At 65.3% G+C, this 55,757-nt stretch carries 52 protein-coding genes and 1 pseudogene (2 of these 53 running past the window's edge); 16 read left to right on the top strand and 37 right to left on the bottom strand.

Annotated features, from left to right (window positions below; translation table 11 throughout):
- On the top strand, positions 1–1,223 hold the 3' portion of the coding sequence (locus KF707C_RS11645) for an ABC-F family ATPase (protein ID WP_003449774.1). It extends 367 nt beyond the left edge of the window; the window shows 1,223 of its 1,590 coding nt (coding positions 368–1,590); its start codon lies off the left edge, out of view; it ends in the stop codon at positions 1,221–1,223.
- Between the two features lie 93 nt (positions 1,224–1,316).
- Here KF707C_RS11645 and KF707C_RS11640 read toward each other — a convergent pair whose 3' ends face one another.
- Entirely contained in the window at positions 1,317–1,925 is a 609-nt protein-coding gene (locus KF707C_RS11640; RefSeq protein ID WP_003449775.1) for an FMN-dependent NADH-azoreductase, read from the bottom strand.
- Between the two features lie 217 nt (positions 1,926–2,142).
- Between KF707C_RS11640 and KF707C_RS11635 the strand changes: the two genes are divergently transcribed.
- The 4 genes from KF707C_RS11635 (at position 2,143) to KF707C_RS11620 (ending at position 5,315) form a co-directional block, all read left to right on the top strand.
- A complete protein-coding gene (locus KF707C_RS11635; RefSeq protein WP_003449776.1) occupies positions 2,143–3,051 on the top strand; it encodes a LysR substrate-binding domain-containing protein in 909 nt (302 codons plus the stop codon).
- A gap of 99 nt (positions 3,052–3,150) precedes the next feature.
- On the top strand, positions 3,151–4,332 hold the full coding sequence (locus tag KF707C_RS11630; RefSeq protein ID WP_003449777.1) for an MFS transporter: 1,182 nt from the start codon (positions 3,151–3,153) through the stop codon (positions 4,330–4,332).
- Between the two features lie 16 nt (positions 4,333–4,348).
- Positions 4,349–4,717, top strand: coding sequence for an MmcQ/YjbR family DNA-binding protein (locus tag KF707C_RS11625; protein ID WP_003449778.1), 369 nt, complete (start codon positions 4,349–4,351; stop codon positions 4,715–4,717).
- Between the two features lie 40 nt (positions 4,718–4,757).
- Complete coding sequence (locus KF707C_RS11620) at positions 4,758–5,315, top strand: putative glycolipid-binding domain-containing protein (RefSeq protein ID WP_003449780.1); 558 nt, start codon at positions 4,758–4,760, stop codon at positions 5,313–5,315.
- 85 nt (positions 5,316–5,400) lie between these two features.
- On the opposite strand, the gene KF707C_RS11615 is transcribed toward KF707C_RS11620, so the two are convergent.
- From KF707C_RS11615 to KF707C_RS11590, 6 genes are all read right to left on the bottom strand, one after another.
- Positions 5,401–8,457, bottom strand: a complete 3,057-nt coding sequence (locus tag KF707C_RS11615; RefSeq protein ID WP_003449783.1) for an efflux RND transporter permease subunit — start codon at positions 8,455–8,457, stop codon at positions 5,401–5,403.
- A complete protein-coding gene (locus KF707C_RS11610; protein WP_003449784.1) occupies positions 8,454–9,470 on the bottom strand; it encodes an efflux RND transporter periplasmic adaptor subunit in 1,017 nt (338 codons plus the stop codon). The genes KF707C_RS11615 and KF707C_RS11610 overlap by 4 nt, the downstream gene beginning before the upstream one ends.
- A 115-nt stretch (positions 9,471–9,585) precedes the next feature.
- A complete protein-coding gene (locus KF707C_RS11605; protein ID WP_003449787.1) occupies positions 9,586–10,365 on the bottom strand; it encodes an ABC transporter permease in 780 nt (259 codons plus the stop codon).
- Positions 10,362–11,294 carry an ABC transporter ATP-binding protein gene (locus tag KF707C_RS11600; RefSeq protein WP_003449789.1) on the bottom strand — a complete coding sequence of 311 codons (933 nt, stop codon included), beginning with the start codon at positions 11,292–11,294 and terminating at the stop codon, positions 10,362–10,364. The genes KF707C_RS11605 and KF707C_RS11600 overlap by 4 nt, the downstream gene beginning before the upstream one ends.
- 139 nt (positions 11,295–11,433) lie before the next feature.
- A complete protein-coding gene (locus KF707C_RS11595) occupies positions 11,434–12,054 on the bottom strand; it encodes a glutathione S-transferase family protein (RefSeq protein ID WP_003449790.1) in 621 nt (206 codons plus the stop codon).
- 107 nt (positions 12,055–12,161) lie between these two features.
- Positions 12,162–14,126 carry a HAMP domain-containing methyl-accepting chemotaxis protein gene (locus KF707C_RS11590; RefSeq protein WP_003449797.1) on the bottom strand — a complete coding sequence of 655 codons (1,965 nt, stop codon included), beginning with the start codon at positions 14,124–14,126 and terminating at the stop codon, positions 12,162–12,164.
- 264 nt (positions 14,127–14,390) lie between these two features.
- Between KF707C_RS11590 and KF707C_RS11585 the strand changes: the two genes are divergently transcribed.
- Positions 14,391–17,069, top strand: a complete 2,679-nt coding sequence (locus tag KF707C_RS11585) for a cation-transporting P-type ATPase (RefSeq protein WP_003449799.1) — start codon at positions 14,391–14,393, stop codon at positions 17,067–17,069.
- 11 nt (positions 17,070–17,080) lie between these two features.
- On the opposite strand, the gene KF707C_RS11580 is transcribed toward KF707C_RS11585, so the two are convergent.
- Positions 17,081–17,689 (bottom strand): flavin reductase family protein, encoded by a 609-nt coding sequence (locus KF707C_RS11580; RefSeq protein ID WP_003449801.1) that lies wholly within the window; start codon positions 17,687–17,689, stop codon positions 17,081–17,083.
- 111 nt (positions 17,690–17,800) lie between these two features.
- Here KF707C_RS11580 and KF707C_RS11575 point away from each other — a divergent pair, with 111 nt between their 5' ends.
- The gene (locus tag KF707C_RS11575) at positions 17,801–18,754 is read left to right on the top strand and encodes a 1-phosphofructokinase family hexose kinase (RefSeq protein ID WP_003449802.1); all 954 of its coding nucleotides are present in this window, start codon (positions 17,801–17,803) and stop codon (positions 18,752–18,754) included.
- 49 nt (positions 18,755–18,803) lie between these two features.
- Here the strand turns inward: KF707C_RS11575 and KF707C_RS11570 are convergent, their stop codons facing one another.
- The 14 genes from KF707C_RS11570 to KF707C_RS11505 form a co-directional block, all read right to left on the bottom strand.
- Positions 18,804–19,493: a phosphoribosyltransferase gene (locus tag KF707C_RS11570; RefSeq protein WP_003449803.1), complete on the bottom strand. Its 690-nt coding sequence runs from the start codon at positions 19,491–19,493 to the stop codon at positions 18,804–18,806.
- Positions 19,494–19,685: 192 nt separating this feature from the next.
- A complete protein-coding gene (locus KF707C_RS11565) occupies positions 19,686–20,537 on the bottom strand; it encodes a sigma 54-interacting transcriptional regulator (protein WP_003449804.1) in 852 nt (283 codons plus the stop codon).
- A gap of 171 nt (positions 20,538–20,708) precedes the next feature.
- Positions 20,709–21,575 carry an ABC transporter permease gene (locus KF707C_RS11560; protein ID WP_003449805.1) on the bottom strand — a complete coding sequence of 289 codons (867 nt, stop codon included), beginning with the start codon at positions 21,573–21,575 and terminating at the stop codon, positions 20,709–20,711.
- Positions 21,576–21,588: 13 nt separating this feature from the next.
- The gene (locus KF707C_RS11555; RefSeq protein ID WP_003449806.1) at positions 21,589–22,458 is read right to left on the bottom strand and encodes an ABC transporter ATP-binding protein; all 870 of its coding nucleotides are present in this window, start codon (positions 22,456–22,458) and stop codon (positions 21,589–21,591) included.
- A 5-nt stretch (positions 22,459–22,463) separates the two neighbouring features.
- On the bottom strand, positions 22,464–23,507 hold the full coding sequence (locus KF707C_RS11550; protein ID WP_003449807.1) for an ABC transporter substrate-binding protein: 1,044 nt from the start codon (positions 23,505–23,507) through the stop codon (positions 22,464–22,466).
- A 52-nt stretch (positions 23,508–23,559) separates the two neighbouring features.
- Complete coding sequence (locus tag KF707C_RS11545) at positions 23,560–24,450, bottom strand: TauD/TfdA dioxygenase family protein (RefSeq protein ID WP_003449808.1); 891 nt, start codon at positions 24,448–24,450, stop codon at positions 23,560–23,562.
- A 199-nt stretch (positions 24,451–24,649) separates the two neighbouring features.
- Positions 24,650–25,246: a cytochrome c3 family protein gene (locus tag KF707C_RS11540; protein WP_003449809.1), complete on the bottom strand. Its 597-nt coding sequence runs from the start codon at positions 25,244–25,246 to the stop codon at positions 24,650–24,652.
- Between the two features lie 7 nt (positions 25,247–25,253).
- On the bottom strand, positions 25,254–25,730 hold the full coding sequence (locus KF707C_RS11535) for a nitrate reductase cytochrome c-type subunit (RefSeq protein ID WP_003449810.1): 477 nt from the start codon (positions 25,728–25,730) through the stop codon (positions 25,254–25,256).
- A gap of 11 nt (positions 25,731–25,741) precedes the next feature.
- Positions 25,742–28,246 (bottom strand): nitrate reductase catalytic subunit NapA, encoded by a 2,505-nt coding sequence (napA, locus tag KF707C_RS11530; RefSeq protein WP_003449811.1) that lies wholly within the window; start codon positions 28,244–28,246, stop codon positions 25,742–25,744.
- Positions 28,243–28,503 (bottom strand): chaperone NapD, encoded by a 261-nt coding sequence (locus KF707C_RS11525; RefSeq protein WP_003449812.1) that lies wholly within the window; start codon positions 28,501–28,503, stop codon positions 28,243–28,245. Before KF707C_RS11525 ends, napA begins: the two co-directional genes overlap by 4 nt.
- 17 nt (positions 28,504–28,520) lie before the next feature.
- Positions 28,521–28,688, bottom strand: a complete 168-nt coding sequence (gene napE / locus KF707C_RS11520; RefSeq protein WP_003449813.1) for a periplasmic nitrate reductase, NapE protein — start codon at positions 28,686–28,688, stop codon at positions 28,521–28,523.
- Between the two features lie 193 nt (positions 28,689–28,881).
- Positions 28,882–29,100, bottom strand: a complete 219-nt coding sequence (locus KF707C_RS11515; RefSeq protein ID WP_036991987.1) for a hypothetical protein — start codon at positions 29,098–29,100, stop codon at positions 28,882–28,884.
- Positions 29,097–30,236 carry a PepSY-associated TM helix domain-containing protein gene (locus KF707C_RS11510; protein WP_003449815.1) on the bottom strand — a complete coding sequence of 380 codons (1,140 nt, stop codon included), beginning with the start codon at positions 30,234–30,236 and terminating at the stop codon, positions 29,097–29,099. The genes KF707C_RS11515 and KF707C_RS11510 overlap by 4 nt, the downstream gene beginning before the upstream one ends.
- Positions 30,237–30,374: 138 nt before the next feature.
- Positions 30,375–32,756, bottom strand: a complete 2,382-nt coding sequence (locus KF707C_RS11505) for a TonB-dependent siderophore receptor (RefSeq protein WP_003449816.1) — start codon at positions 32,754–32,756, stop codon at positions 30,375–30,377.
- On the opposite strand from KF707C_RS11505, the gene KF707C_RS11500 reads away from it, so the two are divergent.
- Positions 32,755–32,988 (top strand): hypothetical protein, encoded by a 234-nt coding sequence (locus KF707C_RS11500; RefSeq protein ID WP_096368016.1) that lies wholly within the window; start codon positions 32,755–32,757, stop codon positions 32,986–32,988. The genes KF707C_RS11505 and KF707C_RS11500 overlap by 2 nt on opposite strands.
- A 247-nt stretch (positions 32,989–33,235) precedes the next feature.
- Here KF707C_RS11500 and KF707C_RS11495 read toward each other — a convergent pair whose 3' ends face one another.
- A complete protein-coding gene (locus tag KF707C_RS11495; protein ID WP_036991994.1) occupies positions 33,236–34,210 on the bottom strand; it encodes a FecR family protein in 975 nt (324 codons plus the stop codon).
- Positions 34,211–34,387: 177 nt separating this feature from the next.
- Here KF707C_RS11495 and KF707C_RS11490 point away from each other — a divergent pair, with 177 nt between their 5' ends.
- Together KF707C_RS11490 and KF707C_RS11485 are read left to right on the top strand one after the other, a co-directional pair.
- Positions 34,388–34,903 (top strand): RNA polymerase factor sigma-70, encoded by a 516-nt coding sequence (locus KF707C_RS11490; RefSeq protein ID WP_036991997.1) that lies wholly within the window; start codon positions 34,388–34,390, stop codon positions 34,901–34,903.
- Positions 34,904–34,931: 28 nt separating this feature from the next.
- A pseudogene (locus KF707C_RS11485) lies at positions 34,932–35,231 on the top strand (EAL domain-containing protein); the annotation flags it as partial.
- Between the two features lie 97 nt (positions 35,232–35,328).
- Here the strand turns inward: KF707C_RS11485 and KF707C_RS11480 are convergent.
- The 5 genes from KF707C_RS11480 to KF707C_RS11460 all read right to left on the bottom strand — a co-directional run bounded on the left by KF707C_RS11480 (position 35,329) and on the right by KF707C_RS11460 (position 40,391).
- Positions 35,329–36,102, bottom strand: coding sequence for a c-type cytochrome (locus KF707C_RS11480; RefSeq protein ID WP_036992002.1), 774 nt, complete (start codon positions 36,100–36,102; stop codon positions 35,329–35,331).
- A 9-nt stretch (positions 36,103–36,111) separates the two neighbouring features.
- The gene (locus tag KF707C_RS11475) at positions 36,112–37,224 is read right to left on the bottom strand and encodes a copper resistance protein B (protein ID WP_003449827.1); all 1,113 of its coding nucleotides are present in this window, start codon (positions 37,222–37,224) and stop codon (positions 36,112–36,114) included.
- The gene (locus KF707C_RS11470; protein WP_003449828.1) at positions 37,214–37,492 is read right to left on the bottom strand and encodes a hypothetical protein; all 279 of its coding nucleotides are present in this window, start codon (positions 37,490–37,492) and stop codon (positions 37,214–37,216) included. Before KF707C_RS11470 ends, KF707C_RS11475 begins: the two co-directional genes overlap by 11 nt.
- Before the next feature lie 11 nt (positions 37,493–37,503).
- Complete coding sequence (locus tag KF707C_RS11465) at positions 37,504–39,264, bottom strand: copper resistance system multicopper oxidase (RefSeq protein ID WP_003449830.1); 1,761 nt, start codon at positions 39,262–39,264, stop codon at positions 37,504–37,506.
- Between the two features lie 296 nt (positions 39,265–39,560).
- Positions 39,561–40,391 (bottom strand): oxidoreductase, encoded by an 831-nt coding sequence (locus KF707C_RS11460; RefSeq protein WP_003449835.1) that lies wholly within the window; start codon positions 40,389–40,391, stop codon positions 39,561–39,563.
- A gap of 129 nt (positions 40,392–40,520) precedes the next feature.
- On the opposite strand from KF707C_RS11460, the gene KF707C_RS11455 reads away from it, so the two are divergent.
- Entirely contained in the window at positions 40,521–41,420 is a 900-nt protein-coding gene (locus tag KF707C_RS11455; protein ID WP_003449836.1) for a LysR family transcriptional regulator, read from the top strand.
- A 406-nt stretch (positions 41,421–41,826) separates the two neighbouring features.
- On the opposite strand, the gene KF707C_RS11450 is transcribed toward KF707C_RS11455, so the two are convergent.
- Positions 41,827–43,299 (bottom strand): aldehyde dehydrogenase family protein, encoded by a 1,473-nt coding sequence (locus KF707C_RS11450; protein ID WP_003449838.1) that lies wholly within the window; start codon positions 43,297–43,299, stop codon positions 41,827–41,829.
- Positions 43,300–43,495: 196 nt separating this feature from the next.
- On the opposite strand from KF707C_RS11450, the gene KF707C_RS11445 reads away from it, so the two are divergent.
- On the top strand, positions 43,496–44,227 hold the full coding sequence (locus KF707C_RS11445; protein ID WP_003449839.1) for a class II aldolase and adducin N-terminal domain-containing protein: 732 nt from the start codon (positions 43,496–43,498) through the stop codon (positions 44,225–44,227).
- 139 nt (positions 44,228–44,366) lie between these two features.
- Here the strand turns inward: KF707C_RS11445 and KF707C_RS11440 are convergent, their stop codons facing one another.
- The 3 genes from KF707C_RS11440 to KF707C_RS11430 are packed head-to-tail and all read right to left on the bottom strand — an operon-like array spanning position 44,367 to position 48,282.
- Positions 44,367–45,401 carry a GlxA family transcriptional regulator gene (locus KF707C_RS11440; protein WP_003449840.1) on the bottom strand — a complete coding sequence of 345 codons (1,035 nt, stop codon included), beginning with the start codon at positions 45,399–45,401 and terminating at the stop codon, positions 44,367–44,369.
- Positions 45,402–45,428: 27 nt separating this feature from the next.
- Complete coding sequence (locus KF707C_RS11435; RefSeq protein ID WP_003449841.1) at positions 45,429–47,090, bottom strand: choline dehydrogenase; 1,662 nt, start codon at positions 47,088–47,090, stop codon at positions 45,429–45,431.
- 22 nt (positions 47,091–47,112) lie between these two features.
- The gene (locus KF707C_RS11430; RefSeq protein ID WP_003449844.1) at positions 47,113–48,282 is read right to left on the bottom strand and encodes an aromatic ring-hydroxylating oxygenase subunit alpha; all 1,170 of its coding nucleotides are present in this window, start codon (positions 48,280–48,282) and stop codon (positions 47,113–47,115) included.
- A 276-nt stretch (positions 48,283–48,558) separates the two neighbouring features.
- Between KF707C_RS11430 and KF707C_RS11425 the strand changes: the two genes are divergently transcribed.
- Complete coding sequence (locus tag KF707C_RS11425) at positions 48,559–49,503, top strand: choline ABC transporter substrate-binding protein (protein ID WP_003449845.1); 945 nt, start codon at positions 48,559–48,561, stop codon at positions 49,501–49,503.
- 276 nt (positions 49,504–49,779) lie between these two features.
- Here KF707C_RS11425 and KF707C_RS11420 read toward each other — a convergent pair whose 3' ends face one another.
- Entirely contained in the window at positions 49,780–50,517 is a 738-nt protein-coding gene (locus tag KF707C_RS11420) for a hypothetical protein (protein WP_003449847.1), read from the bottom strand.
- A gap of 270 nt (positions 50,518–50,787) precedes the next feature.
- On the bottom strand, positions 50,788–51,003 hold the full coding sequence (locus KF707C_RS11410) for a hypothetical protein (RefSeq protein WP_036992013.1): 216 nt from the start codon (positions 51,001–51,003) through the stop codon (positions 50,788–50,790).
- Between the two features lie 92 nt (positions 51,004–51,095).
- On the opposite strand from KF707C_RS11410, the gene KF707C_RS11405 reads away from it, so the two are divergent.
- From KF707C_RS11405 to KF707C_RS11395, 3 genes are all read left to right on the top strand, one after another.
- The gene (locus tag KF707C_RS11405; RefSeq protein ID WP_003449848.1) at positions 51,096–51,302 is read left to right on the top strand and encodes an Hsp20/alpha crystallin family protein; all 207 of its coding nucleotides are present in this window, start codon (positions 51,096–51,098) and stop codon (positions 51,300–51,302) included.
- Positions 51,303–51,374: 72 nt separating this feature from the next.
- The gene (locus KF707C_RS11400) at positions 51,375–52,187 is read left to right on the top strand and encodes a formate/nitrite transporter family protein (RefSeq protein WP_003449850.1); all 813 of its coding nucleotides are present in this window, start codon (positions 51,375–51,377) and stop codon (positions 52,185–52,187) included.
- Between the two features lie 537 nt (positions 52,188–52,724).
- On the top strand, positions 52,725–53,147 hold the full coding sequence (locus KF707C_RS11395; RefSeq protein ID WP_036992016.1) for a hypothetical protein: 423 nt from the start codon (positions 52,725–52,727) through the stop codon (positions 53,145–53,147).
- A 692-nt stretch (positions 53,148–53,839) separates the two neighbouring features.
- Here the strand turns inward: KF707C_RS11395 and KF707C_RS11385 are convergent.
- The 3 genes from KF707C_RS11385 to KF707C_RS11375 form a co-directional block, all read right to left on the bottom strand.
- Positions 53,840–54,172, bottom strand: a complete 333-nt coding sequence (locus KF707C_RS11385; protein ID WP_003449856.1) for a type II toxin-antitoxin system HicB family antitoxin — start codon at positions 54,170–54,172, stop codon at positions 53,840–53,842.
- A complete protein-coding gene (locus tag KF707C_RS29740; protein WP_269148422.1) occupies positions 54,169–54,360 on the bottom strand; it encodes a type II toxin-antitoxin system HicA family toxin in 192 nt (63 codons plus the stop codon). Before KF707C_RS29740 ends, KF707C_RS11385 begins: the two co-directional genes overlap by 4 nt.
- An 863-nt stretch (positions 54,361–55,223) precedes the next feature.
- A protein-coding gene (locus tag KF707C_RS11375) for an SDR family NAD(P)-dependent oxidoreductase (protein ID WP_269148421.1) crosses the window boundary here: on the bottom strand, positions 55,224–55,757 show its 3' portion. It continues 129 nt past the right edge of the window; the window shows 534 of its 663 coding nt (coding positions 130–663); its start codon lies off the right edge, out of view; it ends in the stop codon at positions 55,224–55,226.

The following is a 55,757-nucleotide window of genomic DNA, read 5'->3' as shown; positions in this document are numbered from 1 at the left end:
TCGCCGAGATGGACGGCTACACCGCCGAGTCCCGCGCCGGCGAGCTGCTGCTGGGCGTGGGCATTCCCCTGGACCAGCACTTCGGCCCCATGAGCGCCGTGGCCCCTGGCTGGAAACTGCGGGTGCTGCTGGCCCAGGCGCTGTTCTCCGACCCGGATGTACTGCTGCTGGACGAGCCGACCAACCACCTGGACATCAACACCATCCGCTGGCTGGAAGGCGTGCTCACGGCGCGCAACAGCACCATGATCATCATTTCCCACGACCGTCACTTCCTGAACAGCGTCTGCACCCACATGGCGGACCTGGACTACGGCGAGCTGCGCCTGTTCCCGGGGAACTACGACGAGTACATGACCGCCGCCGAACAGGCCCGCGAACGCCTGCTCTCCGACAACGCCAAGAAGAAGGCGCAGATCGCCGAGCTGCAGCAGTTCGTCAGCCGCTTCTCGGCCAACGCCTCCAAGGCCAAGCAGGCCACCAGCCGCGCCCGCCAGATCGACAAGATCCAGCTGGAGGAGGTCAAGCCGTCCAGCCGCGTGAGCCCCTTCATCCGCTTCGAGCAGTACAAGAAGCTGCACCGCCAGGCGGTGACCCTGGACAAGGTCAGCCAGGGCTTCGACGGCACGCCGCTGTTCAAGAACCTGTCCATGCAGATCGAGGCCGGCGAGCGCGTGGCCATCATCGGTCCCAACGGCATCGGCAAGACCACCCTGCTGCGTACCCTGGTGGGCGAGATGCCGCCGATGTCCGGTGAAGTGAAATGGACCGAGAGCGCCGACGTGGGCTATTTCGCCCAGGACCACGCCGAGGACTTCGAGGACGATGTGACCCTGTTCGACTGGATGGGCCAGTGGACCCAGGGTGGCGAACAGCTGGTGCGCGGCACCCTCGGCCGCATGCTGTTCTCCAACGACGAGATCAAGAAGTCGGTGAAGGTGATCTCCGGTGGCGAACAGGGCCGCATGCTGTTCGGCAAGCTGATCCTGAAGAAGCCCAACGTACTGGTGATGGACGAACCCACCAACCACCTGGACATGGAGTCCATCGAGGCGCTCAACCTGGCACTGGAGAACTACCCCGGCACCCTGATCTTCGTCAGCCACGACCGCGAATTCGTCGGTTCCCTGGCCACCCGCATCATCGAGCTCTCGGAGAACGGCGTGACGGACTTCAGCGGCACCTACGACGACTACCTGCGCAGCCAGGGCGTGATCGTCTGAAGGCGGCCTGCCAGCGCTGTTGGGTTTCGTTCCTCTACCCAACGCCCATGAAAAAGCCCCGCAATGCGGGGCTTTCTCATTCTGGCCGGCGAATCAGGCGGTGGCGAACAGCTCGCCGATCTGCGCCCTGGCCGAGCTGAAGGCATTGGCGCGGGGCTCATCGCCGTAGGCCAGTCCTTCTGCGCGGACGATCTCGATATCGGTCACGCCGAGGAAGTTCAGCACCCGCTTCAGGTAGTCCTCGTGGGCCTGGCCGCTTTCCTGGCCGGCATGGATACCGCCGGCAGTGGAGACGATCACCACCTTCTTGCCGCCCGCCAGGCCTTCCGGGCCGCTCTCGGTGTAGCGGAAGGTCTTGCCGGCGACGGCGATGCGGTCGATCCAGGCCTTCAGCTGGCTGGGGATGGTGAAGTTGTACATGGGCGCGCCGATGACGATGGCGTCGGCGGCAAGGAACTCGTTCAGGGTGGCTTCGCCCAGCTCGGCCTCATGCTTCTGGGCGGCGTCGCGCAACTCCGAAGGCGTACCGCCGGCGACCAGGCTCAGGGCCGAGAGATGGCTGATGGAATCGTTGGCCAGGTCGCGGTAGCTGACCTGGGCGCTGGGCTCGGCGGCCACCCAGGCGTCGACCACGGCGCGGCTCAGTTGGCGGGAGGCGGATGCGTCGCCGAGGATGCTGGAGTCGAGGTGCAGGAGTTTCATGTGGATTAGCCTCAGTTGGGCGACCGGCGACGGCCGATCGGAATGGGGCAATCCTATACATGACGATAAAACCTGATTAGATGGGTATTTTGTGATGCAGCGTCTCACTGATAGAACGAAAATTATGCGCGGCCTCAGTGCCGGATGCCCATGGGACAGTTCCCGGCCACGACGGCGACGCGTGGCGCCCTGATACGCCCACCTGCAGGACGACATCATGCAAGACCTCAACGATCTCCTCTATTTCGCCCGGGTGGTGGAGCACGGTGGCTTCTCCGCCGCCGGCCGAGCACTGGGCGTTCCCAAGTCGCGACTGTCCCGGCGCATCGCGGAACTGGAAACGCGCCTGGGCGTCCGCCTGCTGCAGCGCACCACCCGCAAGCTCGCCCTCACCGATGTCGGGGAGCGATACCTGCGCCATTGCCAGGCGATGCTGGCCGAAGCCGAGCAGGCGGACGAGGCGGTGGCCAGCCTGACCGCCGAGCCCCGTGGGCGGCTGCGGGTGTCCTGCCCGACGGAGCTGGCCCATTCCCTGTTGAAGGAAATGATCGCCGACTTCCTCGCCCGTCATCCCATGGTGCAACTCGACCTGATCCTCACCAACCGCCGGGTGGACCTGCGAGAGGAAGGTGTGGACGTGGCCCTGCGCGTGCGCGAACCCGCCGACGAGGACCCCAGCCTGATCGCCCGCTACCTGAGCCCGGCCCAGGCCTACCTGGTGGCCTCGCCCGTCCTGCTGGAAGGCCAGGACATCCGCACCCCGGACGATCTGCAGCGGCTACCGGCACTCGGCGCCCTGGAGCGTGACCGGCGTATCCATCACACAATCTACGACGCCGATGGCCAGCGCCGGGAGATCGCCCTGGAAGCCCGCCTCGGCATCGAGGACTTCGATGTCCGCAAGCACGCGGCACTGGCCGGCCTCGGCTTCACCATGCTGCCGCAGATGAACTGCGAGGCCGAGCTGCGCAGCGGCGCCCTGGTGCGCCTGCTACCGGACTGGAGCCTGCCCGGCGGGCATCTGCAGGCCGTCTACACCCACAGGCGCGGCCTGCTGCCGGCGGTGCGCGCCTGGATCGAGCACCTGGCCGAGGCCTTCCCCGAAGGGCGCCATACCGTCGTCTGAGCCCAGGCCGCCGCAACGGTGATCGACACGCTTTCCTTGGCTGGCCGAGTCGGGGATGATGGCCCGCGTTCCGCCCCGCCTCCGAATCCAGGTTCTGTCATGAGCACGCCACAACCGGCCGCGTCCTCCCCTACCCTGCAGATCGTCTCCATCGTCTTCTTCACCTTCATCAGCTTCCTCTGCGTCGGCCTGCCCATCGCCGTGCTGCCCGGATACGTCCACGACGACATGGGCTACGGCTCGGTGATGGCGGGCATCGTCATCAGCACCCAGTACCTGTCCACGCTGCTCTCGCGCCCCATGTCCGGAAGCCTGGCGGACCGCCTCGGACCCAAGCGCGCGGTGATCTACGGCCTGGCCAGTTGCGGCCTTTCGGGGGTGCTGACACTGCTGTCCACCTCCCTCGCGCAGTTTCCCCTGGCGAGCCTGGCGCTGCTGCTGGGCGGCCGCGTGCTGCTGGGCATCGGCCAGGGCCTGGTGGGCACCGGCTCCATCAGCTGGGGCGTGGGGCTGGTGGGGGCGGAGAACATGGCCCGGGTGATCTCCTTCAACGGCATCGCCTCCTACGGCGCGGTGGCCATCGGTGCGCCGCTGGGCGTGGTGATGGTGGATGGCCTGGGACTTTGGAGCATCGGCGCCCTGATCGCCCTGCTCTGCGCCGCCGCCCTGCTGCTGGCCTGGCCCAAACGGCCCGCGCCCATCGTCCAGGGCGAGCGGCTGCCGTTCACCAACGTCTTCCTGCGCATCGCCCCCAATGGCACCGCGCTGGCCCTGGGCTCCATCGGCTTCGGCACCCTGGCCACCTTCGTCACCCTCTACTACGCCGATCTCGGCTGGAGCGGCGCCGCCTGGTGCCTCACCGCCTTCGGCTGCGCCTTCATCGGCGCGCGCCTGCTGTTCGTCAGCAGCATCAAGCGCCTGGGGGGCTACCGGGTGGCCATCATCTGCCTGGCGGTGGAGAGCCTCGGCCTGTTCCTGCTCTGGGCCGCGCCGACGCCCTGGCTGGCCCTGGTCGGTGCGGCACTCACCGGCTTCGGCCTGTCGCTGGTCTACCCGGCCCTGGGCGTGGAAGCGGTCAGCCGCATCCCCGCCGCCAGCCGCAGTTCGGCCCTGGGCGCCTACGCGGTATTCTTCGACCTGGCCCTGGGCATCGCCGGCCCGCTGATGGGCGCCATCGCCGGTGGCGCGGGGTTCGCGGCGACCTTCCTGGTGGCCGCACTGATGGCCGTGGCCGGCGTGCTGCTTTCCCTCTGGCTGCTGCGCGGCGAATCCCGAACCTGATGGAGCAGGCAATCCCATGACATCCGACCAGATCGCCACCTTCTGCCTGCAGCTGCCGGGCGCCCGCGAAGACCTCAAGTGGGGCAGCAACCGGGTGTTCTCGGTGGCCGGCAACAAGATGTTCGCCATCCTCGACTTCCTCGGCGACGGACTGGCCTTCAAGGTCCACCCGGAGCTCTTCCTCGGTTACCTGGACCGCCCCGGCATCCGCCCGGCGCCCTACCTGGCCCGTGCCCACTGGATTTCCATGCAGGCGCCCTGGCCCATGGGCGACACCGAGCTGCGGGACCTGCTGACCCGCTCTCACCAGCTGGTGGTGGCGCGCCTGCCGAAGATCCGTCAGGTGGGTCTGGTGCTGGACGGGAACCCGCTCGCCGACTGCTAACCTTGTCACTGCTCAGCCAATGCCGGCTGGAGGCCCCCTCATGAGAACCACTGCCCTCTGGACCCACCTCTGGAACCCCCGGGCGCCCGCCCAGGGGCTGGAGGACTTCCGACTGGAAGGCCGACGGGCGGACGCCGGGATGGTGGCCTTCGACGACGATGGCCAGCCCTATCGCCTGACCTATCACCTGGAGTACGAAAAGGGCTGGGAGCCCCGGGTCTTCCAGGCCGCGGTTCGTGATGGCGACGGCAGTCGGAGCCTGGTGCTGCGGCGCGACGGCCTGCACTGGTCCGACGGCGAGGGCAAGCGCCTGGCGGAACTGTCCGGCTGCCTCGACCTGGACCTCTGGCCCACCCCCTTCACCAACAGCCCGAGCATCTGGCGCCTCTTCCTCAACCCGGGCGAGCGCCGGGAGATCGATGTGGTCTTCATCGAGGCGCCGCGCTTGAGCGTGCGGCGCATGCGCCAGGCCTACACCCGCCTGGACGAGTACCGCTACCTCTACCAGAACCTCGACGGCGGCGGCTTCGAGGCGGTGCTGACCCTGGACGAGGATGGGCTGGTGAACCGTTACCCGATGTTCTTCCAGCGGGTGTGATCGCAGGACGACGGCGTTTGCCTGGGCGACGGATACTTTCGCGAATGATGGCCCAGGATGAGTGGGCTGCCGCGACATGCGCAGATCAGGCCGGCGCCGGCACCTCGACCTGGATCGGTTTCCAGCGGCGCAATTGCTGGTAGAGCGTCGGCACCACGAACAGGGTGAAGAAGGTGCCCACCAGCAGGCCGCCGACTATGACCATGCCGATCTGCTGGCGGCTTTCGGCGCCGGCGCCGGTGGCGATGGCCAGTGGCACCGAGCCGAGCACCATGGCGCCGGTGGTCATCAGGATCGGCCGCAGGCGCTTCACCGAGGCTTCCATCACCGCCTCGTGCAGGTCGACGCCCTGGCGCAGCAGCTGGTTGGCGAACTCGACGATGAGGATGCCGTGCTTGGTGATCAGCCCGATGAGGGTGACCATCCCCACCTGGGAGTAGATGTTCAGGGTGCCGCCGAAGAGGGTCAGCGCCAGCAGCGCGCCGGCCATGGAAAGCGGCACGCTGAAGAGAATGATCAGGGGATCGATGAAGCTCTCGAACTGCGCCGCCAGGACCAGGTAGATGAACACCAGGGCCAGGGCGAAGATCAGCGCCACGCCGCTGCTGGACGCCTTGAAGTCCCGAGAGGTGCCGGTGTAGTCGAACTGGGTGTCCGGCGGGAACACCTCGCGGGCGACGGTTTCCAGGTGGTCCAGGGCCTCGCCCAGGGTATGGCCGGAACCGACGTTGGCGGTGACGGTGACCGCCCGCAACTGGTTGAAGTGGTTCAGCTCCCGGGGCGCGACGGTTTCCTGCACCTCGATCAGGTTGGCCAGTTGCACCATGCTGTCGTTGCGCCCGCGCACGTAGACCCGGTACAGGTCCTCCGGATTGCTGCGGTCGACGTTGGCCAGTTGCACGAGCACGTCGTACTGCTCGCCGTTCTGCTTGAAACGGGTCACCTGGCGGCTGCCGAACAGGCTTTCCAGGCTGCGACCGATGGCGGCGACATCCGTTCCGACCGCCACCGCCTGCTCGCGGTTGACCGTGACCTTGAGCTGCGGCGAATTGAGCTTGAGATCGCTGTCCAGGCTTTCCAGTCCGGGGTAGTCGCGCACCCGCTCCAGCAACTGGTCGACGTACCGCTGCAGCTCGCTGTACTCCAGGGAGGAACGGATGACGAAGTTCACCGGCTGGTTGCGCGCACTCTGCCCGAGCGGCGGCCGGTTGATGGGGAAGGCGCGGACGCCGGGAATGTCCCGCAGCTTGGGCAGGAGTTCGTCACGGATCTCGAACTGGCTGCGCTCACGGTCGTCCCAGTCCTCCAGCTTGAGGAAGGACAGCCCCTGGGCCACCGTCGGGAAGCCCACCACCACCATGAAACGGTTGGCTTCGGGGATGCTCGAATAGGCCTCCTCCAGTTGCTTGGCGTAGCGGCTGGTGTACTCGATGGTGGCGCCGTCCGGTCCGTTGATGGAGCCGACGATGGTGCCGGTGTCCTCGGTGGGCGCCAGCTCGCTGCGCAGGCCGCTGAACAGCAGCAGGCAGAGGGCGAGGATGCCCACCAGCAGCAGGACCACCAGCCTCCAGGCACGCAGCACCCGCTCCAGCACATGGCGGTAGCTGTAGGTCAGCCCGTTGAGGAAGCCCTCGATCAGGTTGTAGAGCCGGCCATGCTGGGCCGTGTGGGGCCTGAGCAGGTGGCCGCACATCATCGGGGACAGGGTCAGGGCGACGAAGCCGGACACCAGCACCGCCCCCGCCAGGGTCCAGGAGAACTCGGTGAAGAGCTTGCCCGAGGTGCCCTGCATGAAGCCGATGGGCGCATAGACGGCGGCCAGGGTCAGGGTCATGGCGACCACCGCGAAGGCGATCTCGCGGCTGCCCTTGAAGGCCGCCTGCATCGGTGACATGCCCTCCTCGATGTGCCGGTGGATGTTCTCCAGCACCACGATGGCGTCGTCCACCACCAGGCCGATGGCCAGCACCATGGCCAGCAGGGTCAGGGTATTGATGGAGAAGCCCAGCAGCACCATGAGGCTCAGGGCGCCGATCAGCGACACCGGGATGGTCACCAGGGGAATCAGCGTGGCGCGCAGGGAGCGGAGGAACAGGAAGATGATCAGGATCACCAGCACCACCGCTTCCCAGATGGTGGTGTAGACGTTGTCGATGGATTCGCGGATGAACAGCGAGCTGTCGTTGGCGACCGTCATCTCCATGCCATCCGGCAGCAACGCCCGCAGCTCGGGCATGGCGGCGTCCAGGCCGTCGGAGATTTCCAGGGGGTTGGCCGTGGCCTGCTTGACCAGGCCCAGGGACACCGCCGAGCGCCCCTTGAAGCGCACGATGCTACGCACGTCCGCCGCGCCGATCTCGGCATGGCCGACGTCGGACAGGCGCAGCAGGTAGCCGCGCCGGTCATTGAGGATCAGCTCGTTGAACTGCTCGGGTGTGCGCAGGTCGGTCTCCGAGAGCACGCTGAACTCGCGCTGCACCGACTCGATGCGGCCGGCCGGGATCTCCACGTTCTGCCGGCGCAGGGCGTCTTCCACGTCCTGCACCGTGAGGTCGTGGGCGGCGAGCTTTTCCGGGTCCAGCCAGATGCGCATGGCGAAGCGCCGGGCGCCGCGGATCTGCACTTCGGACACGCCGGGGATGGTCTGCACCCGATCGCGGATCACCCGTTCCAGCACATCGGTGATCTCCATCGCCGAGTGCCGCTCGCTGTAGAAGGCGATCCAGATCACCGGCTGGGCGTCGGCCTCCACCTTCTGCACGATGGGCTCGTTGATCTCGTCCGGCAGCAGGCCGCGCACGCGGCCCAGGCGATCCCGCACATCGTTGGCGGCCTCGTCGGCGTTGGTGCCGAGTCGGAACTGGGCGGTGATCTGGGTGTTCTCCGAGCGGCTGATGGAGGCCACGAAATCGAGTCCCTCGATGCCGGACAGCACATCCTCCACCGGCTGGGCCACCTGGGACTCCATGATCTCCGGGCTGGCGCCGGGGTAGATGACGTTGACGGTGACGATGGGCACATCGATGTTGGGATACTCCCGCACCGCCAGCCGCTGGTAGGCCAGAAGGCCCAGCAGGACCAGGATCAGCGAGAGGACGGTGGCGAAGACCGGCCGGCGGATGCAGACGTCGGAAAGGGTCATGCGCCCCCCCGCGCCACGGTGCGGACCTCCAGGCCCGGGCTGACCTTCTGCCAGCCGGCGGTGATGACCTGCTCACCCCCCTGCAGGCCTTCGCGGACCTCGGCCTTGCCCCGCAGGCGCTGACCGATCCTGATGGGACGCCGCTCCACCTTGCCATCCACCACCAGGTTGACGAACAGCTGCTGCCCCAGGGGCATCACCGCCTCCTCGGGGATCAGCAGGGCCTGGGGACGCTCGGCGAGGATCACCGACACCTTGACGAACTGGCCGGGCTTGAGCCGGTGGTCGGCGTTGCCGATCTGCGCGCGAATGGCCTGGCTGCGCCCCACTTCGTCCAGGCGCGGGTTGAGGGCGATGATCTCGCCGCGAAAACGCTCGCCGGGATAGGCGTCCAGGCTGACCTCGATGGGTTGGCCCACGCTCACCTGGCTCACCGCCTTCTGCGGCACCCGGAAATCCACCTTCAAGGGGTCGAGCACTTCCAGGTTGACCAGGTCCTGCCCGGCACTGAGGTAGTCGCCGACGCTCACCTGGCGCAGGCCGAGGGTGCCATCGTAGGGCGCGCGGATCTGGGTCTTGTCCAGGCGCGCCTGGGCCAGGGCCAGGCTGGCGCGGGCGGCCTGCTGCTGGGACTGGGCCTCGTCCTGGGCCTGGGCGTTGCTCGCGCCCCGGGAGAACAGCATGCGCGCCCGCTCGTAGCTCTTCTCCGCCAGGTCCAGGTTGGCCCGGGCCTGGGCCAGTTCCGCGCGGGCGATGGCGTCGTCCAGGCTGACCAGCAGGTCGCCGCCCTTGATCGTCTGCCCTTCACGGAAATGCAGGCGGGCGACCCGGCCCTCCACCTCGGGCCGGATCATCACCGACTCGTCGGAACGCAGCGAACCGAAGGTCACCAGTTCGTCCCGCACCAGGGCCCGTTGCGGCTCGGCCACTTCCACCAGGGGAGCCTCCTGGGCGAACGCGGACCACGAGGCGAACGCCCCGAACAACAGGCAGGCGATGCGAGGGAACTTCATCCGGGGCCTCTGCGACTGGAGGGAGGGGAAAATGAAGTCTGCCGACTGTCTCGGCAGACTTCCACGGGCGTCATGAAAGAGGATAACGCCAGTCTGTGTCGCTATGTTTCCCGGTTTACTGGCGCATGCCGCGCCCGCTCACCAGCAGGCGGATGCACACCAGGTAGAGGATGGCCGTGGTCAGCAGCATCAGGGCGATGGCGACGCCGATGTTGATGTCGGAGACGCCGAGGATGCCGTAACGGAAGGCGTTGACCATGTGCAGGATGGGGTTGGCCAGGGACACCGTCTGCCAGAACGGCGGCAGCATGCTGATGGAGTAGAACACCCCGCCCAGGTAGGTCAGCGGCGTCAGCACGAAGGTGGGGATGATGGAGATGTCGTCGAAGTTCCGCGCATACACGGCGTTGATGAAGCCGCCCAGGGAGAACACCGTCGCGGTCAGCAGCACCACCAGCGCGGTCACCCCGATGTGATGGACCGAAAGCTGGGTGAAGAACAGCGACAGGAAGGTGACGATCAGGCCCACCGCCAGGCCCCGCAGCACACCGCCGATGGTGTAGCCCAGCAGGATGGTGTGGGGCGAGACGGGCGACACCAGCAGCTCCTCCACCGAGCGCTGGAACTTGCTGCCGAAGAAGCTGGACACCACGTTGCTGTAGGAGTTGGTGATGACCGACATCATGATCAGGCCGGGGACGATGTAGTCCATGTAGCTGAAGCCGCCCATGTCGCCGATCTGCCGGCCGATCAGGTTGCCGAAGATCACGAAGTACAGGGCCATGGTGATGGCCGGGGGCAGCAGCGTCTGCGGCCAGATGCGCATGAAGCGGCGCACCTCGCGGGTGACGATGGTTTCCAGGGCGACCAGGTTGGCGCGCAGTTCCGAACTCATACGGCCACCTTCGCCAGGTTTTTCTCCACCAGGGACACGAACAGCTCCTCCAGGCGATTGGACTTGTTGCGCATGCTCAGCACGTCGATGTTCAGCGCCGCCAGTTGCCGGAACAGTTCGGTCAGGCCCTGGCTCTTCTCCACCTGCACTTCCAGGGTGTGGTCATCCACCAGCTCGACCGGGTAGCCGTTGAGCTGGGGCAGCACCTCCAGGGGCTCCTTGAGGTCCAGCAGGAAGGTTTCCTTGTGCAGCTTCTTCAGCAACTCCTTCATGCTGGTGTTCTCGACGATGCGGCCGTGGTCGATGATGCCGATGTTGCGGCAGAGCTGCTCGGCCTCTTCCAGGTAGTGGGTGGTGAGGATGATGGTGATCCCCTGCTCGTTCAGTTCGGTGAGGAAGCTCCACATGGAGCGCCGCAGCTCGATGTCCACGCCGGCGGTGGGTTCGTCGAGGATCAACAGGCGTGGCTCGTGGATCAGCGCGCGGGCGATCATCAGGCGCCGCTTCATGCCCCCGGACAGCTCGCGGGACGCCGAATTGCGCTTGTCCCACAGGCCCAGCTGGGTCAGGTAGCGCTCGGCGCGCTCCTTGGCGATCTTCGCCGGGATGCCGTAGTAACCGGCCTGGGTGACGACGATGTCGAAGACCTTCTCGAACTGGTTGAAGTTGAATTCCTGGGGCACCACGCCCAGGCAGCGCTTCAGCGCGTAGGGCTCCTTGTCCAGGTCGTGGCCGAACACGCTCACGCTGCCGCTGGTCTTGTTCACCAGGGTGGACAGGATGCCGATGGTGGTGGATTTGCCGGCGCCGTTGGGGCCGAGCAAGGCGAAGAAGTCGCCTTCGGCCACTTCCAGGTCGATGCCCTTGAGGGCCTGGAAGCCGTTGCCGTAGGTCTTGGTCAACTGCCGGATGGACAGGGCGGAACTCATGATGGATTCGTCTGCTTCATGGGGAAGGAGCTAAATAAGGTCGGATGGGCGCGAAATCAACCGCGCATCGCTGCCCATCAGCCTAGGTTCAGTGGGGCGGCTCGGCGAACCCGGACAGGCGCGTCGATGCCGACCCGTCTCAGGTCAGCGCCGTCATCACCGCCTTGCGGTAGGCCGGGCGGTCCTGCAGGCGCTGGTACCAGGCCTCGAGGTGCGGCAGGTCGGGCCGCTGGATGGGCATCTCGAACCAGGCGTAGGCGAAGCAGCCCAGGGGAATGTCCCCCATGGCGAAGGCTTCGCCGGAGAGATAAGGCCGCTGGGCCAGGGCTCGGTCGGGGATCGCCAGCAGTTCGCCGCAGCGATCGAGGGCGGCCTCGATCCGTGCCGGATCACGCTCGGCCGGCGGCGTGCGCAGGGTGCCCCAGAACAGATCCCGGAAAGGCCCGGCGAAACTGGAGGTGGCCCAGTCCATCCACTTGTCGCCCTCGGCACGCTGCACCGGCGACTCCGGGTAGAGGCTGCCGGCGGCGTAGCGCGCGGCCAGGTAGCGGACGATGGCGTTGGACTCCCAGAGCACCAGGCCGTGGTCCTCGATCAGGGGCACCAGTCCGTTGGGGTTGAGGGCCCGGTAGGCGGCGTCGTTGACCCGGCCGAAGGCACCGCCGGCGTCCTGCCGCTCGTAGGCGACGCCGGCCTCCTCGGCGGCCCAGAGCGCCTTGCGCACGTTGGTGGAATTGATTCGCCCCCAGATCTTCAGCATCGCGACACTCCAGGCCGGTTGGACAGGGGCACCATTCTAGGGCGCCGGACCGGGTGACGGAATGCCGGATCCTGCAGATATTCCCGCCCTCCCCCGGCGCGAGCGCTTCAGAGGCGGAAGCTGGAGGCCATCCCCTGCAGTTCGTTGCCCAGGCGCGCCAGCTGCACGCTGGAGGACGCGGTTTCCTCCATGGCCAGGGCGGACTGGTCGGCCACGTCGCGGATGCTGGTGACGCTGCGGTTGATCTCCTCGGCCACGGCGCTCTGCTGTTCCGCCGCCGCGGCGATCTGCTGGTTCATCTGGTGGATCAGGTTCACCGCCTCGGCGATGCCCGCCAGGGCTTCCTCGGTGAGACCGGCATCCTGCACCGTGAGCCCCACCAGCGCGCCGCTCTGCTGCATGTGTTCAACCGAGCTGCGCACGCCCTCGCGCAGGGTGGCGATAAGCCGCTCGATCTCCTCGGTGGATTGCCGGGTGCGCCGGGCCAGGGCCCGTACCTCGTCGGCCACCACGGCGAATCCCCGCCCCTGGTCGCCGGCCCGGGCCGCCTCGATGGCGGCGTTCAGCGCCAGCAGGTTGGTCTGCTCGGCGACGCTCTTGATCACGTCCAGCACGGTGCCGATGCTCTGGGTGTCCTGGCTGAGCCGCTGGATGCTGGCGGTGCTCTCCTCCATCGCCCGGGCCAGCTGGTCGATCCGCTCCAGGGTCTGGCGCACCACCCGGCTGCCGCTGCTGACGCGCTGGTCGGCGGCCTCGGTGGAACTGGCGGCGGCTTCGGCGTTGCGCGCCACCTCCTGCACGGTGGCGGCCATCTGGCTCATGGCGGTGGCCACCTGGTCGGTTTCTTCCTTCTGGCCATTCACCCCGACACGGGTCTGCTCGGTGACGCTGGACAGCGCCTGGGCCGAGGCGGAGATCTGCGCCACCCCGCCCTGCAGGCGTCCCACCATGTCCCGCAGATTGGCCGACATGCCCGCCATGGCCTCCAGCAACTGGCCGATCTCGTCGCGGCGCTGCACCTCGATGCGGGCACTGAGGTCGCCGTCGGCGATCTGCCGGGCGAGACCGATCACCCGGCGCAGCGGCCGGACGATGGCCAGGCTGATCACCAGGGTGGCCGCGAGGCCGATCGCCAGGGCCAGGGCGGCGGCCAGGAGGATCAGCGCCGAGCTGCTGTCCTGCTGTCGCTGCATGGCGGCCTTCTGCTGCTCGTAAGCCCGCTCCACGGCCTGCACGACGCGCTCGGCCTGGCTGGCCAGGTGGGCGTACTCGCGTCGCTGCTGTTCGAGGATGCCGGTGTATTCCTTGAGCCGTTCGTTGAACGAATCGACATTGCCGATGACCTCGGTGAGCACGGCGGCGTACCCCGGGTCCTGCATGGCATCGCGCAGCTCGGCGGCCTGCTTCTGCGCATCCAGGGCCTCCTGGATTTCCGGGGCGACCGCCTCACCGGACGTGCGGCTCTGCTCCAGGCGCTGGCGGGCCTGGTTGAGGGCCTGCAACAGCAACTGGTAGACCCGGCTGATCTGTCCACCCTGGGTCACCAGGTCCGCGCCCTCCGCGCCCTGGGAACGCTTGAGCAGGTCGACGCCATCCTCATTGAGGCCGCTCTGCAGCACGTCGAGGCTGTTGGATGCGCTGACCACCAGCCAGTTGGCCGCTTCCAGGGACAGCCGCTGGTTATCCGCCAGCTCCACGTAGCGATCGAAGGCGGCCCGGTACTCGGCCATCGCCTGGGACACCTCGGCCAGGGCTTCGCGCCCCGGCCCCTGGAGCCGCCCCGCCAGGGCCTCGCTGCGGGCCACCACGGCATCGGCCTGCTGGCGCAGCGCGTCGGCCCGCTTTCCGTCGCCGCTGATGGCGTAGTCCTTCTCCGTCCCGCGCATGGCCGCCACATCGCCACTGATGGCGCGCATCTCCTCCAGCAGGCGGGCCCGTTCATCCACCGCACGCAGCGCGGTGAAGCCGGTGGCGGCCACCACCAGCGTCAGCAGCAGCACGGTGCCGAATCCCAGCATCAGCTTGTTGGCGGTACTCAGGCTGGCCAGCCCACGTTGTACGACAGTCCACATGCTCCAACCTCCCCGCAAGGCGACGACTGCATGGACGCGAAACGCTATCCGCTTCCTTTATCGGCCGACCTTAGGAGCTGCGGGATAGTGGCGACAAGCCACATTCCTGCCAACCTCGGGCGCCATGCTGTTTTTGACTAAATGAAGGTCGCTTCTGGATCGTTTTCCAAGCGGGCTAAGCAAGTTCTTCAGAAATGACCTACGCCAATACGCCATGGAACTGACAGATCTAGGCTAAGCAACAGATTCGCCAAGGAGGCCGCCATGACCCATCCCACCCCGCCGCACTGGCACGCCCGGAGCGCCGAAGCCAGCCTGCACGCGCTGGACAGCACACCCCTCGGGCTGGAGTCCGCGGAGGCCGAGCGCCGCCTCGCCAGCCACGGCCCCAATCGCCTGCCGGAACGAGCCGGCGTGGGCCCCTTCAAGCGTTTCCTGCTGCAGTTCCACAACCTGCTGATCTATGTCCTGCTGGCGTCCACCCTGGTCACACTGGCTCTGGGAGAATGGCTGGACAGCGCGGTGATCTTCGGCGTGGTGCTGATCAATGCCGTGGTGGGCTTCATCCAGGAAGGCAAGGCCGAATCGGCCATGCGCGCCATCCAGAAGCTGCTGACCCTGGACAGCCGGGTGAAACGAGGTGGCGAGGTGCGCCAGGTGCCGGCGGAGGACCTGGTCCCCGGCGACCTGGTCCTGCTGGAGGCCGGCGACCGGGTACCCGCCGACCTGCGCCTGCTGGAAACCCGCGACCTGCGCATCGAGGAAGCCGCCCTCACCGGCGAGTCCGTCCCCACCGACAAGACCAGCCAGCCCGTGGCGGAGCACGCCAGCCTGGGCGACCGCCACAGCATGGCCTACTCCGGCACCCTGGTAAGCGCCGGAAGCGGCCTCGGCCTGGTGGTGGCCACCGCCGGGGACACTGAACTGGGCCGCATCAGCCACCTGCTGGGTTCGGTGGAACAGTTGCAGACCCCGCTGCTGGCCGACATGGCGCGCTTCGCCCGGCAACTGACGCTGATCATCCTCGCCCTGGCGGCGGCCACCTTCGCCTTCGGCGTCCTGCTGCGGGGCTATGGCGCGGACGAGATGCTGATGGCCGCCGTGGGCCTCGCCGTGGCGGCCATTCCCGAGGGACTGCCGGCCGTGCTGACCATCATCCTCGCCCTGGGCGTGCAACGCATGGCCCGGCGCCAGGCGATCATCCGCCGGCTTCCGGCCGTGGAAAGCCTGGGCGCGGTGACCGTGGTCTGTTCCGACAAGACCGGCACCCTCACCCGCAATGAAATGACGGTGCAGCGTGTCTACACGGCCGCACGGCGTTTCGACGTCAGCGGCGTCGGCTATGCGCCCGAGGGCGACGTGAGCCCCGACGCCGACCTCGCCCACGACCTCCACGAACTGGCCCGCGCGGGCCTCCTGGCCAACAGCGCCAGCCTCTGCGCGGTGAACGACCAGTGGTGCATCACCGGCGACCCCACGGAAGCCGCCCTGCTGACCCTGGCGGGCAAGCTGCAACTGGATTCGGACGACGAGTCCGAACGCCGCCCGAGGATGGATGCCATCCCCTTCAGCTCCGAGCGCCGCTACCTGGCCAGCCTGCACCGGGACGAGCGTGGCGAGGGGGTGATCTACCTCGTCGGGGCACCGGAGCGCCTGCTGGAAGTGTGCGACCGGCAATGGCGGGATGACGCCGCCGAGCCGCTGGACCCGCGCATCTGGGATGAAGTCCTGGAGGAAGGGGCCGCCGCCGGCCTGCGCATGATCGGCCTCGCCCGCCGCAACGTCGGCGGCGGCCAGCGGGAACTGGACCACGGCGACCTGGAAAGCGGCTTCGCGCTGCTGGGCCTGGTGGGCATGATCGATCCGCCCCGGGAGGAAGCCATCCGCGCCATCGCCGAATGCCACAGCGCCGGCATCGAGGTGAAGATGATCACCGGCGACCACGCCGCCACCGCCGCCGCCATCGCCGAACGCCTCGGCCTGCCGGCCGGCACGCCCCTGACCGGCGCCGACCTGGATGACCTCAGCGACGCCGAGCTGGATGCCCTGCTCCGGGAAACCAGCGTCTTCGCCCGCACCAGCCCCAGCCACAAGCTGCGCCTGGTGGAACGCCTCCAGGCCATCGGCGAGCGCGTGGCCATGACCGGCGACGGGGTCAACGACTCACCCGCCCTGAAACGCGCCGACATCGGCGTGGCCATGGGCATCAAGGGCACCGAGGCGGCCAAGGAGGCGGCGCAGATGGTCCTGGCCGATGACAACTTCGCCACCATCGCCCACGCGGTGGAGGAAGGCCGGACCGTCTACGACAACCTGAAGAAATCCATCCTCTTCATCCTGCCCACCAACGGCGCCCAGGCCATCGTCCTGCTCACCGCCATCCTGATGGGCCTGACCCTGCCCATCACGCCCCTGCAGATCCTCTGGGTGAACATGATCACCGCCGTCACCCTGGCCCTGGCGCTCGCCTTCGAGCCCGCCGAGGACGACCTGATGGACCGTCCGCCCCGCGACCCCAGGGCCCCGCTGCTATCCGGCGAGCTGCTGTGGAAGATCCTGCTGGTGTCGGTGCTGCTGACCGTCGCCAGCCTCGGCCTGTTCATCCATACCCAGCAACTGGGCTGGACCCTGGAGGCCGGCCGGACCCTGGCGGTGAACGCCCTGGTGTTCGGCGAGATCGGCTACCTGTTCAGCAGCCGGCGCCTGAGCGGCCCGGCGCGCTTCGGCCTCTGGGACAACCCCATGGTGTGGGGCATGGTGGGCCTGATGGTGCTGCTGCAACTCGCCTTCACCTACGTACCGGCGTTCCAGGCCCTGTTCGGCACCCAGGGCCTCGACGGCCTGGGCTGGGCCTGGTGCCTGGGCACGGCGGTGGCCACCTGCGCCATCGTCGAGATGGACAAATGGCTGCGCCAGCAGCTCGCGCGCAGCGCGAGCCGCTGATCGCCGGAGGCTCAGGCCGGACGCGTCATGTTGAAGGTGTCGAGGGTACGAGTGTAGGCACTGCCACCCAGGCGCCCCACCAGGTCCAGGCGATGGGGGTCCACCCGGCCCGCCTCGTTGACCACCGCATCATCCACATGGGCCAGCAGCACCTCGGCGAAGACCAGGTGGCTGTTGGGGTTGGCGCGCGGATAGGGCTGCACTTCCGCCACCCGGCACTCGAAGGCCACCGGCGCTCCGGCCACCCTCGGCGGCCGGACCCGCAGCGACGACTGGGTGGCGATACCGCAGTGCTCGAACTCGCTGACGCCATGGGGCAGGCCGGCCGCGCTGGCGTTCATCGCTTCGGCCTGGGCGAAGGACACCAGCTGGATCACCAGCTCGCCGGTGTCGCGGAGGTTGCGCAGCGTGTCCTTGAGCTGGCCATCGGCGCGGGTGTTGATATTCACCAGCAAGGTGGCCGGGTTGTCGCTGATCACCTGGAAGAAACTGAAGGGCGCGAGGTTGCTGACGCCATCCTTCGACAGGGTGGAGACCCAGGCGATGGGACGGGGCGTCACGGTATTGGCCAGCCAACGGTAGGCGTCCAGCGGTGCCAGCTGGGAGAAATCGAGCAGCATGGGGGGCTCCTGGAGGGCAAAGACGGGATTATGCCTTGGGCCGGCGGCGCTCGCGCGCTCCCGGGCATCGCCTAGGCTGAAACCAGACCTCACCGTCTGGAAGTATCCGCCATGGCCGCCCAGCGCATCCTGACCCTTACCCTGAATCCCGCCCTGGACATGGCCACGGCGGTTCCTCGCCTGAGCCCCCATGACAAGCTGCGCTGCAGCCCGCCGGTGTACGCGCCTGGAGGGGGTGGGATCAATGTGGCGCGGGCGATCCGACGGCTCGGCGGCGAGGCGTTGGCGCTCTTTCCCGTCGGGGGCTCCACCGGCGCGCACCTGCTCGACCTGCTCGATGCCGAGGGCGTTCCCCGCCAGGCGGTCCCCACGGCCAGTTGGACCCGCGAGTGCATCAACCTGACCAACCAGGCCGACGGCCAGCAGTACCGGTTCGTGCTTCCCGGCAGTCCCCTTTCCGCCCAGGAGCAGGCCGCGGTGCTGTCGGCCCTGGACAGGGCGCCCCTGGCGGACTACCTGGTCATCAGCGGCAGCCTGCCGGAAGGGCTGGCGGCGGACTTCCTGCCGCAGCTACTGGAGCAGGCCCGACGACGCGGCAGCCGCTGCGTGGTGGACAGCACGGGCGACGCGCTGCGCCAGATGCTGGCGTGCGGCGGCCTGCTGCTGATCAAGCCCAACCTCGACGAACTGTCCGCCATGGCAGCTGAGCCCATCACCGGACCTGAGCACCTGACCCGACTGGCCAGGGACCTGGTGGTGGCCGGACGCACGGAAGCGGTGCTGGTTTCCCTCGGCGCGCAGGGTGCGCTGCTGGTGACCGCCGCGCTCTGCGAACGCATCCCGGCGCCCACGGTGCCACGGCGCAGCACGGTGGGCGCTGGCGACAGCCTGCTGGCGGCGATGGTGCTCAAGCACGCCTCCGGAGCGGGCTGGTCCGAGGCGGCGCGCTACGGCGTGGCGGCCGGTACAGCGGCGATCATGACCGAAGGCAGCGAGCTGTGCCGACGGGAGGACACCGAGCGCCTGTTCGGCTGGCTGACCGGCGACGCCAAACCGGCCGGCTAGCGGGCCAGGCGCTCAGGCCATCCCCACCAAGGGCACGCGGGCCAGTGCGTCAGGACTGGGTGCGCACCTGGAGATCGCGTCCCCAGGCATTCTTCAGCAGGTCGATCACCTCGTGATCCGCGACCTGGGAGAAATCGATGTACCAGCAGCCGATTGCGCTAAACCATTGGGGCACGAAGGGACAAGCCACCTCGTCCACCTCCTCGCGCAGTTCGGCCAGGGTGTCGCTCGGCGCCACGGGAACGGCGACTATCACCCGGGCGGCACCCCGGTCGCGAACCGCCTGAATGGCCGCCCGCATGGTGGCACCGGTGGCAAGCCCGTCATCCACCAGGATCACCTGCTGGTCACGCAGGTCCGGCAGCGGATGGTCGCCTCGATAGGCCCGCTCACGGCGATTCAGCTCCTTGAGCTCGCGCTCCACGGCCGCCTCCTGCGTGGAGCCGTCGATGCGATGCGTGTTCACCACATCGGTGTTCAGGTAGCGGACACCACCGCTGGCGATGGCCCCCATGGCCAGTTCCTCGTGGAACGGCACACCCAACTTGCGCACCGGCATCAGATCCAGGCGCAATCCCAGGGCCATCGCAATCTCGTATGCCACGGGAACGCCGCCCCGTGGCAAGGCCAGCACAAGGGTGTTGGCCCGGCCACGGTAGGCATTCAACAGCGGAGCCAGCGCCTGGCCAGCTGCCTTCCGATCGGCAATGGGGATTTCAATCGAACAATGGCGCTTCATCCCGTTTACCTCGCAGTGCATGCTGAATCACGGCGCCCTGGCCAGCCCGGCAGGCTCGCCAACCCCTCGCGGGATTCCCTTTCCGGTGTCCCGGTCAGCATAGCCCTGGAGAGCGACCGCAGGACCGCTGAGGTTGCGTATCGGCGGTCAGGCGGCGCTTCTGGCCTTGCGACGGGCCACGCATCACGGGTGTCAGAGCGCCACCCTAGCCTGAACAGGCCGGGACGCCCCTCGAAACAGCAGGTGTTCGGGGCCGATGGCCGAGTGACCGGCCAGCAGCAGGGCGAAGTGGATGACGTTCTCCAGTTCGCGGGTATTGCCGGGCCAGGCATACGCCTCCAGGAGTGCCTGCGCCTCTTCACCGATCGGGGAAATGTTCAGGCCGAGGCGCTGCGCATGGACACCGAGGAAGTACTCCGCCAGCGGCAGGATGTCACCGACCCGCTGGCGCAATGCCGGGAACAGCAACTGGCCGTCCCGCAGATAGGCGTACAGACGCTCGTCGAACGTGCCGGCGACCACCGCGCGTGCCAGGTCGATGCTGCTCGCCGCCAACAGGCGCACATCCACCGGCATCGCCTGGCTGGCGCCGACGCGATAGACCTCGCGGGTCTCCAGGGCCGTCAGCAACCTGGCCTGCAAGGGGCGCGGCAAATCGGCGATCTCGTCCAGGTAGAGCGTGCCGCCATTGGCCGAGCCGAACCAGCCGGCACGGCTGCTGACCGAGCCGACATGGGCGCCGGCAGCATGACCGAACAGTTCCGCCTCGCCCCATTTCGGGCTGATCGCCGCACAGCTGACCGCGACGAACAGGCCGCCGCGCTCGCTCTGGCGATGGATATAACGAGCCAGCAATTCCTTGCCGGTACCGGTTTCACCGACGATCAGCAGCGGCTGTCCGCCCGGCGCCAGCGCCTCGGCCTGCTCACGCAGCCGGCGCGAATGCGGGTCGACGAACACCAGCGCCTTGGCGCGAATGCTCAGCGGACTCTTGTCGGCCTCGGAGAGCGTCAGCAGAGAGGATGGGGTTTGTGAAAAAGTCATGACTGGCGGCTCCATAGCCATGGGTCCGAAGGACGCGGCTTGCCTGTAATAAAAAAGGAGCGGGCGGCTGCCTGGCCCGGTCCCGCTCCGAAAAAACTTCCGGTCCGAGGACCGGTTCATGGGCCAAGGCGCTTCTCACCCGCCTTGAGGGTTAGCGGTTGGGTACTTCCTCTAGCGCTGCATGCCCCAGCGTTTGACGGTGATCCGCTCGACCGTGGCGAACACCAGGTTCTCCACCAGCAGGCCGATCAGGATCACTACCGCCAGGCCGGCGAACACCTTGTCGGTGTACAGCTCGTTGCGGTTCTGGAAGATGTACCAGCCCAGGCCGCCATTGCCGCTGGAGGTGCCGAACACCAGCTCGGCGGCGATCAGCGTGCGCCAGGCGAAGGCCCAGCCAATCTTCAGGCCCGCCAGAATCGACGGCAGCGCCGCCGGGACCAGGATGAACAGCACGAAGCGCAAGCCCCTGAGGCCATAGTTGCGCCCGGCCATGCGCTGGCTCTCGGAGACGCCGAGAAAGCCGGCGTAGGTATTGAGCGCCAGTGCCCAGAGCACCGAATGCACCAGCACGAAGATCAGGCTGTTCTCCCCCAGGCCGAACCACAGCAGCGACAGCGGCAGCAGGGCGATGGCCGGTAGCGGGTTGAACATCGACGTCAGGGTGGACAGCAGATCGCGCCCCAGTCGGGTCGACACCGCCAGGGTGGTCAGCAGGAAGGCCAGCCCGATCCCGACCAGGTAGCCCTTGACCAGTACCGACAGCGAGATCGCCACCTTCTCCAGCAACTTGCCAGTGCCGAGGCCTTCGAAGAGGGCCCTCGCCGTCTGCACGAAACCGGGCAGCAGCAGGTCATTGCCCTGGTAACGCGCCGACAGCTCCCAGATCAGGGCCAGGACCAGCAGGATCACCGTCTTGCGCAGCCAGCCCTGCTGCCAAAGGCGCTGCACCAGCGGCAGCTCACGCTCCAGCCTGAGATCCGGCAGCGGTTCCAGGGGGATTTCGTACTCCTCGCGCCGTACGGGGGAATAACTCATGATGACGCGCTCCTCAGCAGGCAATGCGGATGTCCTGGAAGCCCAGCTCGGCAGCGGCGCGTGCGCCCTCCTCGCTGTCCTCCTCGAACAACAGGCGATGGATGCGTTGCGCGGTCTGCTGGAACGCCGCGCCACCCAGGCTGTGCAGGTCGAACTGATGGCAGCCCACCTCCGCCCTCACCCGCCCCGGATGCGGCGACAGCAGCAGAATGCGGTTGCCGACGATCAGCGCCTCCTCGATGGAATGGGTGACGAACAGCAGGGTGAAGCGCACCTCCTCCCACAGTCGCAGCAGCTCCTCCTGCATCTTGCGCCGGGTCAGTGCATCGAGCGCGGCGAAGGGCTCGTCCATCAGCAGGATCTTCGGCTGCATGGCCAGCGCACGGGCGATGGCCACGCGCGCCTTCATGCCGCCGGACAGGGTGTGCGGATAGGCATCGGCGAAAGCGGCCAGGCCGACCTTCTCCAGATGATGCAACGCTCGCTCTTCGGCATCACGGCGCCCCAAAGTGCGCGAGGCCAGCAGCGGGAACATGACGTTCTGCTTCACCGTCTTCCACGGTGGTAGCTGGTCGAACTCCTGAAACACCACGATGCGATCCGGGCCTGGTTCGCGCACCTCGGTGCCTTCCAGGCGGATGCTGCCGCCGACCGGCTCGATGAAGCCGGCCACGGCCTTGAGCAGCGTGGACTTGCCGCACCCCGAAGGGCCGAGCAGCACGAAACGATCGGCGCGATCCACCTCGAAGCTGACTTCGTGGGTGGCGCGCACGACGCGCTGCGGGGTGCGGTATTCGAGGCTGACCTTCTCCACCTGCAACAGGGTGTCGAAGGCGCCTGCGCTTTGCGTGCTGGCCACGTGGCCTTGCAGAGGGGCATTCATGGGGCTCAGCTTCCTTGACCGATGGCGGCGTCTTCGAAGAAGTAGTCCTGCCAGGAGGCCGGCTTGTTCCTGATCGCGCCGACGCGCTGGAGGAACTCGGCCAGCGGGTAGGTGTTGGTCGGCGTCACGCTGAACTGGAATTGCTCGTTGTCGATGATCTTCAGCAGCTCCTCACGGCTGATCTTGGCGCCGGTCACGCGGATGTAGGTGTCGGCTGCCGCGCCCTTGTCGTTCTGGGCGAAGTCGGCGGCCTCGGCCAGCGCGGCGACGAAGGCCTTGTAGGTTCTGGGGTTGTCGTTGCGGAACTTCTCGGTGGCATAGAGCACGGTCGGCGAGTTCGGGCCGAGCAGCTTGTAGGTGTCGAGTACCACGTGCACGTTGGGGTTCTCCAGCGCCTGGTTCTGGAACGGCGGGTTGGAGAAGTGCCCGGTAAGTTCGGTACCGCCGGAGAGCAAAGAGGCGGTCGCGTCCGGGTGCGGCAGCGCCACGGTGTACTTGTCCAGACGATCGAATTCCTTGTCGCCCCACTGCTTGGCAGCCGCGTATTGGAGGAAGCGCGACTGCACCGATACCCCCACCGCCGGAACGGCGATGCGGTCCTTCTCGGTGAAGTCGGCGATGGTCCTGACCTTGGGGTTGTTGCTCACCAGGTAGTAAGGGAAGTTGCCCAGCGAAGCTACGCCCTTGACGTTCTGCTTGCCGTGGGTGCGATCCCAGACGGTGAGCAGCGGGCCGATGCCGGCACCGGCGATGTCGATGGCGCCGGACAGCAGCGCATCGTTGACGGCCGAGCCGCCGGAGAGCTGCTGCCAGTCGACCTTGATATCCAGGCCCTCGGCCTTGCCGTGCTTCTCGATCAATTGCTGGTCACGGACCACGTTGAGCAACAGGTAGACGATGCCGAACTGCTCGGCGATGCGAATCTGCCCCTCGGCATGCGCCGCCTGAGGCGCCGCCAGTGAGCCTGCCAGCAGGCTCAGGGAAAGACCGATACCGCTGGCGAGCCGGCCAAATCGGGGAATGAAGGGAAAGCGTTTGCCTAGAGACATGGTGTGACTCCATTCGGATGAAAGCGAAAAGGGAACTAGGGTGTGCGGTCAATCAGAACGGCACGTCGCCCTGGATGGTCGTGCGGTGCATGCGCCGGCGCAGATGGTTGGGGCAACCGGTGGCCAGGTGGATCAGCGCGCGGTTGTCCCAGAACACCATGTCGTGCGGCTGCCACGGGTGGCGGTAGATGAACTCGGGTTTGGCGCTGTGGGCGTACAGCTCGGCGAGGATCTGGCGACTCTCGTCCCCGGGAATGTCGAGGATGTGGGTGGTGAAGTTCTCGTTGACGAACAGCCCCTTGCGCCCGGTTTCCGGATGGGTACGCACCACCGGGTGCACCACCGCCTTGACCTCGGCCAATTGCGCCTCGGTCAACCTTGGGCGGCGAACGCCGGCGAACACTTCATCGGCATAACGCGCGGTGTAGGAATGCGCGGCGCGCTTGCCCTCAATGGCCCGACGCAGCTCGCTCGGCAGGGTTTCATAGGCCAGTTGCTGGCTGGCGAACAGCGTGTCGCCGCCCTCTTCCGGCAGCTCCTGGGCCAGGAGCATGGAGCCGAGGCTGGGGAACTCCTTGTAGGACAGGTCCGAATGCCAGAACTTGCCGGCATCGCCCAGGCCGATGGGCTGACCGTTTTCGACGATGTTGGAGATGATAAAAATCTCCGGGTGATCGGCCAGCAGAAACTGCTTGAGTACGTGGATCTGCAGCGGGCCGAAACGGCGGCTGAAGGCGATCTGCTGCTCGGGGGTGATGCGCTGGTCGCGGAATACCAGCAGGGCGTGATCCAGGTGAGCGCGGTGGACGCGGGCGAAGTCGGCGTCACTCAGCGGCCGGCTCAGATCCAGGCCGATGATTTCGGCGCCAAGCGGCGCATCGAAGGGACGAATGTCGAACGACTGTGCCGACACTGTGGTCGTGGTTTGGGCTGCTGCCGACATAGAGGAGCTCCATGCAAGGGCGCCAATCAGGCGCATCACTTTGACCGGCCGGGGATTCGGCCATGTGTTCAGTGCGGCGCGCCGATTGGTCGGCAGGTACGCATGGAAAAGACACTAAAGGAATAATAAAACTAATTTAAATACCCAATTTGAATATACATATGACGCATCGTCGACCCGCGTCAGGTCAGGCCAAGGCTCACCACCCCGGAACCCCGCTCATGTCCGGCAGGCGGTGGGCGATGCCCTTGTGGCAGTCGATGCAGGTGGCGGTGCCTGCCGACAGTGCCGTCGAGTGCATCTGCCGCGCCCTGACGCTCTGGCGGGTGAAGTCCATGAACTCGAAGTTGTGGCAGTTGCGGCACTCCAGCGAGTCGTTGGCTTTGAGCCGCGCCCATTCGTGCTCGGCCAGCTCGCGCCGCTTTTCGAGGAACTTGTCGCGGCTGTTGATGGTGCCGAATATCTTGCCCCAGACCTCCTTGGAGGCCTGCATCTTGCGCGCGATCTTGTCGGTCCACTGATGGGGGACATGGCAGTCCGGGCAGGTGGCGCGTACGCCGGAGCGGTTGCTGTAATGGATGGTGTCCTTCAGTTCGACGAAGACGTTGTCCCGCATCTCGTGGCAGGAAATGCAGAAGGTTTCCGTGTTGGTCGCCTCCAGGGCGGTGTTGAAGCCCCCCCAGAACACGATGCCCGCGATGAAGCCGCCGAGGGTGAGAAACCCCAGGCTGTAGTGCACGCTCGGACGGCGCAGGACGGTCCAGTATCGGCGAAGCAGGGCTGACAAGGCTTTCATGCACACCTCACGGCTTTTGCCCGGCGCGCTGCACTTCGTCCTGCAGCACCTGGTCGATCGTGCGGAACCGGTTCTCCACCAGCGGCTTCACATCCGCCTGGGGCACGTGGCACTGGTTGCAGAAGTAGCGGCGCGGAGAAACCGCAGCCAGTGCCTGGCCGTCACGGTCCATGTAATGGGTGATGCTGATCATGGGCGCCTGGCTGCGCGGGGCGTTCGCACGGCTGTGGCAGGACAGGCACTTGTTGCTGTTCTTGTCGATCGGGTAGTTGCTGATAGCGTGGGGAATGGTCGGCGGCTGGTCCGGGTAGATGCGTTCGCGCTTGATGTCCTTGTTCTCCTCGGCGGCCAGCGGGGGCGCCGGTTGCGTCTGGGTCAGGGTCCCGCCGGGGCGACGACCGTCCGGGGCGGGAGCATCCAGTGGATAGTCGGCGGCCTGTACGCCGGCGACCAGCAGGGCAAACAGCAGGGGCAGGGTCTTCATGGTCGTGCTCCTTACGCCAGGCTGACCAGTTCGATGCGCACCGCACATTTCTTGAAGTCGGTCTGCTTGGAGATCGGGTCGGTCGCATCCAGGGTGACCTTGTTGATCAGCTTGTTGGCGTCGAAGAAGGGGACGAACACCATCCCGCGCGGCGGCTTGTTGCGTCCCCGGGTTTCCACGCGAGCCCGGATCTCGCCGCGCCGGCTGACCACCTTGATCTCGCTGCCCCGGCGCGCCTTGAGTTCGCGAGCGTCGTCCGGGTGCATGTAGACGAGGGCGTCCGGCACGGCCCGGTGCAACTCGTCGACCCGCTGAGTCATGCTTCCGGTGTGCCAGTGTTCCAGCACACGGCCCGTGCTGAGCCAGAACGGAAATTCCTTGTCCGGCGCCTCGGCCGGCGGCTCGTAGGGCAAGGCGAAGATGATCGCCTTCTTGTCCGGGTAACCGTAGAACTGCACGCCGCTGCCCTGCTCCACATAGGGGTCCTGTCCTTCGCGGTAGCGCCAGCGCGTTTCCCGGCCATCCACCACCGGCCAGCGCAGGCCGCGCTCGGCGTGATAGCGGTCGAAGGGCGCCAGGTCATGGCCATGCCCACGCCCGAATGCGGCGTACTCCTCGAACAGTCCCTTCTGCAGGTAGAAGCCGAAGGCCTTCGCCTCGTCGTTGGCATAGCCCTCGGCCATGTCGCTCAAGGGGAAGCGGTCGACCTGGCCGTTCCTGAACAGCACCTCGTACAGGCTCTTGCCCTTCAGCTGCGGCGCCTTGGCCAGCAACTCGTCGGGCCACACCTCGTCGGTGTCCAGGCGCTTGGAGAACTCCACCAGTTGCCACAGGTCGGACCTGGCGTCGCCCGGCGCCTTGACCAGTTGGTGCCAGAACTGCGTCCGTCGCTCGGCGTTGCCGTAGGCGCCCTCCTTTTCCACCCACATGGCGCTGGGCAGGATCAGGTCGGCGGCCTGGGCCGAAACGGTGGGATAGACGTCGGAGACGATCACGAAGGCATCCGGATTGCGCCAGCCGGGAAGCACCTCCTGCATCAGGTTGGGCCCGGCCTGCATGTTGTTGCTGACCTGGGTCCAGTACACCTTGAGCACACCGTCCTTGAGCTTTCGGCTCTGCTCCACGGCATGGAAGCCGGGCTTCTCCTGGATTGTGCCCTCAGGCAGCTTCCAGAGCCGCTCGGCGATGGCACGATGCTTGGGATTGGCCACCAGCATGTCGGCCGGCAGGCGGTGGGAGAAGGTCCCCACTTCCCGCGCCGTTCCGCAGGCCGATGGCTGGCCGGTAAGCGAGAACGGGCTGTTGCCGGGCTCGCTGATCTTCCCGGTGAGCAGGTGGATGTTGTAGATCAGGTTGTTGGCCCACACGCCGCGCGTGTGCTGGTTGAAACCCATGGTCCAGAACGACACCACCTTGCGCTTGGGGTCTGCATACAGTTCGGCCAGGGCCTTGAGACGCTCGGCCGGCACCCCCGACTCCCGGGCGGCACGCTCCAGGCTGTAGGGTTTGACGAACTCGGCGAACTGCTCGAAGGAGATGTCGGTCCAGGTATTGGCGCTGGCGGCGTTCTTCGCCTTCCGCTCCAGCGGGTCGGTCGGGCGCAGGCCGTAGCCGATGTCGTCGGCGCCCTTGGCGAAGCGGGTGTGCCTGCTCACGAACGCCTGGTTGACCGCGCCGCTCTGGATGATGTGGTTGGCGATGTAGTTGAGGATGATCAGGTCCGTCTGCGGGCTGAACACCATGGGAATATCGGCGAGCTCGAAGCTGCGGTGCTCGAAGGTCGACAGCACCGCGACCTTCACATGGGGAAAGCTCAGGCGGCGGTCGGTGACCCGGGTCCAGAGGATCGGGTGCATCTCGGCCATGTTCGAGCCCCAGAGGACGAAGGCGTCGGTGGCTTCGATGTCGTCGTAGCACCCCATGGGTTCGTCCATGCCGAAGGTGCGCATGAACCCCATCACCGCCGAGGCCATGCAGTGGCGGGCGTTGGGATCGATATTGTTGGAGCGCAGGCCGGCCTTCATCAGCTTGTTGGCGGCGTAGCCTTCCCACACCGTCCATTGCCCCGAGCCGAACATGCCGACCGATTCGGGCCCGTGCTCCCGGATCGCCGCCTTGAACTTCTCGGCCATGATGTCGAAGGCCTGGTCCCAGGACACCGGCTGGAACTCGCCCTGCTTGTGGTACGCGCCGTCCTTCATGCGCAAGAGCGGCTGGGTCAGGCGGTCGATGCCGTACATCACCTTCGACAGGAAATAACCCTTGACGCAATTCAATCCCCGATTCACCTCGGCCTTGACGTCGCCGTGAGTGGCCACCACGCGGCCATCCCGGGTCGCCACCATGACGCTGCAACCGGTGCCGCAGAATCGGCACGGCGCCTTGTTCCAGTCCAGTTTGGTGCTTTCGGCATCGGTGATCAGGTTGCTGGCAGTGGTGGCGATGGGCAGGCCGGCGGCGGCGGCCGCAATGGCGGCGGCCTGCGCCTTGGCGAACTCACGGCGAGTCAGGCTCATGGCGTGTCTCCTTCTGCACTGAGGAGTTCGTGGTACACCAGCGCGGCGTTGAGTACGCCGGGCAGTTGCTGAATCTGGTCGATGCAATCAAGGATCTGCCGCTCATGCTCCACTTCGAGCACCACCACAAGCTTCCCTTCGGGGGAATGGCGGTGAACCTCCACCCCCGGCAAACGGGCGAGGTTGGGCAGCAGCGCCGGCATCAGCTGCGGGCGGCAGTGAACCAGCAGGCTGGCGATATGCAGGGTTTCGGGCATGAGGCCTCAACTCCTTTTCAGGCCGGCGGACCGGGCGGTCCCATGATCAGTTGCAGCATCCAGACGACAAAGCCGTAGCCGCCCACGAGCGCGATCGACAGCAGCGGAAACAGCAGGATGATCAGAAAGAGGAACAGGCGGGTTTCGTGCCGTTTGCCCAGGCTGGAGTCGTCCTTTTCTTCCATCGCGGCGCGCCTCGCGAGAATGTTCCTGGAAGCCTAGCAGCTCATTGAAATTCGCCCACTCTATGTGCGGCTATTCGCGACACGGCCCGGGATCCGCCAGGCCGATGGCCTCTGGCAGGCGTTCGACGCGCTCGCCTGCCGAGCCTCTTCGTATCCGGGAGAGGCCGGACGGCTGGGCGAGCCGATCAGGCTCTCAAGAATGGGGAAGACGGCGGCGATGCGCAGCCGGGGCGGCCTGTGCAGGCGGGGCGAACAGGACGGCCCGGGCGACCAGCGCCAGCGGGATGCCGAGGCAGAACCAGGAGAGCGCATCGTAGAGGCCGTCGTCGAGCAGTGCCGACACCAGGCCGACCGCACTGAGCAGGCCGATGAGCAGCGGCCAGCGGAAGATCATCCAGAGCCCCCGCCTCATGCCTTGCCCTCCGGGGCCGGGCCGCCGTCTATCAGCGCGGCCGTCGCCCCCTGGCGTCGGCCCAGCCAGAGATAGAGGCCACTGGCGAGGATCACGATCGCCACGATGTCGAGCACCGCCCAGATGATCTTCAACGGCAGTCCGCCGTAGTCACCGAAGTGCAGCGGCTGCGAGACCAGCAGGGTCTTCACGTACCAGGGCATCTCGCGTATGTCGGTCAGTTCGCCGGTCCGCGCGTCCACCAGCGCCGGCTTGAGCAGGCGAGCGGTGAGCGGCGTGGTGCCGCGCATGAACACCGCGTAATGATGCTGGCTGCTGAACTGGGTACCGGGGAAGGCGACGAAACCCGGTTCCATGTCCGGTGCCGCGCGTCGGGCGCTCTCCAACGCCTTGTGCAGGGAACCGAGCGACTGCAGCGGCGGTGCGTCCCGGTAGGGCGCGGTCATGTCCGCCAGTTGCCCGTTCTGCCACAGGCCGAGGATCGGCAACGCCAGGGTGTTGATGACCCCCGTGGCGCCGACGGCCAGCAGCCAGGTCAGGACCAGGATCCCGAGCAGGTTGTGCAGGTCCAGCCATTTCAGGCGCGTGCTGCGCCCGGTACGCACGGTGGCGAAGTCCAGCTTGCGCATGAACGGCGCGTAGACCACGACGCCCGACACCAGGGAAGCCAGCAGCAACAGCCCCATCAGCCCCAGGAACAGGAACCCGGGCAGGCCGAGAAAGAGGTCGGTGTGCAGGCGCAGCATGACCGTCATGAAACCCTGCTCCGGCGGTTCCGGAGGGGACAGCTCGCCCGTGCGGGTATCGAACGACTGGGCATGGCCATCCAGCGGTGGCGCCACCAGGGTGGGCGCGGTGGTGATCACGCCGACCGGCTCCTCGCGGTCGAAGCCGACGAAGCGCACCACCTCGCCAGGCCGGGCCGCCAGCGCGGCGGCGATCACCTTGTCGTAGTCGATCCTCGACGATCCGGAGACGATTTCCCGGGGCTCCGCATGGGGCTCGACGTAGTGTTCGATCTCCTCGTGGAAGATCAGCGGCAATCCGGTCAGGCACAGCAACAGCAGAAAGAGCGTGGAGACCAGGCTGGTCCACTTGTGCACCAGGTACCAGATGCGCAGGGTGCGGGAGGTCATGCTCGGTCAGTCCTTCGCGAGTCGAGGTTCGTCATGGGCGACCGGACAAGGCCGACGTCCGGGAACCGGAAGCCGGGGTCGCGGGCGCCCTGCCCGCAACCCCGGACGCGGAGAGGCTCCGGCCAGTCGCCGTCAGCCTCACCAGTTGTAGGTCACCGTGCCGTAGACCGTGCGCTGCTGGCCCCACTGGCAACCCATGTTGCTGAAGCAACCCGCGACATACTCCTCGTCGAACAGGTTGCTGGCGTTGAGAGCCACTTCCACACCGTCCAGCGAGGCATCCAGCTTGCCCAGCTCGTAGCTCACCAGGGCGTCCACGACGGTGTAGCTGTCCACCTTGAAGCTGTTGGCGGAATCGCCGTAGGTGCTGCCCACGTAGCGGGCGCCCGCGCCGATGCGCAGCCCCGCCAGCGCACCGCCCTGGACGATGTAGTCGCCCCACAGCGATGCCATGTGCTCCGGCACGCGGAACGGCGTGTTGCCCTCGGTGCCCAGGTCCGATTCGGTGACTTCGACATCGTTCCAGGTGTAGCTGCCGATCAGGTTGAAGCCTTGGACGATCTCGGCCTTGCCCTCCAGCTCGACGCCCCGTGAACGCACCTCGCCTTCCTGGCGGGCGAAGCCGCTGACGAACTCGGTGGCGTTCTGCTTGGTCAGGTCGAAGAGCGCGATGGTGTACAGGCTGTTGGTGCCCGGCGGCTCGTACTTGAGGCCCAGCTCGTACTGCTTGCCGGTTTCCGGGTCCAGCTGCGAGCCATCGACGGTGGTTCCCATGACCGGCAGGAAGGACTCGCTGTAGCTGACATAGGGAGCCAGTCCATTGTCGAAGAGGTAGACGATGCCGGCGCGGCCGCTGAACTTCTCGTCCTTCTGGGTCTGCGGGCTGCGATCGTCCTTCTGGTTGCTGGCCCAGTCATAGCGGCCACCCAGCAGGAATACCCAGTTGTCCAGCTTCAACTGATCCTGGAGGTAGACGCCGGTCTGGGACAGCTTCTGCTCATAGCTCGAGCGACTGAAGGGGATGAAGGTCAACGGCTGGCCATACACCGGGTTGAACGGGTCGAAGCCCTCGAGGATGAAGTTCAACGCCTGGTCCTGGTCGAACTTGCCGTTGTTGTAGTCAACCCCCGTGAGCAGGGTGTGCTCGGCGTCACCCGTGAAGAAGTTGGCCTGCACCTGGGTGTCCATGGTGAAAAGACGGCCGTCGCCCTCGCGCTGATCGTTGTAGCGGGAGTACGAGCCGTTCCCCAGGGGGCCGAACAACGCAATCTCCGAGCTGGACTGGCGGTAGTCGCTGTAGCGCACGTTCTGGCGCAGCGTCCAGATTTCGTCGAAACGGTGCTCGAACACATAACCGAGCGAGGTCTTCTCGTTGGTCATGTGGTCGAAGGCGCTGTCACCCACGTAGGTGTCCCGGTCCAGGCGGCCACGGGGATCGCGGAAGACGGTGCCCAGCGCAGGCAGCGGGTTGGCGAAGTTGCCGGTCTGCTTCTGGTACTCGCCGAGGAAGGTCAGTTCGGTGTCATCGCTGGGGCGGTAGCTGATCGCCGGGGCGAAGTACTGGCGGCGGTTGGTGATGTGGTCGGCCTGGGCATCGGCCTCTCGGAACAGGCCGGTCAGGCGGTAGCTCCAGACACCCTCCTCGTCCAGCTTGTCGCCCAGGTCGAAGGCGCCCTGCCTGTAGTCGAGGTTGCCGGCCTGCAACTGCACCTCATGCAGCGCCTCGGTGGTCGGGCGCTTGCTCACCAGGTTGATCTGGCCGCCCGGGTCCGACGCGCCATAGAGCACGGAGCTGGCGCCGCGCAGCACTTCGATACGCTCCAGGCCATAGGGTTCCGGGGCATCCCAGCCGAGGAATTCCGGCAGGAAGGTGCGAGTGCCATCGCGCAGCATGCGTCCGGTGCCCTGCTGGAAGCCGCGAATGGTCAGCTGGTCGGTGACGAACTGCGGACCGGCCAGCTCGGCATTGACACCCGGGGTATAGCGAAGGGCCTGGGCCACGGTCTTGGGCTGCTGGGCCTCGATCTGCTGGCGAGTGACCACCGAAACCGAGTAGGGCGTCTCGACGATCGGGGTATCGGTCTTGGTGCCGGCGGACGCGCGCTTGGCCACATAGCCGTCGTCCGGAGCCACCGAGCTGTAGGCCTGGCTGACGATGCTGGTAGTCGGCAGGGCCATCGCCGAATCGTCGCGGGTGCCCTGAAGCGTCACATGGCTGCCGTCGATCTGGTAAGTGATCGACGTCCCCTCCAGCAATCGCCGTAGCGCCTGCTCAGGCTCCATCTCCCCGGAAATGCCACGGCTGCGAATGCCGGACACGGTGTCCTGGCTGTAGATGATCTGCAGGCCGGCCTGGTTTCCCAGGTCGGACAACGCCGACGACAGGGGCTGCTCGGGGATGCTCAGCCGCACGGGCTCGGCCAGGGCCTGCATGGAAGCGGATAGCGCGATGCCCAGGGCCGCGGCGGCGATGCAGCGGCGCAGGCGTATCGTCGATCGGTCCAGTTCAGGAGTGGTCATGATGTTTCCTTCGATTTTATGGTTGTGTTGGCAAGTCGAATTCATCCCGCTGCGCGGCCAGGGGGCAGGCGGCGCAGCGGGGCATGGCCAGGCGCTCGCGCAGGCAGCAGGCCCGACGCGTCAGGCGGGCGGCATCGCGACGCAGGGCGTGGTTGACGGTCGCCAGCAGCCCGTGATGCTCACGCGGGCCGGGATGCCCACCAGAAGCGGCCAGAACGGGCGAAGGACCTGAAAGAGGTCACGGTGCGTGCTTCGGGATGGGCTCATCGTCTCGGGTTCCAGGCTCGGCGCCGACGCGGCAATCCGCCCAAGACGGGACGGGAACGCGGCACTTCATGAGGGGCTTGCGAGAAGGACGAATGAGCGCGGCGGTTCTTCAGGAAATTCCGCAAAAAGAATCATTGCGGCGCCATGCGGGGAGGAAGACCCGCGCCGTCGCGCCCCTGGACGTCAGGAACGGGCGGAGCGGGTCACGGGATTCAGGGGGTCTCGCGACGGGACAGCAGGAGCGCGCCGTCCGCCTGGCGCAGGGCCACGGGGAGGATCTGCGGCAATGCCCCCACCAGCTGGTCGATCGCCGAGGTCTCGTAGATGCCGCCGATGCGCAGCTCGCCGATGTCCTGGTCTTCCAGGCGCAGGGGCTGGTCCAGGTAGCGATTGATCAGCGGCAACGCGTCCCGCAGGCTGACGTCATCGAGCATCAGCCTGCCCTTGCGCCAGGCCGCCGCGGTGGCGGGATCGACACGACCGAGCTGCAGCATCCGGTCCGGGATGACGACCGCCTGCATGCCCGGCGTGAGCTCGGCAGCCTGGTTGTAGGCCGAGGCCCCCTCCTCCCGCGACACCAGGACCGAGCCCTGGCTGACGGTCACTGTGGTCCGCTCCGGCGCTGTCCAGACGTTGAAGTGCGTCCCGGTGACGCGAACGCTGGCGTTGTCGGCGCGAATCACGAAGGGCTTCTCGACGTCCCGCCGCACATCGAAATAAGCCTCGCCGTCCGACAGCAGCACACGGCGGTGATCGCTGTAGCCGAGGTACAGCAGGCTGGTTCGCCGGTTCAGCTCCACCTGGCTGCGGTCCGGCAACAGCACCTCGCGACGCCCGTCCTCGGCCAGGTAATAGCGAACACTGCCCGGCAGCGCGCCCACCGACCAACCCGCGCCCCAGATGACACCGCTGGCCAGCACGACCAGGGCGGCGCGCGCCAGCAGCGCGGCGCCGGTGCGGCGGCGTGCGGGCGGGGCGAGTTTCATCGGGCTGGGCGGCAGTTGCTCGCTCACCTTCCAGATCCTGCACATGGCGGCGTACTCCTCCGCATGGGACGGATCGGCGTCGTACCAGCGCCGGAAGGCCTCGCGCTCGGCGTCGGTGCACTCGTCGGAATGCACGCGAATGCACCAGTCAGCGGCGATCTCGCTCAGGGAATCAGGAGGTGACTGTCGTTTGGAGTTCATGGTTGGAACACGGAAAATTTCGACAAGCTTACTGCAAGTGCCTCTATTCCGGCCCACTCCTTGAGGAGCGATCCGATAAGCCAAAGAACCTTTTCCTACCATTGTTGTAAACAATTCTTAATTAGATTAGATTCTGCGCCCTTGCTGGTAGCTTCCAAGAAATAGATCGGGTGCCTCATGCAAAAGCGAGGATCGGCTGGGACCAGCTCCGAATTGCTTGACCTGTTCTTTGACCAACGTCACCGCCTGATTGGGCTGGCCGCACGGATAACGGGTTGCCGCAGCCAGGCCGAGGACATCGTCCACGACGCCTACATGAAAGTGGGCGGCGCTGGCGGAGACGAGCAGATCCGGTCCCAGGCGTCCTACCTGGCTCGCGTGGTCCGAAACCTGTCGATCGACCATTACCGTCGCCGCCAGTTGGAAGAGCGGCTGATGTGCAGTGAGGACGAAGAAGGCGAGAGCCTCGCCCACCCTTCCGAAACCCCCGAATCCCTCGTGGCGGATCAGCAGATGCTGGAACGCATCACCGGCGTGCTGGCCGATATGCCCGAGCGCACCCGCTATGCGTTCGAGATGTGCCGCATCCACGGCATGAAGCAGAAGGACATCGCCACCGCCCTGGGCGTGTCGCCAGCCCTGGTGAACGCCCTGATTCGGGACGCCATGCTGCGCTGCCGAGAGGTTCTTTAAGGCGCCGCATCACCCCGGAACCGGCTACTCCTCCCTCAGTTACCTGGGACGGTATCCATTCGACACCCTGAAGATCGACCGCAGTTTCGTCGCGCACCTCAACGAACCCGGCAGCCTCGCGATCGTTCGCGCGATCGTCGAGCTCGGCCATGCATTGTCCATGACGGTGACGGCGGAAGGCGTGGAAAATGCCGAGCAACTGGAACTGCTACGCGGCATGGGATGCGATGAACTCCAGGGCTTCCACCTGGGTCGCCCGGTGCCCGCGGAGAGTCTGCACGAAGCCCTTGCACGCGGTGCTGCGGGGCTCGCCCCCGCGAACCTCTAGCACGCGGTCGACATCGACCGCCATGGTTTCCCCTGCCTGGGCAGCGGAAACCATGAACTGCGGGGCGCGTGCGATGAGATGCGGCACGCGACGGGGCTCAAGGTTCGTGGACGTGCTTGCTGCCATCGGAATGGGTGTGCGTCCTTGGGGCGGGCGGCGTCTCTCCCTGGACGTATTCCGTCTCGTGATGGGTGGCGTGTCCCTTCTCGCTGGCGTGATGCTCCTCGGCGGCCGGCCCGGCGCCATGATGATCGGCATGGCCCGTGGACATGCCGCCATGATGATCGTCGCCCGAGGAGACAGTGCCGCCGTGCTGACCCTCGTGGTTGTGCATCTCGCTTTCACCGCCGCCATGCTGGTGGCCACCGCTGCTGGCGACCAGGGTGCGGTACTGTTCGGCATCCAGCGACGGAAGCTTCTGCAGGAAGGCGACCATGCCCCAGATGTAGGGGTCCTCCATGCTCTTGCCCCAGGCCGGCATGCCCGTGGCCTTGATGCCGTGCTTGATGATCCAGAATGCGTTGGCGGGACTGCCATCCACACCGACCCTGGTCAGGTCGGGCGGCGCAGGGTACAGGCTCTGGCTCAGCTCGGTCTTCGCCACACCGGGTGCCAGGTGACAACCGATGCACATGGCGTTGTAGTTACCCGCGCCGGCGCGAATCAGGGCCTCGTCCTCCAGGTTCGGCACCTGGAGGTCCCGCGCACGTACCGCGATGGAGCGCTCGCGGACCAGGGTCAGAAACGCATGGACCGGAGCCAGGTGAGGGTCGTCAGCGCCTACGTTGTAGACGCCGAAATAGGCGACCCCCAGGATCCCGGCTGCACCGGCCACACTCGCAAGGGCTAACGTCTTTATTGTTCTTTTCATGCCTGATTCTCAAAACCACATCCGGATACCGGCGACAAATCGTGCCTCTTCGACGTCTTCACCGTCTTCACGCAACATGTCGGCGGTGTTGCCGTAGGAGCGGCTCCAGGTGACGCCGATGTACGGCGCGAACTCGCGGAGGATCTCATAGCGCAGGCGCAGGCCCACTTCGGTGTTGGCCAGGCCCGAGCCAACGCCGCGCTCGTGATCGTTCTTGCCGTAGAAGTTCGCTTCTGCGGTTGGCTGCAGGATCAGGCGGTTGGTGAGCAGGATGTCGTAATCGCCCTCCAGCCGAGCAGCGGTCTGGCCATTCTCGCCTACGAAAGCGGTGGCCTCGGCCTCGAATGCATAGAGCGCCATGCCCTGAAGGCCGAAGGCGCCCCAGGTTTGCGGCGACCCTGGCTTGAAGTCCTGGCGCACGCCAGTGACGACATCCCACCAGGGTCCGATGGAGTGACCCCAGAGGGCCTGGACTTCGGCCTCTTCGGTCACCCCATTGGTGCGCTCCCCTTCCGAACGCAGCCAGAGGCGGTCGATGTCTCCGCCGATCCAGCCGGAGGCGTCCCAACTCAGCACGCTACCCTCATCGGCGTCCTGGTACTCCAGCTGATCGAGCAGGAAGAAGGTGTTGACCTTGCTGTCGTGGATGCCGTGGCCGGGTAACGGCGGGAAGGCCGCTTCGCGATCGGCATCGGTCAGCACCGGAATCGGCGTCCGGCTGGTCGCGGCAGGAGCGGCTTCAGCCGAACCCTGGTTCATCTGGCCGTGGTCCATGCCCTGCATCTGGCCATGGTTCATCTGGCCATGGTCCATGCCCTGCATCTGGCCGTGGTTCATCTGGCCGTGATCCATGTCCTGCATCTGGCCATGGTTCATCTGGCTATGGTCCATACCCTGCATCTGGCTATGGTCCATCTTGCCATGATCCATGCCTTGCATCTGGCCATGGTCCATGCCCTGCATCTGGCCATGGTCCATCTGGCCGTGGTCCATGCCCTGCATCTGGCCATGGTTCATCTGGCTGTGATCCATTTCCCCAGCCGCGCTCGCAGAACCTGCATGCAGGGCGCTGAACGAGACCACCAGCGCCAGGGCGGATGGAACTGAAATCCTAGTGATCATGGTCCTGGCCCGCTTTAGCCTCGTCCACGTTGTGCTCGTGCTTCATCGAGCCGTGATCCTTCATCATGCTGTGATCCATGCCCTGCATCTGGTCATGGCTCATCTGGCCGTGGTCCATGCCCTGCATCTGGCCATGGTCCATCTGCCGCCCCTGGGTTGCCTGGCCTTTCTGGTGGTCCTCATGGCCTTCACCGGCCAACGCAACAGGACTCATCAGTACAGCTGTCAAACCGACGATCACCGTCTTGCGCTTCATGAATTCGCTCATTGAAAAATTCCTCATTCGTCCACACGGACTTCACGGAACATGCCCATTTCCATGTGGAACAGCAGGTGGCAGTGGTAGGCCCAGCGGCCGAGGGCGTCTGCCGTCACACGGTAGCTGCGCTTCGAGCCGGGCGGCATGTCGATGGTGTGCTTGCGCACCATGAAGTTGCCGTTCTCATCCTCCAGGTCGCTCCACATACCGTGGAGGTGGATGGGGTGGGTCATCATGGTGTCGTTGACCAGGGTGATGCGGATTCGCTCGCCGTACTTGAGGCGCAGCGGTTCGGCATCGGAAAACTTGATGCCGTCGAAGGACCAGGAGAACTTCTCCATGTGGCCGGTGAGGTGCAGTTCGATGGTGCGGCTGGGCTCGCGGCCGTCCGGATCGATGAAGGTGCTTCGCAGATCGGAATAGGTGAGTACGCGGCGGCCGTTGTTGCGCAGGCCAATGCCCGGATCATCCAGCTTGTGGGTCGGCGTCATGGTCTGCATGTCGACCAGCGGATTGTCGGTCTCGGACGCGGGGTGGGTCTGCATCTGGCCAACCGTGCCGCCATGGTCCATCCCGGTCATCTGGCTGTGATCCATACCAGCCATCTGGCTGTGATCCATGCCAGCCATCTGGCCGTGGTCCATGCCAGACATGCTGCCGTGATCCATCCCCATGTCACTCATGCCGATCAGGGGGCGGGGATCGACTTCTGGCACTGCCGCGCTCAGTCCTTCGCGCACCGCCAGGGTGCCGCGGGCATAACCGGTGCGGTCCATGGACTGGGCGAAAATGGTATAGGCCTGCTCGCCGTCGGGTTCGACGATGACGTCGTAGGTTTCCGCCACGGCGATGCGGAATTCGTCGACGCTCACCGGTTTGACATGCAGGCCATCGGCGGCCACAACGGTCATCTTCAGACCTGGGATGCGTACGTCGAAGTAGCTCATGCCTGAGCCATTGATGAAGCGCAGACGAATCTTCTCGCCCGGCTTGAACAGGCCGGTCCAATTACCGTCAGGCGCCTGGCCGTTCATGAGGTAGGTGTAGGTGTAGCCACTGACGTCGGCGAGGTCGGTGGGGCTCATCTTCATCTCGGCCCACATCTTCCGGTCCGCGACGGTGGCAGCCCAACCTTTCTCGCTCACATCGTTGATGAAGTCACCAACGGTGCGCTTGTGGAAGTTGTAGTAGTCCGACTGTTTCTTCAACTTGGCCATGACCCGGGCCGGATTTTCGTCGGTCCAGTCGCTCAGCATCACCACGTAGTCGCGGTCGTACTGGAAGGACTCGGGTTCCTTCGGTTCGATCACGATGGGGCCGTAGACGCCCACCTGTTCCTGCAGGCCGGAGTGACTGTGGTACCAGTAGGTGCCGTTCTGGTTGACCTTGAACCTGTACTCGTACATTCCATCCGGGGCGATGCCGTGGAAGCTCAAGCCCGGCACCCCGTCCATGTTGGCCGGCAGGATGATGCCGTGCCAGTGGATGGAGGTGTCTTCGCTCAAGCGGTTGCGCACGCGCAGGGTGACCGTGTCGCCCTCGCGCCAACGCAGGATCGGCCCGGGAAGGGTGCCATTGATCGTCATTGCCGTACGCGCGGAGCCCGTGATGTTCACGGGGGTTTCACCGATGAACAGGTCGAATTCGGTACCGCTTAGCACAGTGGGCTGACCTGGGCTGGTTACCGCCCAGACAGGAGTGCGCCAAAGGCCCAGTCCGCCCAGGATACCGCCGGCGGCCAGGCCCTTGACGAAGGTTCGCCTTGAGGTTTTGCAATGCATGCCATGATGTCCGATGAGTCAATGGAGCCAGCGCTATCAGCAACGCCATCAGGCCGCCGCACCGGGCGATTCCTATGCCCTGGCTGGCGTGCCTGCGACCGCCATCCTTGATGGCCTGCGGTCGCGAGCATGAAATTGCCACATCCCGACCTTGCGGACGATTACATTTCTGTCAGGTTGGCCTTCCCTGCGGGTGACGCCTTCCGCTGGTGCCTTGTGGGCAGCCATCAGCACGCCGAGTCCAGAGCGCAGGAAGGCCTTCATGACGCCTTGCTCAACAGGGTTGGACCATTGCTTCAGGCCTTGAAGTCGGTGGACAGGGCCAGGTCTCTCCATTCCGCCAACTCGCTGGCGACGAAGCGGTTCTTCTCCTCGATGCGCGCCACGGTGTCGCTGCCCAGCGGCAGGCGCTGCGGCGGTTTCGGCGAGTTGACCAGAGCCAGCATGGCCTCGGCGAACTTCACCGGGTCACCGGGTTGTGCGTGGTTGTAGTCCTTGGCGAAGCGGCGCATGGCACCCACGGTTTCGTCGTAGTCCGGCAGTTCCAGCGCGGTCTTCACCAGCGACTGCTCGTCGAGGAAGTCGGTGCGGAAGAAGCCCGGCTCGACCACCGTGGCATGGATGCCCAGCGGCGCGACCTCCTGGTGCAACGCCTCGGTGATGCCTTCCACCGCGAACTTGGTCGAGCCGTAGACGCCCCAGCCCAGGTAGGCCTGGTAACCGCCGATGGAGGAAATGTTGATGATGTGGCCGGAGCGCTGGCGGCGCATGTGCGGCAGTACCGCGCGGATCAGGTTGAGCACACCGAACACGTTGGTTGCGAAGAGACGCTCGGTCTCGGCAGCGCTGGTTTCCTCGACCGCACCGAGCACACCGAAACCGGCGTTGTTGACGAGCACATCGATACGGCCGAAGCGATTCACCCCTTCGGCGACTGCCTGATGGGCCTCGGCCTCGTTGGTCACGTCCAGGCGCACAGCCAGCAGATTGGGATGGCTACCGAGACGGGCTACGATTTCCTCCGGCTTGCGAGCGGTGGCAATGACGGCATCACCGGCACGCAGGGCGCGTTCTGCGATCAGCGTGCCAAAGCCACGGGAAGCGCCAGTAATAAACCAGGTACGCATATCAACTCCTCCTGTCAGTGACCCTGCACCATTGCCGGGCCTTCTCGATGAGTTGACGCCACTCTAAATCCCAACTACTGATGTGATAATCCCAATAAATTCACATTACCTTGTGAGCAGAATTCACATATGAAGCCGGTATCCGCCGCAGACCTGTCGATCTTCCTGAGCATTGCCCAGCACCTCAGCTTCAGCCGGGCTGCGATAGAGCTTGGGCTCTCCCCGTCGGCGCTGAGCCATGCACTGCGGGCGCTGGAAACCCGTCTCGGAGTCCGTCTGTTCAATCGAACCACCCGCAGCGTGGCCTTGACCGAGGCGGGCGAACGCCTGTACGCCCGGGTCAAGCCAGCCTTTCGCGATATCGACGATGCCCTCGAAGACCTCAACAGCTTTCGCGACAAGCCGTCGGGTAACCTGCGCATCACCGCGGGACGGCCTGCCGCCCAGCTGGTCCTGCTGCCACTGGCCGGTCGCTTTCTCGAGGCCTACCCGGACGTGCGCCTGGACATCGTCACCGACGATGCCCTGGTGGACATCGTGTCTGCGGGGTTCGATGCGGGCGTACGCTTTGGCGAGCGCCTGGAGGCGGACATGGTGTCCCTTCCCATCGGCCCCAACATGCGTTCGGTGGTGGTGGGCTCGCCAGGTTTTTTCCAGCGTTACGCGACGCCACGGAAACCACAGGATCTGCACGGCCTGCCCTGCATCCGCCATCGCTTTCCGAGCGGCGCGTTCTACCGCTGGGAGTTCGCCCGAGGGGGTATCGAACTGGAGATCGACGTCGATGGCCCTTTGATACTGGGTGACGTCGGGCTGATGGTCGGGCCGGCCTTGCAGGGGGTTGGCCTGGCCTACGTGTTCGAGGACATGGTCAGCGAGCACCTGGCTGCGGGCAGCCTGACGCAAGTACTGGAAGATTGGTGCCCCTATTACCCCGGGCTGCACCTGTACTACCCAAGCCGACGCCACGTCCCCGCAGCACTCAAGGCTTTCATCGAGTTCGCCCGGAATGCTCGCCCACCTGGCTGAGCGGTGCGGTGCTCGGCCACCTGCACAAAGGTAACCAGACCATCGAGATGATCCTGGCGCATGCACAGCCTCTGGGCTGGGGTTCTGGCGGTCGCCGAGCGTCCTTCCCGGTTTCGATCACCCTCTGCGACTCAGGCGCCCTGCCAAGCCGTATGGCCCCCGTCGCGGAAAACGATGGAAGCGGCCAGAGCGTCACGCACCGCCTTGCCTACCGACAATCGATATTTATGCACCATTGGATTGAGTTTCAGGCAACCGAAAATCGGTCCTTCGGCGAGGCCCGCAAGACAGAGGTAATGATCGAGACAACCATGAAGCGCACCGGGGGGCGGATACCGTCGCCCCAGCCGATCCGGGTCGAGGAGGCCCCCGGAATGCCGCCCGCCGGCGCGTCCTGGCTGAAGCCTTACACGCCAAACCAGTTGAGAGCCGCCGGACTGGTATTGAGATAGAGATGCTTCAGCTCGCTGAACTCCTCGAACCCCGCCCGTGACAGTTCGCGACCGATTCCACTGGACTTGTAGCCACCCCAGGGCGCCTGGGGAAAGGCAGCGTTGTAGTCGTTGATCCATACGGTGCCGACACGCAGCCTGCGCGCCACCCGATGGGCCTTGGCGAGATCGCCGGTCCAGACCCCTGCGGCCAGGCCGAAGGGCGTGCCGTTGGCCAACTGCAACGCCTCGGTTTCGCCCCTGAAACGCTCCACCGTGATCACCGGCCCAAACACCTCTTCGCGGGCGATAGACATGGCCGCATGCACATCGGCCAACAGGGTAGGCTCCAGCCAGAAGCCACGCTCGAACCCTTCTCCCTGGGGAATCCGCCCGCCGGCCAGGAGCCGGGCGCCTTCCGCCAGCGCACCCTCGACCATGCCCAGCACCTGGTCGCGCTGCCCGGCGGAGATCACCGGCCCCATCTGCGTACCCTCGGCCAGCCCGTCGCCCAGTCGTATGCGCCGTACCCGGCATGCCAGGGCGTCGACAAAGGAATCGTGGATATCGTCTTCCACCAACAGACGCGAGCCAGCCGAACAGATCTGGCCGGCGTTGAAATAAACGGCGTTGAGTGCCTGGTCCAGGGCCACTTCGAAGTCGGCATCGGCAAAGACGATGTTGGAGTTCTTGCCTCCCAGCTCCAGCGCCACCCGCTTGAAGTTGCCGCTGGCCGCGCGCATCACCTTGCCACCGGCGGTCGCGCCGCCGGTCAGGGACACCAGATCGACATCCGGGCTGGCGGCCAGCCGTTCACCGATTTCCCCAGGCCCGGTGAGCAGATTGAATACGCCCGCCGGCAATCCAACCTGCTCGATCAGCTGGCACAGGCGCAGGGCGGTCAAGGGCGTGAGGCTGCTGGGCTTGATCACCAGGGTATTGCCGGCCGCCAGCGCGGGGGCGACCTTCCAGGCGAGTTGCAGCAATGGGTAGTTCCACGGCGCGATCAGGGCGCAGACGCCTACCGGCTCGCGCTGATTGAAGCTGATGACATGGGCCGGCGCCTGGGTGTTGACCGTGCCGCCCTCCCCCTCCAGCAACGCGGCGTAGAAGCGGAAGGTCGCCACCACATTGGCAACGTCGCCCTGGCTCTCGCCAAGGGTCTTGCCGGCGTTGCGGGTTTCCAGCCGCGCCAGCTGCTCGCCGTCGGCCTCGATGGCAGCGGCGATCCGCCGCAGTATCGAAGCCCGCTCGCAGACGCCCAGCCAGGGCCAGTCGCCCTGATCGAAGGCCCGTCGGGCAGCGGCGATGGCCGCCGAGGCATCCGCTGCGCCGGCCACCGCCACCTGCGCCAGCAGGTCCTCATTGGCGGGGTTGATCACCGGCCGCAACAACGGCTCCGCGGGGTCACGCCAGCAGCCGTCGATAAAGAGTTGATGGAAGCTCATGGCACATCTCCTGTGTCCGGTCTGAAGTTGGTGCCACTGTCGGCCGACTCGAGGGGGATGGATTGATGGAATACGGCGAATCGCTGGCGCATTCCATCGGTTGAAGGAACGCGCCAGGGAAGGTCGTTCGGCATCAAGTTGCGTGGTTTCGGCTCCTTAGACTCGAAGCCAGCAACCCACCCCGCATGGAGTCCCCATGAACGAGCACAATCACTGGCAGGCACGGGTCGATCTCGCCTGCGCCTTCCGCTGGGCCGCCCGCCTCGGCCTGCACGAGGCTATCGCCAACCATTTCAGCCTGGCGGTATCCGCAGATGGCCGGGAGTTCCTGATCAACCCCTACGGCAAGCACTTTTCGGAGATCCGCGCCAGCGACCTGATCCTGGTCAACGCCGATGACCCCGGCACCCTCGATCGCCCTGACGCTCCGGACATTACCGCCTGGGCCCTGCACGGCGCGCTGCACCGCAACCAGCCCCAGGCGCGCTGCGTGCTGCACACCCACTCCAGGTACGCCACGGCATTGGCCTGCCTGGCCGACTCGCGGCTGCCGCCCATCGAGCAGAACTGCATGCGCTTCTTCGAGCGACTGGCGATAGACGAAGGCTTCGATGGCATGGGCCTGGGTGACGAAGCCGAGCGGGTCAGCCGCCTGCTGGATGGCAAACCGGTGCTGTTGCTGGGCAGCCACGGCGTGATGGTCGCGGCCACCAGCGTGGCCCAGGCCTTCGATGACCTCTACTACTTCGAGCGCGCCTGCGAGATCTACCTCACCGCCCTGGCCACCGGCAGGCCGCTGCGCATCGCCAGCGACGAAGTGGCGCGCAAGACTGCCCGGCAATGGCTGGAGTACCCGGACTTCGCCGAAAAACACTTCGCGGCGCTCAAGCGCATTCTGGATCGGGAAGAGGCTGGGTATTCGTCGTAGCGACAACAGGACTCGATGCCAGGCACGGAGATTCCGCGCCGGAAGATGGTCCCAACGCCCGCCCTCTCCCCCGAAGGGAGAGGGCCTTCCACGGCAGGAACGCTTTCACGCTCGGGGCGGCTCCAGTGGCCGCCCTACCCTAGGTTCCTTGCCGAGTCAGCGGCTGCCTCATCACGGGTGCCGTCCAGGTCTGGCTGCGGTCCTCGCTGGGTGGGCAACCGAAGCGCGCGCGGTAGGCGCGGGAGAAGTGCTCCAGCGATCCGAAGCCCGAGCTGGCGGCGACCTGGGAGACGCTGAGGTTGGTCTGTTGCAGCAGGTTGTGGGCGCGGGCCAGTCGCAAGGCGATGTAGTACTTCAGCGGCGATAGGCCGGTGTGCTGCTTGAACTGACGCTCCAGCTGCCGACGTGACAACCCCACACGGCTGGCGATGGCTTCGCAGTCCAGGGGTTCTTCCAGGGTCTGCTCCATCAGGCGCACTGCGCGACGCAGCTTGCCTTCATGCAGCGGCTCAGCCCTCTGACCGTCGTCCAGCTGACTCTCGGTGGGCGCACGCACCTGCCCGACCAGGAGGTGCATACCGATCTCCCGGGCCAGGTCGGCGTCGATGCGGCTCCCCAGCCAGGTCAGCATCATGTCCAGGATGGCCGCCGCACCGGCGCAGGTCAGACGCTGGCGATCCAGGCAGTAGAGCTGAGCGCGGGAGCGCACCCTGGGGTAACTCTCCTGGAAGCCGGGCAGGTTGTCCCAGTGCACGGCCGCGTCATAGCCATCCAGCACGCCGGCGGCGGCCAGCAGTTCGGTACCGGTTTCCACGCCCACCAGCACGGCGCCGAACAGCGCCTGTTTGCGCAGCCAGCTTTTCAGCAGGTTGTTGCGGCAGTGTCGATGGACATCGAAGCTGGCGATCACGAAGCAGAGGTCGAACTCCTGCTCCGGGCTGATACCCGCCTCCACCTGGCTGGAAAGGCCATTGCTGGCCTGTACCGGCTCACCGTCCAGTGACAGCAGGGTCCATTGGAACAGCCGCTTCTGGCTCAGCCAGTTGGCGATGGCCAGCGGCTCGGCGACCGCGGCCAGCCCCAGGCTGGGGAATGAAGGCAAACACAGCAGCCCGACGCGCAACGGGCTTTCACCGGCTGCCAGGGCACGCTCCTTGGGGTTCAGGCCTTCCACGCTCGGCACCTCGCTCGAGTGCTCTGATTATCGTTGCTGTCCACGCCAGTCCGGATGAGTCCACACCGGGACCTGGGCCGCAGGCAGGGGTACCAGGCCCCGGATCATATCGCTGGCCTTCTCCGCGATCATCACCGTCGGCGCATTGGTGTTGCCACTGACGATGATCGGCATGATCGAGGCGTCCACCACCCGCAGACCGTCCAGGCCATGCACCCGAAGCTCTGGATCGACCACCGCCTCCGGGTCGGAGGCCGGGCCCATCTTGCAGGTACCGCTGGCGTGGTAACCGGTTTCGGTCACCCGCCGAGCCCAGGCGTCCAGCGCCCCGTCGCTGAGGCTTTCCGGCCCCGGCACCAACTCCCTGCCTTTCAGCGCGCGCATGGCCGGCTGTTCGATGATTTCCCGCACCAGCCGCGCACCGGCGCGCATGTCGGCTCGATCCTGCTCGGTCTTCAGGTAGTTGAACTGAATCCGTGGCGGCAGACGTGGATCGGCACCGCGAAGGGTGACGCTGCCAAGGCTGGTCGGTCGCATCAGGTCAATGTGGATCTGGAAGGCATGCGACGGCACCAGGTCGACGCTGCCCGGCTGCACGGCGAGCGGCATGAAGGTGAGCTGCAGGTCCGGGTGCTCGACGCCCGCCCTCGAGCGTATGAAGGCACCCGCTTCGAAGTGGTTGCTGGCCGCCAGGCCATCATGGCTGACGAACCAGCGAGCGCCGATCCACCATTTGCCCGGCGCGCGGGTCCAGGGATAGATGGATACCGGCTGCTTGCACAGGTATTGCACCACGGTGTCCGGATGGTCATTGAGACGGCGGCCGACGCCTGGCAGATCATGGACAAGGGGCAGACCCTGGGCCCTGACCTCTTCCGCTGGACCAACGCCTGAGAGCAACAGCAGTTGCGGCGAGTTGATCGCCCCGGCGGCGAGGATCACCTCGCGGCGGGCACGGGCCTGGTGCACCTGGCCGTTCTGCTCGTACTCGATACCACAGGCGCGGCGCCCCTCGAAGAGAATGCGCAGGCTCAGCGCGCCGGTGGCGACCGTGACATTGCCACGCAGCAGTGCTTCGGCCAGATAGCCACGGGCGGTACTCCATCGCTTGCCCTTGCGGGTGGTGCGGTCCACCGGCCCGAATCCTTCCTGTCGAAAGCCATTGAGGTCGCGACTCTGACCATAGCCGGCCTCCACTCCGGCCTGGACGAAGGCGGAACAGAGAGGCGTATCGATGTTGCCTGCCGTCACGTGCAGGTGCCCAGCGTCGCCGTGGTAGGCATCCGCACCCCGTTCATGGTTCTCCGCGCGGATGAAATAGGGCAGCACTTCCTGGTAGCTCCAGCCATGACAGCCTTGCTCGGCCCAACTGTCGTAGTCGCGTGCGTGGCCACGGATGTAGACCATCCCATTGATGGATGAGGAGCCACCCAGGGTGCGGCCACGTGGCGTGCCGATGCGGCGGTTGTCGAGCCAGGGCTCTGGCTCGGTGCTGTAGCGCCAGTTGTAGCGGCTGCCCCCCACGACGATGCCGACCGCGGACGGCATGTCGATGGTCCAGCTCTGGTCCATCGGCCCGGCCTCCAGTACCAGCACCTTCACGCCAGGCTCGGCGCCAAGACGATTGGCCAGCACGCAGCCGGCCGAGCCGGCGCCGACGATCAGGTAGTCGAATTCATGTGCAGACATGGCATCTCCTCCGAAAGCGGGCTCAGGCCCGCTCCTCGCCATGAATGCCCTGGAACACCAGACGATGGAAGTGATGCACCAGGTGCTCGCTTTCGTTGCTGCGCTGGGCGTCGATCATGTAGCGCCCCTGGTCGTAACCGAGGGAACGCAGCCCCTTCTGCACGGTGATGTTGAGCTCGATGTCTTCCGGCCCCAGTTGCTCATTCATCCAGCGCATGCAGGCCTTGCTGACCTCCGCCGTCTCCTCGTTCGAGCTGTAGTAGCCGAAGCGCAACAGGGAACGCTCGGCATCCAGCGGAATCATGATGAAGGTGCCGAGGAACTCGGAGAACGGGAAGGTGTAGAAGGTGTTGTTCGGCCACATGCCGATGTTGAAGAAGCACTCGTTCGGGTTCGGATCGTTGCGCAACTTAACCCCATAGGCTTCACCGGCCTGGAGATTGGCCGGAGCGATGTAGGTCCACCAGTTGTCGCGCTTGGTCAGGCGGTAGCCCTTGAAGTCGATCAGCTTGGCCAGGTCGATGTGACAGGGGCCTGACAGCTTGAAGTGATAGCCCTCGATGGAGTTGTCCATGATCACCTTCCAGTTGGCAGGCACGATCACGTCCTGCTCCTCGATCAGGCGCATGCGCTCCAGGTCGGGGAACACCCGGTGCATCTCCTCGTCGGCACCGGGGAACAGTTCGGCCAGGGAGGGGGCACCGGGATCGAAGTTGAAGTAGACGAAACCACCCAGCTCCTCCACCCGCAGTTGCGGAATGTTGAACTGCTGCGGCTCGAAATCCTTCATGCGCTCGCACCGCGGTGCGCTGCGCAGGCTGCCATCCATCTCGTAACACCAGGAGTGATAGGCACAACGCACAACGCCTCCGGTGGTGCCGCGACGACCGTCCAGCAGGCGGTTACCACGGTGCTGGCAGACGTTGTGGAAAGCGCGAATCTCACCCTTCATGTTGCGCGCCACCACCACGCTCTGGTCGAACAGGTCCACCACTACATACTGGCCCGGCTCACGGAACTCGCTCTTGTGCCCGGCGACATGCCAGGCCCGCATGAAGATACGGTCGCGTTCGGCCTTGAACAGGCCCTCATCGAAGAAGTAGCGCGACGGCAGGGTGAAGGCGGTCTCAGGGTCCTGCTCGGCCCAGCCTTCGATTGAGGTTTGCAGCTTGATGGCTTCGACGGATTGCATGATGGGTTCTCCTCCCAGGTGTTGTTCGTGCGGCTCGGCGGCCTGCTTGGGGAGCCAATCTAGGGGAGCGAAACGGGGCGGAATTGACGTCAAGCGACGAGTTGCCAACGGAAAAGATCAACACCCGACCCTGCCGTTCCCGGCTGCGGCAGAAGATGTCGCTTCCCATCAAGTGGCCGGTTCGGCGCTTCCTATGCTCGGGCAAGCGAAGGGGTCCGAACCGCCCTTCCGCACCCTGTCGCCTTCCCCCGCCCCCGCCTGAAAGGAGCGTCAAACATGTCGAAGAACGTCCTGCGCCTGCTCGCTGCAGCCCTGCTGATCAGTCCCCCGCTCAGCGCCCTGGCGACCGAGCCCGCCAGTTGCCGGACCGTACGCCTGGCGGAGGTCGGCTGGGCCGATATCTCCGCCACTACGGGTCTGGCCAGCACCGTGCTCAAGGGGCTCGGCTACAAGCCGCAGAGCCAGCTGGCTTCCATTCCCATGGCCTATCTGGGCATGGAGAAGAACGACATCGATGTCTACCTGGGCGCCTGGATGCCCTCGATGGAAGTGATCGCCAGGCCCTTCCTGGAAAAGGGCAGCGTGGAAAGGGTTCGCACCAACCTCACGGGCGCGAAATACACATTGGCGGTGCCGGACTACACCTTCGACGCCGGATTGCAGGACTTCAAGGATATCGGGCGCTTCCGCCAGCAACTGGCCGGAAACATCTACGGCATCGAACCCGGCAATGACGGCAACCTGCTGATCCAGAAACTGATCGACGAGGGTCACTTCGGCCTGAACGGGTTCAAGCTGGTGGAGTCGAGCGAAGCCGGGATGCTGGTGCAGGTGCGGCGCGCCGTGCAGGCGAAGAAGCCACTGGTTTTCCTGGCCTGGGAACCACACCCGATGAACACCAAGTTCGCCATCCGCTACCTCAGCGGTGGTGATGCCAGCTTCGGCCCTGATTTCGGCAGCGCAGTGGTGGATACCCATACTCGCAGGGGCTACAGCGATGAGTGCAGGAACGTTGGCGCCTTGCTGAAGAACCTGGAGTTCAGCCTGGCCATGGAGAACCAGATCATGGGCGCCATCCTCGACGACAAGGAGCAACCCGAGAGGGCTGCAAAGGCATGGCTGAAAGCCAATCCGCAGGTGCTGGACAGATGGCTGTCGGGAGTATCGACCTACGATGGAGAAGCCGCTGTCCCGGCGGTGAGGGCGAGTTTGGGGTTGTAATCGGGCCTCTGGACACGCCTTGGGTCAGCGAGACGAATGGGTTGTGTCCACAGACTCAGCAGAGACTCAGGGCACTGTTTCGGTACGCGAACGGGCAAAAGGCTTCACCGCACAGGTGCCAGCTCAGCACGCTACGAAGCGCTTAGTGACAAGTTCCCAGGGAGGGGGCGGCTGCTGTTCCACTCGTTCGATCCGGAAGCGCAGGTCCCGTCCCCACACCGCCTGCGCAGCATCCGACCGCCGGGGTCGAGTCGACCCGAGTCAGAGCGCAGGGGTCTACTCAGACTCGTAACTGATGTTGCTCAGGTCAATCGCGACCAGCAACTCAGCCTCAATCGCTCGACCGCTCGAGTCCCGTCGATAAGCCCTGCGCTTGCTCGGCATGCAGAGCCCGCTGGCCGAGATGTAGTCATGCACATACTGGGCAGCCGGAATGCCGCCACTGACATCGACGCTGTAGTCATGCCGACGCAGAAGGAAGTCGTCGCCGAAGTAGAAGTCCTGCACCTCGCAATGGGTGGCGACACTCTCGGGAAAACGGACCCTCAGGCGACGCCAGCGTTCGGCTCCTTCCCGCCAGGGTTCGACCTCCTCTGCCAGCACTCCCGGCAAGCAGAAAAGGAAGGGCATGGTGAGGTAGGACCAGAGTGCGTAGCCATTGAAGTAGGCACGATGCAGTGGATCCCAGGGGGTCGTTTCACCATGCCCCTGAAACGAGCTTCTCGGGTCGAGGCGCTCTGCCACCACCTCCCCCTCTGTCGTCTCGATGGCGATGCGCCCGGGACAGTAGGCCGTACGCTGATTCGGCGCACCGAAGGGCGTTACCGAGGCGCGCTGCTCGTGCAACCAGACCGACATCCGACGCGACTGGCTGTCCTGCCGCAAGCCTTTCAAGTCCCACAAGATGCCGCTGCTGGTGATACTGGCTTCCACGCGGCTGAACCGGCGCCAGCGCTCGATGCCACCATGGGCGTCCAGTACCCGATCAAGCAGTTCAGAATCCCGGTTGCTCATGTCATTTCCCTCCTTCGGGTAGCGGTTGCCCGAGCACAGCCCTGATTCGAGCGGCGATGTGATCGCAGTGGGTCTCCAGGGCAAAGTGTCCGGTGTCCAGCGACTCGACCGTCGCAGGCGGCACATCCTGTGCGAATGCCGAGTTCCGCCTTATGTTGCCGGTGCAGCCCAGCTCCAGATCAGGCTGGACGTTTCTGTAGCTTAGGCTTTCCGGCAAGCGGCCATCGAGCACGATGACTTCAGGGGCGATGCCGAACGATGGGCCAGTGATCAGCGCGGCGCCGTGCCGTGCACCACCAGGGCCGCTGGAGCTGGGAACAGGCAGCGCCGGACAAGGCGCAGGCTCGTCTCTGCCCGGCCTGCCGACGCATTGCCGACGACCAACCGGCCGGCACCCTGCATCTGGCCGGTGGCTTCCTGGCGGCACACCGCGAGGAGGTGCTGGGCCTGATCCACAACACCGAGGCCGCAGAGAAGGCCCAGCATGCCCTGGAGCGTCTGATCAAGGTCAGCGAGCAGCAGGGCGGTCTGCGGAGGAGGGGAACCACCTGGAGGTGCATTGGTCGCGCGACTGAACCATGGGGATCAACCTGCCCAGCGGCAACCTCGTGCCCAAGGGCAAGCGGCGCGAGAGCAACGAGGAGAAGAAGGACTATTCTCTGTCCAAGCGCATCGATGTGGGGAGGATCGACCTCAGCCTCGACAGAAGTGTCCTGACCATATCGATGCCAAAGAAGCCCGCGGCGATCAAACCGGAGAAGGTCGTTCCGATCAAAGCGAACTGAATAGCCACCCTGCGCGAGTCCCAGCCGAGTGAATAGGGGCTCTTATCGCTGGGTATTTCTGGCGGGCCCTGCATGGCTGACCAGCACCTGTTCCATGACGCCTACCAGCCCGCCCAGATTGCGCGACGCGTGCAGGAAATGGGCGTCGCCAAGGCGCGCGCTGCTCCTCTCCGGCTGTTCGTACTGGCGCTGCTCGCCGGTGCATTCATCTCGCTCGGTGCGCTGCTGTTCGGTGTGATCGTAACCGGGAGCAATCTCGGCTTCGGCGTCACTCGCCTGCTGGGCGGGCTGGGCTTCTGCCTCGGTCTCGTGCTGGTGGTGATTGGCGGTGCGGAGCTGTTCACCGGCAATAATCTGCTGGCGATGGCCTGGGCCAGCCGCTTGATCAGCACGGGCGAGGTGCTGCGCAACTGGTGCCTGGTCTACCTGGGTAACGTGGTTGGCTGCCTGGGCACCGCACTACTGGTGCTCGGGGCCAACACCGCAGGCATGGGCGAAGGTGCGGTGGGCGAGTCCCTGCTTCGGATCGCCGAGGACAAAGTCGCGCTGTCCTGGCTCGAAGCCTTCTTCCGGGGCGTATTGAGCAACACCCTGGTCTGCCTGGCGGTTTGGTTGGCGATGGGCGGGCACAGCGTCAGCGACAGGATCCTGGCCATCATGCTGCCGATCAGCGCTTTCGTGACCGTCGGCTTCGAACATTCCATCGCCAACTGGTTCTTTCTGCCGTACGGCCTGGCGCTGGCTGGACCGGACCGCCTTGCAATACTCGCCGTCGCCGGCAACCTGATCGCCGTCACCTTCGGCAATATAGTCGGCGGCACGCTGCTGGTTGCCGGTGTGTACTGGTTCGCTTACCTGCGCGGCGAAGGCGCTCGGGAGGAATGACCAGCACGGATTGGCACTGACACCTTCGGCCGTCGCATGCAGCAGACCGAGCTGGACTACTACGTCGGCTCCGAGGCCGGCCCCCGGACCGACCCTGACGGTCGCCCCACTCCTGATATCCCCCCGGTGCGCTACTCGCCAGTTTTCGGTAAACGAAACCGTTAGCCACCGCACTCGAGAAAACGGTTACGCGATGCTGCGTACGCTCCGCCTGTCGGCCTTACGAGCGGCCCGGGTGTTCGCCCTGCGAGACACTTTTCATTGTTCGCACGTCGATGTTGACGATCTGGTACAGGGGCGACCAAGGAGCCAGCGCCCCTTGTACTCCGGGCTATTGCGGCGTACCACCGCGCCAGGATCCTGTCGGCCCTTGTGTCGCCGCCTTTACAGCGACTTGCAAGCGGATCACGGGGATATCCCCCAGGTCACTGAAAACAAAGAAAAGAATGGACCTGGCATGGCTCCTGCCTCGCACTGGTGAACGCAGCCTGTGGGTGCAGCCGATAAGGGAGATTCGCCATGGGACGATCATGACTGATGCGCAGCATGCTGTACGCCTTCGCGCTTGCTGTGACCCCTGCCCCCTTCATGACTGTCTGGGCCGCCGATGGCGACGTCATCCTCGAGCGTGATGTGCAGTCCCGCGTGGCCACCCGCGCTCCCCTGATGCCTGACCCCAATCCTCGCGTGGTCAATCCCGGCGCCGTTGCGCGAGACACCACGCTGGAAGTGACCGACAGTGACTTCGCCAACGTATCCAGTGGCATGGCACTGCCGGATCGGACCATCCAGAACCAGGTCGTGAACAACCCCGCCCTGTCCGGCAACCTGGCCCACCAGGCCATACCTGACGCCGGGGCCACACACTCCGGCGGAGGTTCTGGACGCTCGATTTCAGGCCAGGTCAACCCGAGCATCCAGCAGGGGCTGCGACCGCTCCAGCCACTGGGAGGACGCTGAATGCGCCTGGCAACCGGAATCCTGTTGCTCACTGCCAGTCCCTGGTTGCTGGCGGGCGAACCTGTCCAGCAAGGCCGTATTCGACGATATCTGGAACCAGTGGATCGGAGACGATCCGCAATGCTGGCCCCAACGTTCGTGCATTGGTGTTGAGCTCGGAGGTTCACTGCTCATTGAAATCACCGCCGTTGCATTGCGTCAGCGTGAGCGGCAGTAATTCTATCTTGCCGTCATGATGATTGGTCTGAAGCGTACTTGGCTGTTACGGAAACTGCGGAGTGAGTTTGGCGTGCAAATCGACGCACTCGTGGTCCATCTTGAAGGACAGCAGGTATGTAATCCGCTCAAAGTAATCGCCGTTGGAAATGCCCTGATCGCGAAGGGCATGGGCATAGTTCCAGACTTTGGAAACGAGTTGTTCGTTGGTCGTTAGCTTAACTCGGTCATAATGAAACCGTTGAGCAGCAGTCCAACGTCTTGACTTTTCATTCAGATCCCATCTGCCTTGTCCCCAGTCCCTGGACATGGGACAAGCACCGTGGCGTGTACCGAGCACACCGGACAGCGCAAAACCACGATGAATGGGAACGTAACTTTCTGGAGAGTTTTTAGCTGACGGACCTGAAGCACGATATACAGTTGCGACTCCCCCCGCTTCCTATGCGCTACAGAAGAGTCGGCAATCCCTGCCGTTACGCATGCGCAGCGCGCTCGAATACCTCGTCCGCCCATTGGTTCAGGCTTTTTCCAGCAGCCTGGGCGGCGATAGTGGCGGCTGCATGTACTTCTGGACGAATACGCAACATCACCTTGCCGGATGCCGGCTTCTCCGGGCTAACCCCTCGCTCGGCACAGTCGGCCAAGTAGTCATCCACTGCAAACTGAAACTCTGCACGCAGTCCTGCCACCGACTCTGCATGAAAGCTGATGATGTCCCGCACGCCCAACAAACGGCCGACGAATATATCATCACGCTCATCGAACTCGATGCGAGCAATGTAGCCTTTGTAACTCATGCTATTCATAGTTCAACTCCTGCCCGCTGCAAGAACTCGCGAGCCTCTTCTACCTGATACTTCTTTGCCTCTTTCCCAGGATGCGGGCGATGGCAGCGCCATTGCACATCTCCCAGTACGAGCTTGACCCGGGATCCCTCACGCTCCAGCACCTGACCGCCTAGGTGTAGAACCAAGGCCTCGATATCGGAGAACACCACCGCCGCACTGGTCGGCGTACGAAAAATGGCCTCAAGGGTTTTGCGGTGTCGATTTTTCACGGCAAGAATGATAGCAGAAAGAGATAGCACAACAAGCCGTTCAATCGGGGACGCTCTATTGCGCCAGGTGAATCACCGTCCAGCATCGGTTGATACGCCTATCACTACACGTACGCCGCCTCAACAATGCTGAAAATAGCCGCAGTACGGCGTGTTGAGGAGCCTGTTTGCGAGAGAATGTCGAGCGCTCTTGGTAAACTTGCGTCCCGATCTCCTCGACCCGGATTCATTGGGGTGCAGCGGAGCGAGCCTTCGACACTCGTTCGAGCTCGAATGGCAACCAGGGCAATCGGCCCTTCCGGCCGCTGGTAGAGAGGAACTCTACAAGAGCTACGTTTCATCTTCTGCTTGGAATAATGTTCGTGCCCCTCCGAAAACACGTTGAAAACGCGACACACTAAATGCCCCTAGAATCAGCTTCCGCACCAGCAACCACGCGCCCTGCCCTGTCCCGCCGCTTCTCCGTGGCGCCGATGATGGATTGGACGAACTGAACCTCAAAAGCCCTTAAACTATTGGTCAGAGCAGAAACTCGAGAGCGATCCGTACCACTTTTTTACCACCACGGTTTCGCTGCTTGCTCTGCTCTGGTTCTGCTCGATGAGATGGTCGTGCTGTTTCGTCATACGCTTTCCGAAGCACAAGAAGGCGCAAGGTGAACGAGAGCGTCATGACCTCCCCCCACGACTGGCCATCCGAACATGGAGGTCACATCAAATCAACGGGGGCTACCGCCAGCTGTTGTCGAACCAAAACTTACCCACTGCCTGAGATGAGTGCACGTTATCCGAACAGCTTTTTCAGGGTTTACCCGCGGGAACCGACAGCGTGATACCGCCGTCATCGGGCCAGCTCATCATGCCTGGGGCGGCTCCTGTACCACCATCGACATGCAGCACCTGGCCGGTGATCGAACGGGCAAGGTCAGAGGTAAGGAAGAGCACGGCATTCGCAAGATCATCGGTGGAAGGTGGAACGCCAAGCGGGATATACATTTCGAAGGCCTTCATCCACCATTCGGGCGGCACATCGGCGTTCATTTCCAGGACATCCGCTGGCAGCGCCTTGCGGTTCCCCGGGCTGTCAGTGGTATCGGGCGCGATGACGTTGACACGCATGCCCTCGGGGCCAAGCTCCAAGGCCATGGCCTTGGAGAAATTGGTAGTGGCCGCTTTCGCCCCGGCGTAGACGGCAAACCCGCCAGCGGCCCGATGCGCCTCGATCGTGGTGAAGTTGATGATGCAGGCGCCACCGCGGCTGCGACGCAGCAACGGCACCGCGTGACGCGTCGACTCGATCACATAGCCGAAATTGCGCTGGATGTCGTCCACGCA

Source organism: Pseudomonas furukawaii, from assembly GCF_002355475.1.
Taxonomy (GTDB): Bacteria; Pseudomonadota; Gammaproteobacteria; order Pseudomonadales; family Pseudomonadaceae; genus Metapseudomonas; species Metapseudomonas furukawaii.
Note: the sequence above shows the minus strand (reverse complement) of the source record. Positions and strands in the feature narration are given on the sequence as shown.

Coding starts and splice junctions, on each gene's coding strand:
- KF707C_RS11430 (WP_003449844.1), bottom strand. CDS start 48,282: ATGCAATCCGTCGAAGCCATCAAGCTGCAAACCTCAATCGAAGGCTGG.
- KF707C_RS11475 (WP_003449827.1), bottom strand. CDS start 37,224: ATGATCACTAGGATTTCAGTTCCATCCGCCCTGGCGCTGGTGGTCTCG.
- KF707C_RS11620 (WP_003449780.1), top strand. CDS start 4,758: ATGAGAACCACTGCCCTCTGGACCCACCTCTGGAACCCCCGGGCGCCC.
- KF707C_RS11570 (WP_003449803.1), bottom strand. CDS start 19,493: ATGAAGCGCCATTGTTCGATTGAAATCCCCATTGCCGATCGGAAGGCA.
- KF707C_RS11560 (WP_003449805.1), bottom strand. CDS start 21,575: ATGAGTTATTCCCCCGTACGGCGCGAGGAGTACGAAATCCCCCTGGAA.
- KF707C_RS11545 (WP_003449808.1), bottom strand. CDS start 24,450: ATGTCGGCAGCAGCCCAAACCACGACCACAGTGTCGGCACAGTCGTTC.
- KF707C_RS11525 (WP_003449812.1), bottom strand. CDS start 28,503: ATGCCCGAAACCCTGCATATCGCCAGCCTGCTGGTTCACTGCCGCCCG.
- KF707C_RS11495 (WP_036991994.1), bottom strand. CDS start 34,210: ATGAACTCCAAACGACAGTCACCTCCTGATTCCCTGAGCGAGATCGCC.
- KF707C_RS11480 (WP_036992002.1), bottom strand. CDS start 36,102: ATGAAAAGAACAATAAAGACGTTAGCCCTTGCGAGTGTGGCCGGTGCA.
- KF707C_RS11465 (WP_003449830.1), bottom strand. CDS start 39,264: ATGCATTGCAAAACCTCAAGGCGAACCTTCGTCAAGGGCCTGGCCGCC.
- KF707C_RS11535 (WP_003449810.1), bottom strand. CDS start 25,730: ATGAAGACCCTGCCCCTGCTGTTTGCCCTGCTGGTCGCCGGCGTACAG.
- KF707C_RS11435 (WP_003449841.1), bottom strand. CDS start 47,090: ATGTCTGCACATGAATTCGACTACCTGATCGTCGGCGCCGGCTCGGCC.
- KF707C_RS11405 (WP_003449848.1), top strand. CDS start 51,096: ATGGGGATCAACCTGCCCAGCGGCAACCTCGTGCCCAAGGGCAAGCGG.
- KF707C_RS11505 (WP_003449816.1), bottom strand. CDS start 32,756: ATGACCACTCCTGAACTGGACCGATCGACGATACGCCTGCGCCGCTGC.
- KF707C_RS11610 (WP_003449784.1), bottom strand. CDS start 9,470: ATGAAGTTCCCTCGCATCGCCTGCCTGTTGTTCGGGGCGTTCGCCTCG.
- KF707C_RS11385 (WP_003449856.1), bottom strand. CDS start 54,172: ATGAATAGCATGAGTTACAAAGGCTACATTGCTCGCATCGAGTTCGAT.
- KF707C_RS11425 (WP_003449845.1), top strand. CDS start 48,559: ATGTCGAAGAACGTCCTGCGCCTGCTCGCTGCAGCCCTGCTGATCAGT.
- KF707C_RS11490 (WP_036991997.1), top strand. CDS start 34,388: ATGCAAAAGCGAGGATCGGCTGGGACCAGCTCCGAATTGCTTGACCTG.
- KF707C_RS11555 (WP_003449806.1), bottom strand. CDS start 22,458: ATGAATGCCCCTCTGCAAGGCCACGTGGCCAGCACGCAAAGCGCAGGC.
- KF707C_RS11590 (WP_003449797.1), bottom strand. CDS start 14,126: ATGTGGACTGTCGTACAACGTGGGCTGGCCAGCCTGAGTACCGCCAAC.
- KF707C_RS11510 (WP_003449815.1), bottom strand. CDS start 30,236: ATGACCTCCCGCACCCTGCGCATCTGGTACCTGGTGCACAAGTGGACC.
- KF707C_RS11450 (WP_003449838.1), bottom strand. CDS start 43,299: ATGAGCTTCCATCAACTCTTTATCGACGGCTGCTGGCGTGACCCCGCG.
- KF707C_RS11515 (WP_036991987.1), bottom strand. CDS start 29,100: ATGAGGCGGGGGCTCTGGATGATCTTCCGCTGGCCGCTGCTCATCGGC.
- KF707C_RS11595 (WP_003449790.1), bottom strand. CDS start 12,054: ATGCTGAAGATCTGGGGGCGAATCAATTCCACCAACGTGCGCAAGGCG.
- KF707C_RS11600 (WP_003449789.1), bottom strand. CDS start 11,294: ATGAGTTCCGCCCTGTCCATCCGGCAGTTGACCAAGACCTACGGCAAC.
- KF707C_RS11400 (WP_003449850.1), top strand. CDS start 51,375: ATGGCTGACCAGCACCTGTTCCATGACGCCTACCAGCCCGCCCAGATT.
- KF707C_RS11640 (WP_003449775.1), bottom strand. CDS start 1,925: ATGAAACTCCTGCACCTCGACTCCAGCATCCTCGGCGACGCATCCGCC.
- napA (WP_003449811.1), bottom strand. CDS start 28,246: ATGAGCCTGACTCGCCGTGAGTTCGCCAAGGCGCAGGCCGCCGCCATT.
- KF707C_RS11550 (WP_003449807.1), bottom strand. CDS start 23,507: ATGTCTCTAGGCAAACGCTTTCCCTTCATTCCCCGATTTGGCCGGCTC.
- KF707C_RS11635 (WP_003449776.1), top strand. CDS start 2,143: ATGCAAGACCTCAACGATCTCCTCTATTTCGCCCGGGTGGTGGAGCAC.
- KF707C_RS11580 (WP_003449801.1), bottom strand. CDS start 17,689: ATGCTGCTCGATTTCTCCCAGCTGGCACCGCTGGACGCCTACCGTTGG.
- KF707C_RS11585 (WP_003449799.1), top strand. CDS start 14,391: ATGACCCATCCCACCCCGCCGCACTGGCACGCCCGGAGCGCCGAAGCC.
- KF707C_RS11445 (WP_003449839.1), top strand. CDS start 43,496: ATGAACGAGCACAATCACTGGCAGGCACGGGTCGATCTCGCCTGCGCC.
- KF707C_RS11395 (WP_036992016.1), top strand. CDS start 52,725: ATGCGCAGCATGCTGTACGCCTTCGCGCTTGCTGTGACCCCTGCCCCC.
- KF707C_RS11575 (WP_003449802.1), top strand. CDS start 17,801: ATGGCCGCCCAGCGCATCCTGACCCTTACCCTGAATCCCGCCCTGGAC.
- KF707C_RS11420 (WP_003449847.1), bottom strand. CDS start 50,517: ATGAGCAACCGGGATTCTGAACTGCTTGATCGGGTACTGGACGCCCAT.
- KF707C_RS11460 (WP_003449835.1), bottom strand. CDS start 40,391: ATGCGTACCTGGTTTATTACTGGCGCTTCCCGTGGCTTTGGCACGCTG.
- KF707C_RS11630 (WP_003449777.1), top strand. CDS start 3,151: ATGAGCACGCCACAACCGGCCGCGTCCTCCCCTACCCTGCAGATCGTC.
- KF707C_RS11625 (WP_003449778.1), top strand. CDS start 4,349: ATGACATCCGACCAGATCGCCACCTTCTGCCTGCAGCTGCCGGGCGCC.
- KF707C_RS11565 (WP_003449804.1), bottom strand. CDS start 20,537: ATGACTTTTTCACAAACCCCATCCTCTCTGCTGACGCTCTCCGAGGCC.
- napE (WP_003449813.1), bottom strand. CDS start 28,688: ATGGAAGAAAAGGACGACTCCAGCCTGGGCAAACGGCACGAAACCCGC.
- KF707C_RS11540 (WP_003449809.1), bottom strand. CDS start 25,246: ATGAAAGCCTTGTCAGCCCTGCTTCGCCGATACTGGACCGTCCTGCGC.
- KF707C_RS11410 (WP_036992013.1), bottom strand. CDS start 51,003: ATGCTGGGCCTTCTCTGCGGCCTCGGTGTTGTGGATCAGGCCCAGCAC.
- KF707C_RS11455 (WP_003449836.1), top strand. CDS start 40,521: ATGAAGCCGGTATCCGCCGCAGACCTGTCGATCTTCCTGAGCATTGCC.
- KF707C_RS11500 (WP_096368016.1), top strand. CDS start 32,755: ATGATGTTTCCTTCGATTTTATGGTTGTGTTGGCAAGTCGAATTCATC.
- KF707C_RS11605 (WP_003449787.1), bottom strand. CDS start 10,365: ATGAGTTCGGAACTGCGCGCCAACCTGGTCGCCCTGGAAACCATCGTC.
- KF707C_RS11615 (WP_003449783.1), bottom strand. CDS start 8,457: ATGACCCTTTCCGACGTCTGCATCCGCCGGCCGGTCTTCGCCACCGTC.
- KF707C_RS11470 (WP_003449828.1), bottom strand. CDS start 37,492: ATGAGCGAATTCATGAAGCGCAAGACGGTGATCGTCGGTTTGACAGCT.